We start from the raw sequence: 57,671 nt of genomic DNA, 5'->3' as shown, positions 1-57,671 counted from the left end.
TTCCCTTTTCATTTAATAAAGTTGCTCCATTTTCTTTGATTTCAAATTTTGTTTCATCAATTCTATTTAAGTTTATTAGAGATAAAACAAATTTGTCCACCATAAAAGCTCTCATTTCTTCAATTATATCTAAAGCCATACTCACTCTACCTGGTCTATCCGTATGAAAAAACCCTGCATAAGAGTCTATCCCAACACCTTCCAGTGCAGATGCTATTTCATTTGTTAATATGCTATATAGAAATGACAGCATAGCATTCACCATATCCAAAGGAGGTCTTTTGTTCCTTCCATTGAAATAAAATTCCTCTCTGTTTTTTATTATCAACTCATCAAATACTGAAAAATATTCCGAAGCTATTTTTCCTTCTATACCTCTTATTTCATCTTTAGTTTTTGCCAAAGGTATTTGTAACATTAATTCTTTAATTCTATTTATTACTTTCTCTACTCTAGGCAAATCTATTTTATCTTTATGGTCCAGTTTCCCTCTTATTAGTAGCTTTCTACAATTATAGGCTTTAGCATAAATAATATTTTTTACAAAGTCTATTGAGTCTATACTCTCACTAAGTTTATATTGTTTTTTACGTGTATAGATATTACCGTATGATTTTCCTACGACTCTTCCACAAAATCTACCAAATGGGTCATAGAATGTCACACTTACATTGTTCTCCATACAAAGTTTCATCAAAGCCGGGCTTATTCCCATATAATTAAAGCAGATTATCTGTCTTAATATATGGATAGGATATCTTCCAATACGTTTATTATCTACAGATATTACTATGTTTAACCCCTCTCTTTTTAAGTAAGCATCTGAATTTGTTACGTATAAGGTGTTTAGTAATTTTTTCATAGTAGTTCACCATATAAGTAATTTTTTACATTTTTAGGCTTTTTTGTGAGTCTTGGATTGCATTCTTCATTTAATGAACATAGTCTACACTTCCTATATAATTCAGCTTTTGGCACAATTTTATTTTCATAGTATTGGTGCATTTTTTCTGCTGTATCAATAGTAAGAGATCTCAAATCTTTATCAAATTCAACTTTTATTCTATTGTCAGTTTCTCCATAATAGATATATGAGTAGTCTAGTTTCGTTTTAAAAATCTCCTCTATACATATAGCTTCTGCCATTAGTTGACATTCATCGTAAGAATATTTTTTCTTCTTTCCTCTTTTGTACTCAATAATTGTTGGCTTCCGTAAGCCATCTCTACCTTTTAATTTTATTCCATCATCTGATTTATTAAATTCTATTACATCAAGAATACCGCTTAATCCCAATGTTTTTGAACTAATAGGCATAGCTCTAGAAATGATTTTATTCTTTCTCTTTTCCTTTAAAAATGGCTTATCTGCTTTTTCGTGAAGTATTTGTCCTTCTATAGTGTAAGTATTTTCTTTCCACACATTTTCAATATGGATTAAAGCCCATTGTCTTTTACAAAATAGAAAATGTTGTATTCCACTCAAGAGCAAATAGTCATCAGGATTATACATCTTATAAACCTACAAAATGTTCTACACTTATGCCTAAATCTTCATATTCCTTTAATTTCTCTTCATCTAATCTAAAGTTATAATCTTCATATTTTTTGTCTTTATTTTCTTCTTGATCTAGGTCATAGATAAGCATATCCTTTAACTTTCCACTAGATACATCGCCTATTTTTGAAGAATGATTTATCCAATATATATCTTTTACTTCCATGGAGCCATCAGGTCTTGCAGACGATACATCATTTATAAATAATGTCCTAATTGCTTCTTTTAGCACTTCTAAGTCTTTTTCATCAAAACCAGTTTTTTCTGCAAAATACGCATTTACGCTACCATTTACTACATAAACAGCATAGTCTATATAGTGTTTTGATCCAATAGTATCAGAAGATTTTTTTCCGTCTTTCATTTCTTGCCCATTTACACTTTTTGTTATTTGCATAGTTGTTATTATAGCTGGTTCTACTGACTTAGCTATTGATATAGAAACTGGGCCTCTTATCCCAACTGATTTTTTTAAATAAGTAACAACTTGCCCAAAAGACCTTACGTCTAACCAATATTCACATGATTTCTCTTCAATTTCTTGATTTGTACTCTTATTATCAAATTTAGAAGAAAATCTTGCTTCTAGAGAATTAAATCCATCATCGCTCCTGTTTTCAGATTTTACAAATATTTCGTGCCCCATATCTTGCATTCTATTTCTTATTTTTCTTTTTAAACATACATCACTTATTTCTCCATATCCTCTAGAATCTATTCTAGGCATATTACCTGCTAATGGATCTCCATTTGGATTTGCTCCCTCTACTTTAATTGTAAAAATAAAATCTACTTTGTTATTAATCATCGTTTCCCTCCCTATTTGATTTTTTAGTAAATATATCTTTCATTTGTGCTTCATATCCAAACATAAATCCTGGACCTAAAGGAATATTACTAGATTGTTTTTTATAATTATAATTTTCATCTATTAAGTTAATAACCTCTCTCATTTCATTTTTAAGTTTAAAGTAAATTCCTCTTTTATTCTCATTTATCATTAGTTTATTATGGTATGGCATAATCATGTTTCTTAATCTTGTACTAATTAATACAGGGTTATTAATATATGATGTCCATAGTTTTTCTGCATTTGAAACTCTTATGTCATCATCTTTATCAAAACAAGATTTTTCTATTCTTTCATATATGGCAAGTAGTCTTCCATATAAGTATGACCTATCTTTATTTTCTCTATCTAGCATATTTGTATCTATGTCCTCCTTATATCTTAAAATTGCCATAGCACAATTTTTCATTCTATTCCATGTTTTATCATATCTTTGCCTTTGTTTTAGGTTATTCTCTAATGCTTTTTCAATATTATCGCTTATATCTTTACCTTCAACAATAGAAGAGATTATTATTTGTAATTGACTTTGCAAGAATTTATCGCTTGCTATTTTTAAAGTACTATCTCTTTCTATTCCATAGGCTGAAACTAATATATTGTAAGGACTTGGTGTAAATACCACCTCTTCATCTAATTCTTTATTGTAGCTAAACCAATAATATTTATTTTGCCATTTTCCTAAATTTTCTTTTAATATGGATGTATCCATTTCTTTGAAATATTTGGCTGCCGACCTTCCATTACTTACCTTGTCAAATATTGCCACATAGTATTTAGATGAATCAGAAAATAATATTTTTCCTTTTAAAAATGATTCTCCTATATCTTTACTTGTATCAGTTCCTATCGGAGTAATAGTTTTTATAATTTTAAATACACTAGAATTTAGATTTAACTTAGAATCATTTTTAATATCATCTGAAAACCAATTAACTAAATATGAGTTTGAACCCAACCACACCGAGGTTTTCTTAGATGATAATAAATATTTTGCCATCAAATGAATTTTCTGGCTTGAGTCAGTACCTATCTCTATAGTTTGATCTGGATTAGAAAATCTTCCTAAATAATTTTCATCACTTGCTGTTATTTGAGAAATCAACCTAGCTGTTCCCATTAAAGGTCTATGCTTTGTACATAGATAATCCTCTTTCCCACTTATATTACAAATGATTTTCTCTTTTTCTTCATCATTTTCATTTGAGTATTTTACATATTTAATATATGCTTCATGTAACTTTTTATTTTCACTAACTGATATGTCTTTTATTCCATCATAGTCTTCAATAACGAATGTAAAAAACACTTTAGAAAAATCAAAAGTTTTAGCTTTCTTTTCCCCTTCTTTCTTGTATTCTATTTTCACCCCTTTTCCTATAACATAATGGTTATAAAATTTATCTACAATTAATTTAAAGGAATCATCTTTTGATATAAAATTATATATAATTTTTAAGAAGTCATCTTCTGAGTAGTCTATCCATTCCTCTAATTGTTTTTTATATGCTTCTTCTTTTTTTGAATCCTTATCAAACAAATATGCACCATTATCTACTAGAGGATGTGGTGCTACCCCACTTGATCTTGCTACAGAATCCTCCGTTATAGGAAAAACTATAATTTCATTTTTTTCAAGGAAATTCGCATCTATTATATTAGATTTTTTATCTATTTTTACACTTATTATATTTTTTCCATCAGACTTCTTCTTTTCATGATACATAGGTAGAATAACATCACTTCCATCAAGCTTATCTACCATCTTATTTTTTTCAGCATATTCATATGAATTATAAAGTACTTGAAGTAAACTCATAGGCTATCTCCATAATCTTTTAATTCCTCGTCGACACTCTTAGTTAAGTCAGCTACTTTAAAACTATAATCGTCTAATTCATTTACAATTTCACATTCCTCTGGACGGATAAATTTAATTCTTCCATTTCTCATATCTATATTTGTAAAGGTTGATTTTAATTTATCTCCAGATTCTTTAGGATATATAAAACCATTAAACATTATTCCAAACGATAAACTCTTATTATCATAATATCCTATATCTTTTTCATATTGGTTTTTATCTAGGATTTCAATATATCCAAGGCATTCGCTAACTCCTAAAAATATCGGCCTTCTTCCACCTCTTTTTAAAGATCTTTTTGTTATTTCTTCATGTTTTCTCATATTCCTATCATTTTTAAGGTCAGGCCTATTCTCATTCCATTCGAAATGAAACTTAACATAGTAGCAAACATCAGTCAAATAGGTATATGCACTTAAATCTGACTTATAGCTATTTAACAACAACCTTGTACCTACAGTATAAGTTTCAATTTTTTTTATTACCCTAACTTCATCTATTTCATTTCTGATTGTGGGTTTAAAATAGTTTGAATCTATAATCCCTCTTAAAGATTCTCTTGTTGGGATTTGATAAGTAAGCTTTTCTCCCCCGCTCTTAGATTCTGGAGTAGTCCACAAGGCCCTATCCCCATAAACTTTCGCGTAAAAATATTGTGATTTTTCCATTTTTCCTCCTTTCTATTTTCATGTTATTATTAGTGTAATATATGATTCATTATTTGTCAACTTATTTTTTATTAATAATAATTTTGGGTATAATTTATATATCAGAGTAAACTCTGTGGATTGAAATATGTTTTTATTTGTGTAAGGAGCTGTAGCTCCTTTTAAATTATAAACAAATCATTACTTTCAAAATTAACTCCTATTTTATCGTCATAAAACTCATTATTTAGTATATAAATTTTTCCATCTAAAATCTCTTCACAAGATTCCAAATTGTTTTTTCCAATACTAACACTATATGGATTTAATTTCCTTACTATATTTTTCATTTTCTTAAGTAAGGAAAAATCATAACTTTCTCTAAAGCTTATCTCTAAGTCTCTAATATCATTTATATAATCTTTGGTATCTTCACACTCCACTATGGCTGTGTCCATCTTATTTTCAATCAAATTGAAGTTATTATATGCGCTTTTAAAGCTTTGAGTCATTACTGTTGCTAATATTTCAAAATTATTCAAGTAACTCTCATTACTTGTGCTTATTTTTTCGATAGAACTTTCTATATTAATTAAAGAGTTATCAAGAAATGATAATAAATCTACAAAATTACTTTCTTTTATCTTATAAGATAGTCGATTATAATCTAAATTTGTATAAAGTTTCTTAAAATAAATAGGTATTATTTCTTCTATGTCTTGATTATTACCTAATTTACTTAAGGCATATCGTCCAGCCTCTTTTCTTTCTTTAAGAGATTTTATATAGTCCAAGTTTTCAGCCTCTCTTGATAGGTTAATTAAATATACTATTCCATACTCAAGTTTAGCTTCTCTATTACACCTTCCCATTGATTGAATTATAGAGTCTATTCCTGTATAAGATCTTATGACAACTTCAAAATCAACATCTACTCCAGCTTCTATAAGCTGAGTGCTTATAACAACAATCTTTTCATTATTTTCTAACCTATCTTTAATTTCTTTTATTATCCTTAATCTATCTACAGAGTGTAGATTAGTTGTTAAATAATATAGATTTTCACTTTCTATATCATTTTTCAAAAGCTCATATGTGTTTTTGACAGCTTTTTTTGTATTTAATATAATAAGATTTGACTTATCTTTATTATCTAGAATGAGATTTCTCAAGTCATCTATAGAAGTTTCTTCTCCATTTTTATATATTTCAACTTTTGTTCTTTTAAAGACAACTTTTTGTTCTTTACTAAGATTTAAAACATCTTTATTTTCTAAATTATCATCACCATAGTTTAGCCTATAAACTAAATTTTCGTAATCATAAGTAGGTTGTGTAGCTGTAGATAAAACTATATTAGCCTTCATTACTTCTTTTAAAAAGTTAAGAGCAAGATTTGTAGGATACAAAACATCTACAGGCAAAGATTGCAGCTCATCTAAAATAATAGTTGAATTAGCTAATGATTTAAATCTTCTTATATTTGATGAAGAGCCTTTAAATAATGTATTAAAAAATTGAACCATTGTTGTTAATACAATAAGATTAGTCCAATCATCAAGAATATAATCATGTTTGATTTTTTCAAGACTGTCACCAAAGTCATCATTAAAAGAGTTACTCTCTTCTTTTTCCTCTACTACATTCGAATGATGCTCTAGTATGTATTCCTCATTTTTTAAAACATCTTTAATAACTTTAGCGTTTTGTTCTAGTACAGATAAATATGAAGTTATATAGAAAAATCTATCTTTACCTTTATACTTAAGCTGGTTTACTCCATAAGCTAAGGAAAGTAATGTTTTTCCTGCACCAGTCGGTAAATCAAGTCTATAGATTCCACTTCCAAATTTTTTGGAATTTTCGAAAACTTGAGTTGATATATCATATCTCACCTTATTTATTTTTGATTTTAGATTTCCAAACTCCTCGTATTTTAGATTAATTTTATTTACAAATTCATCTTTTACATTTTCTATCAATTTATAATCTTTATCTTCAATAACTGTTTCGTATGAATTTATAGTATCTTTAACATCTGCAGATTTTAATATTGATACAAGTAATCTAATAAGCATAGAATTATAAAATTGTTTTTCTTTAAACTCATAGTTTTCATCAGCCTCATTCTGAGATGATATATCAAGCCTACTTATTATATTTTCATACTCTTTAAAGGAGTTAATAAATATTTTGATAATATCTATATTCTTATCCAATAGAAATTTTTTTAATTCTACATAAAACTCTCTTATATCAAAAGATAATTCTTTTTCTATATTAGTAATCCTATCTAAAGATGTAAAAACATATATTTTATCTTTATTTTTTCTTATCATATTATATTGACCATGATGAGATAAAATCGAATAAATCAAAACATTACAAAAATCTAAAAATATATTTAAATTTTCTTCTTCATTTATATAAGAAGAAAATTTTAAGCAGTTGTTATTATTCTGTATATCTTTAACTAAATATTTTATTAGAATACCGCCTAAAGTAGAATGATCTACACTTTTTTTAGAGTTTTTTGTGATTTTTTCTTGAAATTCATCTCTAGCTTTTCCTATATCATGAAGAAATCCAATTATATAAGCTGAATTCTCAAGATTTAAATCTTGAGCTAATTTTCTTGATTCATTGGCCGTATTAATTAAATGATCAAATAAGCTTTGTTTTCTTTCTATATTTTTTTGATCAATATGAGCATATAAATTTTCAAACATAAAACCATCCATTTCTAAATGTTTTTTATAATTATTTTATAAAATTATCTAATATTATTATGTTTATACCCAATACAAATATTTTACATTCTTAATTTATTTATATTTCAAATATAATAATAAAAACATTCGCATAAAATATAACGTGTGATATAATAATGTCAAAATAGGTATTACCTTTTAAAATTATTCTTTAAGGAGGTCTTATGGAAAAGAAAATAAACATTCAAAATACAGAAAATATCGATATGGATTTTGAAAAGACAGCTGTTCCTAAGAATGCAAGAAAGAGCTTTTGGTCTATCACTATAGTATGGCTTGGCTTTGTTTTTGTAATTACTAGTATGATGACAGGTGGCGGCCTTGCTAGCGGTTTAAGTTTCAAACAAATAATATTCGCTACCACTATCGGAAACGTTTTTCTTTGTCTTATTGCAATTGCTATCGCTAACATGGCAAGTAAAACCGGCCTTAGTTTTGCTCTTATAACAAGACATACATTTGGAAACAAAGGTTCAAAGATAGCAACTCTATTTGTTCCAATAGTTAATATAGGTTGGTACACTATCCAAGCTGCCACATATGGTAAATTTATATCTAGCGTTTTAGGTATTGAAGGCTATGGAGAATTAGCTATTCTTTTCTTAAGTGCTATAGTTATGGGAATATTTTCTTTCGCCGGTATCAAAGCTATAACTATTCTTGGGTATATAGCTATACCAGCTATCATATTTTTATCAATGGGTACTGCTTTAAAATCAGGAAATTTAGCAGGTTGGGATACCATATTTAATTGGATACCTGCTAAAGAAATGTCTATGGTAAATGGTGTAACTATAGTTATAGGAACTTGGATATTATCTACTGCTACTTGTATAGCTGATACTATGCGTTTTGCTAAAAACCCTAAAGAAGCTATGCTTAGTGCATGTGTAGGCCTTTTAGGTGGTAATAGTTTGCTTATCTTATGTGGTTCTATCGCTGGAATCGGAATGAATGATAGCGACTTAACAGCAGTGCTACTAAAATTGGGCCTTGTAATTCCATCATTAATTTTAATGACTACAAATATATTCACCACAAATGCAGCAAATTTATATTCTTCTTCACTAAACTTAGCTAACAGTTTCAGTACAGATAGAAAAAAAATAATAGCAATAGTATTATTGGCTTCTGGTTTACTATGTCTTACAAAGCCTTATGATATTGCTATATTGTTTACCTTTTTAAATTTGTTGGGTGTTATAGTTCCCCCTCTTGCTGGAATTATCTTATCTAATTACTATATTGTAAACGAAAGAAATTATCCTGATTTAAACTCTAATTCAATAAAAGATTGGGCTATTACACCATGGATTAGTTGGGTGGCTTCTTTAGTCATAGTTAAACTTTTAAGCAACGTTGCTGAAGGTGGTAGTGCAATTAATGGTATATTCGGACTTCCTGCCTTAAATGGTATAATAGCAGGATTTATAATCTATACCTTAATTGCTAAATTCACAAAAAAAGGAGCATAAAATGAATGACAAGATTATTAAAAAATATAGGATTATTTCTATAATAGGCATAATAATTATGGGAATAGGCTCTTTTATGTGTTGTTTGTCTTCAACTAAATTTGGAATGAATTTTGGAACTATTTTATTATGTATAAGTATAGTTCTATCAGTTATAGGTTTTTCTAAATGGCAACCATAAATACCGAAGATAATTTAAGGAATAAGGCAAGAAAATATATACTAGATGAGATTGAAAATCTAATTAGCAGAAAACAAAACAAGCTTCCTTCTGAAAAAGATATGGCTAATAAGTTTGGCATAAGTAGGGTTACTTTGAGAAGTGCTCTTTCTGATTTAGAAAGAGAAGGTAAAATTAATCGAATTCAAGGAAAGGGAACCTTTGTAAGTCCAAATTATAAAAATATGAAAATAGATTTATTCAGAATGAAAACTTATGGTGATATTATTGAAGATTTAGGATATAAACAAAAAATTACATCAATAAAAACAAAGATAATTGATACTCCAGATTGGATAAAAAATGATATTTTTGGAAAAAATGGAAAGCTAATCATTAGTGCTAGAGCTTTTTATGCTGACAATAAAATAGCTGTAATATGCTTAGATTTTTTACCTATTTATTTCAAAAATGATTTAGAATATATTAAATCCTATAATGACTCTCTTTTTAATTTTTACAAAGAAAAGTATAATATAAGAATTTCAAGTGATAGTATAGAGTTTCATGCTGTAGAACCAGAAGATATTAAAAAAGTCTTAGATATAGATGACAAATTTCTACCTAATAAATGTATTTTGTTAAGAGGTTTTGAATACGATGATAAGGGTAAAGCTGTATTATATACTATGGAATATGTAGATACAGACTACATACCAATATCAACTATTAGATATAGGTAAATAAAGGGTTATTATGAAAAAAGAATTTAAACTTATATATGAGCAAAAAGAATATTATAAATTATCAGATCTAAAAGATTTTTAAGTTAAATTATTATATAGAGTTCTTGAAATTTGTAAAGAGTCTAAAGAAAAGGGAAACCACCCTTTTGGATGTCTACTTGCAGATAAGGATGGAAACATACTTATGGAACAAGGTAATGAAGAAGTTAGTCAAAATGGTGACTGCACTGCCCACGCTGAAGCTCTCCTTATGAGAAAAGCTTCACAAATTTATTCTAAAGAAGAAATGAAAGAATTTACCCTATATAATTGTGCAGATTCTTGTGCCATGTGCACAGGAGCTATGTATTGGGGCAATCTAGGTAGGCATATATATAGCCAGAGAATCAGAACTTAAAAAATATACAGGTAACGATATAAGAAATCCTACTTTAAATCTACCTAGTAGAGTTGTAATCGCTAGTAGACAAAAAGAATTCAAAACTCTAGGACCATTCCTAGAACTTGAAGAAGAATTTTTTAAGCTTCACAAAGATTATTGGAATAAATAAAGTCAAAAGGAATGTTGTAAAATTATGAATTTATAACGTTGAATCATTACAAGTTACTCATAAAAAATTTGAGAATAACCTTCCAACTCATGAAAGTCAATTGTCGTGGAGGAGCTTGTGATGATTATGAAAAGATTAATTCATTTTGCAACAATCCCTTTTTTATTGAATATATGGAGACTATATAAAATTTTCTTTAATTCATTTAATAAATATATAACTCTCAAAAAAGGTAATTTAAATAAAGATGTATATATTTTTTACTTATTGAAACAATTTATTAGTCAAGTCCATAATATTGTGTAAAAATTACTAGCACAATATTATGGACTTGACTTTAATATTTTGCTACTAATTTAAATATATATTAATTTATTAATCAATACTATAAAATTAATACTTTTTTCTCCTAATTATTATAAAAACTTAGTATATTATGGTAAATATTACATATAATTGACTTTATTATTTTGATTTTGTAAAATTAGATTATAATGCACTTTCTATATATCGGAGTGCGTCTTATCCTAGTTTTCTAGGATTAATTATTTTTACGGAGGTTTTTATGACAAAAGGAAAAGGTATTCTTGATAACTTGCTTGTTAAGTTAATCATTGCTATTGCTATAGGTGTTCTTATAGGAAACTTTGTAAATGAGCCTATTATGGAGGTTATTTCTACTATTAAGTATGTGTTATCTAACCTTATAAATTACATAGTTCCTTTAATTATCCTAGGTTTTATTACTCCCGCTATTGTTTCTTTGAACGAAAATGCAGGAAAGGTCTTGAGTATAACTCTTATTATCTGTTACATATCTTCAATTGGAGCATCATTTTTCTCTTATATTGCAGGAACTTTAATTATTCCTCATTTAAATATTGTAAATGATGCAGCCAATGCCAAAAAGCTTCCAGAGCTTTTATTTCAAGTTGACATACCACCACTAATGGCTGTTATGACAGCTCTTGTTACATCAATTCTTATTGGTCTTGCTGTTATATGGACTAAATCTGGAAGGTGGGAGGAGTTATTAAAAGAATTTAATAATATGATTTTGGCCTTAGTTAATAAGGTTGTTATCAAAATCTTACCAGTCTACATAGCAACCACTTTTGCTGAGCTTTCATATGAAGGCGTTATAGTTAGTCAATTTCCTGTATTTCTTAAGGTTATCCTTATAGTTATGTTAGGACACTACATATGGTTGTTGCTTCTTTACTTAATAGGTGGAGCTATAAGTAAAACTAATCCTATGGAGGTAATAAAGCACTACCCACCCGCCTATCTTACAGCAGTTGGAACTATGTCATCAGCAGCAACTCTTTCTGTTTCATTAAAGTGCTCTGCAAAATCCAAAACTTTAGATCCAAAAATTAGGGACTTTGTTGTTTCTCTTTGTTCAAATACACATCTTTGTGGGTCGGTTTTAACTGAAACATTCTTTGTTATGGTTGTTTCTCAAATCCTTTATGGAAAATTACCTGACGTTGGATCCATGATTTTATTTATACTTTTATTAGGAATATTTGCGATTGGAGCTCCAGGGGTTCCTGGTGGAACTGTTATGGCATCTCTAGGTCTTATAACTTCAGTTTTAGGCTTTGATGCAACAGGTACAGCTCTTATGCTTTCAATCTTTGCCCTTCAAGATTCTTTTGGTACTGCTTGTAACGTTACAGGAGATGGTGCTATTGCTCTTATGGTTACTGGAATATTTAAAAAAGTTCCAGGAAGAGATGGTAACCCTCCATATAAGGGAGATTTATCATAATGGATTATAAAGAATTAATTAAAAGAGAATTAATTCCTGCATTTGGTTGTACTGAACCAATTGCTATTGCCTTTGCTTCTGCGAAAGCAAGTGAACTTTTGGGTAAAAAACCCGAGAAAATCATTGCCAATCTTTCTTCAAATATGATTAAAAACGCATATTCTGTTACAGTTCCTGGAACTTTGGGTAGAAAAGGCATAGAAATTTCTATAGTAGCCGGAGCTCTTTTGGCCGACTCTAGCAAAAAGCTTGAACTTTTAAGCACCATTGACAAATCTAGGCTATCTGAGTGCGATGATTTTATTAAAGAAGGACGTGTAGAGCTTAATCTTGCCAAAGGTAAGGCTAATTTATATATAGAAATTATTACAATTAATGAAGATAATTCTTCTAAAGTTGTCGTTGAAGATAGTCATACTAATATTGTTAGAATGAAAAAAAATGGAGAGGTCATTTTTGATAAGACATCAAAAGATAATAACGAGGATTCTTGCTCTTTCTCCTTTAATGAAATTTATAACTTTGCAAGAACTTGTGATTATAACGATATCAAGAATATCCTCCAAAAACAAATAGACTACAATCTCAAAATTGCTCAAGAAGGTCTCGATAATGATTGGGGATCTAATATAGGACGACTAGTTTTAGAAATGGATAACAAGGCTTATTTTGAAAAACTAGTAGCCTTTGCGGCTGCAGGCTCTGATGCAAGAATGAATGGTTGTGAGCTTCCTGTAATTATAAATTCAGGCAGTGGAAACCAAGGCATAACCACATCTGTTCCTTTGATATTGTATGCCAAAGACTACAAATATAAGGAAGATGACCTTTATAGGGCCCTAATCTTTTCAAATCTTATCTCCCTTTATATAAAGGATAAGATAGGAAAGCTATCAGCTTATTGTGGAGTAGTTTCTGCATCAAGTGCTGTATTTTCTTCCATTGCCTTTATAAAAGGAGAAGATAAAAAAATCATAAAAGATACTATAATAAATTCCCTTGCTGTTAATTCTGGAATAATTTGTGATGGAGCCAAATCATCTTGTGCAATGAAGATTGCTTCAAGCCTTAGAAATGCTGCCCTTGCTTATGAGCAAGCAAAACATTATAAGTCATTTAAGTCAGGAGATGGTATAGTTAAAGATTCCTTAGATAAAACTATAGAAACTGTGGCAAATATAGCAAGATATGGAATGAAAAAAACTGATGAAGTTGTACTAAATGAAATGTTAGATAATAGAGACTACATAAAAGATTTCGAATAAAAATAAGACTTGTGTTCAAGAGCACAAGTCTATTTTATTTAATCCAATATATCAATATATTAAATTATTAGTTTCAAAAGCATTTAAATATCTAATTTTTTTAAAGATTATGGTTCACAAGAGTATAGCTTTGACTAAGAATACCAACTTCAAATTCATTAAAAACCCTAGTAAAATTTATGAGATTTTTATTAAGAGAAGAGATATTATAAAAATGACTAATTAAAGTCATAAAATATTATTAAAACATACCCATAAGTCTAGCATGGTTATTTTAAATAATTAATACACTTTTTTCAAATTCCTGGTAAAACTTGTTATTATACAAAACCAGAAATCCATCATTTCACAAAATTTCAACGCAAAATAAAAAAATAAACCATGCTTGTAAGATATAAGAACATGGTTTATTCAATATTTTTAGTTGTTAGCTTATCAGAAAAGTTTATATATTAATTCTAAATTAAGAGATAGTCTTAAACTTTCCTTTAATTTATAATAATAATTGAAATATCATTTACATTAGTCCCAGTAGGACCTGTTTTTATTAAATGATTTATCCTATCAAGGGCATGATAGGTATCATTGTTTTCTAAAGTATCATAAAAAGATATTCCACAATCTTTAAGCTCTTTCATAGTATTTCCATCAACAAATCCACCTGCCGCATCAGTTGGACCATCTGTCCCATCTGATGAATAAGAAATTATCCTAACATTGGAAAGATTTTCTATACCTAATGCAGCTGCAAAGGAAAGTTCTTGATTGCGTCCACCTTTTCCTTTTCCCTTTATTTTTACTACAGTCTCTCCACCAAATATATAAGCTTTTTTGTCATATCTCTTGCTTTGACTTTTTGCAATAGAAGCCATAAAAAAACCCGCCTCTCTTGCCTCACATCCTAAACTTGTAGTAAGGATTTCTGCTTTGTAGCCATAAGATTCTAAAATATTTTTGGCTTTTAAACAAAGTTCATCCACACTTCCTGATATTTTAGTAATTACATTTGGCAAATCTTTTACAGTTTCTGTCTTCATTAAATCATAAGCTTTGTCAGAAAGCTTAAGTTTATATTTTGAGACCAAGTCAAGAGCTTGCTTTGATGTTGACTTATCAACAAAAGTAGGCCCTGAAGCAATCATATCAGCTCTGTTGCCAATAACATCACTTAAAATAATATTAAAAACCGTGGCAGGATAACAAGCTTTAGCAAACTTTCCTCCCTTTAGTTTAGAAAGTCTTTTTCTAATAGTATTTATCTCAACTATATTAGCACCTTTTTTTAGCAAATCCTTATTTATCTTCTGGATTTCTTCAAAATCTATAAGAGGGATTTCAAAAAGAGATGACCCTCCTCCTGAAATAAGCATCAAAACCAAATCATCATCACTTAAATTACGCACTAAATTAAGAGCATACTCGCTTGCCCTTATAGTATTTTCATCTGGAATCGGATGACCTGCTTCAAAGCATATGGCATTATCAAGCTTTTTCTCCGTATAACCATACTTAGTAATAACAAGAGCCTCATCAAATTTAACATCTGACTCAAGAGCTGTCTTTGCCATCTGAAAAGCAGCCTTACCAATAGCTATAAGGATTTTCTTTCCTTTATTTTGCGGTAGATTTTTGAGTTCTTTTTTGACAGATTCATCTGGTAAGCAAGCCTGTATTGGTATATTAACAATATCATTAATAAATTTTTGCATTTTACCTCGCTTTTTACAATGTTTGAATATAATTATTATCTATATACTTTTGTTACAAAAATACACCTTACAAATGTAAATCATCTATTCCTATTCTAATATTGCTCCCTTATTTGCTGAAGAAACCGCTCTGGCATACCTTACTAAATAACCTTCTTTAATTTTTGGCTCCTGCTTTTCTAAATTGTTCAATCTCTCTTGAATTTCCTCTTCACTTAAATCTATATTAATAGATCTATTAGGAATATCGATATCTATTATATCTCCATCTTCTATGATAGCAAAAGGTCCTCCCTCCATAGCTTCTGGAGAAACATGTCCTATAGCTGCTCCTCTTGTAGCACCAGAGAATCTTCCGTCAGTAACTAGCGCAACATCATTATCTAAATGCATTCCTACTATTGCTGATGTAGGAGTTAGCATTTCTCTCATTCCAGGACCTCCTTTTGGTCCTTCATATTTAATTATTACAACATTTCCTTTTTGAACTTTTCCATTGAAAATACCTTCTGTTGCTGACTCCATACTATTAAATACGACTGCTTTTCCCCTATGTCTTAACATCTCAGTTCTAACTGCAGCAGATTTAACTACACACCCATCTGGTGCAATATTTCCTTTAAGTACCGCTATTCCACCTTGTTCATTAAATGGATTATCTATTGGTCTTATCACATCATGATTTCTAGTTTCTTTTCCTCTAATATTTTCTTCTATAGTATTACCATTAATATTTTTTAATTCAACATTTAATAATCCTTTTTTATTCAATTCATTCATTATAGCTGGTATTCCACCTGCCATATGTAAATCAAACATAAATTTATCTCCTGATGGACTTATATGACACAAATTTGGAGTATTCTTTGAAATCTCATCAAATTTTTCCAAAGATAATTCTATTCCACATTCATGTGCTATAGCAGGAAGATGTAATGTTGTATTTGTTGACCCAGCTATTGCCATATCTACAACTATAGCATTGTTAAATGATTCTTCAGTAACAATATCTCTTGGTTTTATATCTTCTTTAACAAGATCTACTGATCTTTCACCAGCCATCTTAGCTAGTGCAATACGATCTCCATAATATGATGGAATTGTTCCATTGTAAGGTAAGGCCAAACCCAGAACTTCTGATAAACAATTCATACTATTGGCAGTGAACATACCAGCACATGAACCACATGATGGACAAGCTGCATGAGCATATTCTTCCATTTCTTCTTTGCTTTTTTCTCCTAATTTATATGCAGCAACTTGTTCTATACATGTAGAATAATCAGCTGCTTCATCTTTATAATATCCTGTAGCCATTGGACCCCCACTTACTACTATAGATGGAATATTTAGTCTTAAAGCAGCCATCATCATTCCTGGTACAATTTTATCGCAATTTGGTATTAAAACTAGGCCATCAAGTCCATGAGCCTTTGCCATTGCCTCAATACTATCTGCTATCAACTCTCTTGATGCTAAAGGATAATGCATTCCCGCATGACTCATTGCGATTCCATCGCATATAGCAATTGATGGAAATTCCACAGGAATTCCACCACCAGCTGCAACGCCAAGTTTAGCCGCATCAGAAATGCTTCTTAAATGAAAATGTCCTGGAACTATTTCATTAAACGAATTTACAACTCCAATAAGAGGCTTTTTTCCTATATCTTTTTCCAATTTTCCTGTAGCATATAATAATGACCTAGCTTCAATTCTTTCAGGTCCTTGATATACTTTTTGACTATTCATTTTTTTATTATTCATTCTTAAACTCCTTAAAAATTAATTCCTATTAATCCATATATTATAGTTGAAACAATTGTCATTATTAGACCCACACTAAATTCAAAGGGTAGTAATTTTAATTTTTCTTTTATGTTCATACTGACACTACCAGCACTAGTATGGAAAAAGCTACCATGAGGTAGTCCATCTAATGTATTACTTCCAGCATGTATCATAACAGCGGCTTGCAAAGGTTTTACTCCGAAAGATAAAATAGTTTCTCCAAAAACTTGAGAGCCAACCGTACTCCCTGCTGTTGCTGATGCAGTAGCTGCTCCCATTGTTAAACCAGTAATTGGTGCTAATAGATATCCTGATAGTCCTAAAATATCAACCAAATTAATTAAAGAATCTTTTAATCCAGAATTAGCTATTATTCCCGATAAGGCTCCAGTTCCTAACAGTAGTAATATTACTCCTGACATCATGTTAAGTCCTTTTGTAGAAAATGTAACAAATTTTTTAATATCAGCACAAAGAATACAAGTAATTAAGCCTCCTATAGGTAATGCAATCAAAGGATCTATTTCCAATCCTATTAGAGGTCTTAAGGCAAGTAAGATAATAGATACAATAGGACCAGTTATTGAAGAAAATAAATTTGGTTTACATCTTTCCTCTATTGAAGATTCCTCAGCTAGACAAACTTCACTACCCATACCTATTTTATGTACTAACTTAGTTATAAATATTGTTGTTATAAAACCAAATATCGCTGGAATTATTCCTCCCAACATAACAGTTGTTAGTGGAATCTGAAAATAATCTGATAAGGCTATGGCTTGAGGATTTGGAGACATAACATTTCCAGCATGTGTTCCTCCACACATAGCCATCATTATCACAGATTTAGAATATTTTGTTTTTTGTGCAATAACCATTGCTATAGGTGCAACCGTTAAACAAGCAACATCTGCAAAAACACCAATAGCAGTCAATATAAATATTGATGCGATTATTGCTACTAGTGAATTTGCTTCACCTAATTTCTCTACAATATTTTCTGCTATTACATCAGCAGCACCTGAGTTAATTAAGGATCCTGCTAAAACTCCAGCAGCCATAATTCTAAGTAGAGTAGGAGACATTCCACCTGCTCCATTAAACATTAAAGTTACTGTTTCTTTTGCACTTATACCACCTACAATTCCTCCTATTAAGGCTCCTAAAATCATTCCATATGCAGGCGGTGCTCCCATTACAATTACAGCAATAGCTATTACTAATGCGATAAGAGCACCTATTGTTGATACGCTAACCATTTATACCTCCCATTTAATATATATTACATATTGTGCAAACGTTTATAGTGATATATTATCACACTTCTTTTCATAATGCAACAAATTATCCCAAAAAAATAGGCTGTGTTTCATTTTAAAACACAGCCTATAAATTATATTTCTTTATCTTACGCCAAAGAGTGGATCTACTAACCTTTAAAATATCCGCTACCTTGCTCTGATTATATTCTTCTCTAACTAGATATTTCTTTATATATTCTTTTTCTATTTCCTCTAAAGATTTATTTTCTGTTACTATATCTAAACCTATACTGGTGTTATCTTTATAATTGCTCATAAAATCATCATAGCTAATTGTAGATGACTTGACTTCAGCTAATGTTTTTATTAAAACTTCTATTAAATAATCTAAATTGGAATCTAATAAATTTACATTTTTATCAAATATATCTTTTTGAACTTTTAGTGCACTGAAGCCCTTATTATCATGATAATAATTTATATGATTTTCAAAAACTTGTATTAAATCTTCTTTCCTATCCTTAGTATTGGGAATATAAAAGTAATCCAAGTCAATACTTGTCTTAGTTAATAAACACTCTGAATCTAGTAAAATTATAAATATACTTGTACTATTTTGTTGTAAACTACTTATTTTTAATATATCCTGAGGATCAATTATATTATTAAACAATATGAAAGTATATTTTTTAGTATTTAGCTTAAAAAAATCACTAAAATTAAACTCTTTCATATCTATATATAAATTATATTTTTGACTTGAACATTCGATTTGATTTAGTATCTCACTTAAAGTGGTATTGTTATTCTTAATCATTATTATAGCTTTTTTCAATCTAATTGAATCCTCTATTTTTGAGAATATACTTTTCATAGCACTAGATTTTTTTACTGGTAACAAATTAGATTTTAACTTAAACTCATAAACTCCATCATATTGATTTTCTATTTTTTCTTCAGTGAATTTTAATAAATAATATGTTTTCCCATCCAAAAAAACATGTGTGATTTCAATGTTAAAATTATCAACTCTAAACAAATTCTTTTTTAAATTTTGATTTGTATTTGATTCATAATTGAATTTTATATTTATAATCTTCCCAAATGAAATAGGTAGTTTTCCGAAATTATTAAACTTATAATATATGATTTTATTATCTAACAATATACAATAGTCACTCAATTCATTTGTGAAAAATTCACTTTTTATTTTATCAATTATACTTATTTTATTTATTTGATTTAAAATCATTATTGCATAGTCAATATTGTTTTTTATTGTATCATAGCTAGATTGAAACAGAACTGTTTGAAAACCCAAATCACTAGCAATTTCAACAGCTAATGAATCACCCAATATCAGTTCATAACCCAATGATTTTAACTTTATTAACAGCGAAGTTAAGTCCATACCATCTTTTATATAATGAATTTTAAAATCTAGATCTAATAATTCTATTATTTCTGTAGCTCCATCTGTTATATTAGTATATGAAATTATAGCAGTCTTTAACTTTTTATTTTTTGCTATTAAAATACTTTTTAATAAATCATTACCAGATGGTTTAGCATCAATTATAGGTACTTCTAAATGTCTCTTTAAAAGTCTAGCTGTACCACCTCTAGAGATTATAGCATCGAAATCATTATTTATAGCATTTTGAGCTAGCTTTAGTCCTTCTTCAAGTTTACCTATTCCATATTTTATTTCAATATTTTTATATTTTTTTATTAATAATTTTATGGGTTGTTCCATTGCAGGATAAGTTGCAACTATAAATATTTTCATTAAAACCTCCACAATGTAGTTCTAAATTTTTATTTTAATTAGTACCTGATTACTATACCAAAAGAGAAATTTAATTCTATAGACTAAATTCATTTAATTCAACTAAATAACAAATAAAATAAGTTACAATGAATAATAAAATTGAAATCAAATATATTATTCTCACTTAAGCTTATTCCAAGTTCTAAGATAGTCAGTATAAAAACTCAAATCCTGAACAGTTTCAAGGACTCCTTGATAATTTCCCTCCTTATCTCTTACTGCATAATAAGTTATAGCATGGTCACTTCCTTTTATATTTTTAATGATTTGAAACTTATCCTTTTTACCTTCTTTAAACTCTTTTATAAGATTTCTTACTACAAATTCAACTTGGGGTGGGTGACATGAATAGACACTCCTACCCAAAGATGTACTTGGTCTTTTGAAAGTTTTTTCATCTTTTATGTCATTATAATATGAATTTATATCATTTTTATCAACAAAGGTTATTTCAATCTCAAAAGTATCAAGCATGGCTTCAAGCTCTTCTACTTTTAGTCTTCCCTTAGATAAATTGACATAGCCTTCCTTTTTATTTGATTCTTTTTTACTTTCTTCTGTTAAATCCCAAATTTCTCTTTGGACTATGTCATTTTCATAGTCTGAAAGGTCAAAGTATAGTCCTATGAAGTCCTCTTTTGAGATGATATCTTCCATTAAAGGATAAAGTATATTATCCTCCTTATAGGTCATCTCTTCTGCCCTTTCTAGCACTTTTTCAAGCTCATCAAAGTCCTTTTTCTTGCTTGCCTTTTTGAAATTGTTAGAAATTTCTATATCAACTGCCCACATAACTTCTGATGGGCCTGGTTTGTTGTATTTTTCCTTTAGGAGTGGATAGATTAAATCTCCCTTTTTCCTGTAGTGTTTTTTTACCTTAATAAATTCTTTATTTTTGTCCTCATCTTCTATATTCTCTTTAATTTTTTCTATAATCTTTTTAACTTCTTGATTTTCTTCATAGAAAAATCTTAAAGGGTGACCCTTTACTTTTATAAGCTCTAGGTCCTTGTCGTTTTCAGTTTCAGTTACTCCATGAAAAAGAGATGAATGAACATCGCAAAGTCTTTGAACCTCTTCTCTTGGCAAACCTTCAGCCAAAAGTGCTTCTTCTGCATCCATTATTTCTGAAGATGAAACATTAGAGAAATTTTCCCTAAAGTCTTTTCTTACACTTTCCAAATCTTCTCCATTAGATAGCCTCTCTACATAGGATTTTATAAGACTTCTCCTATCTGAAAGCTCCTTATCATTATAAGAATCTATAGCATCATAACCCAAATCTTTTAATTTCTTTTCAACATTATCTATACCTAGCATTGAAGCCCCACGTCTTATAGACATTTTTCTACCCATAGTCTTAAGCATTAAAGGGTTAGATAGTCCTTTAAATCCAATTTCTATTAATTTATCTTTAATCTCTGGATTATCCTTTATAATTTCAGATATAGTTTTGTTTATATCAATTTTTTTATTCATAATATCCTCCAATAATATTATACTTCGCTTTTGAGAATAAGTATTAATAGCAAAAAAGTCTCTTGCAAAATCATTTCTTGCAAGAGACTTTTCTTATCTAAATTGAACTGTATCCTTAATATCTTTTCTTTTAAAATGATTCTCTAAAGGCTCATTTTCCTCACTAGCATAACCTAAATCAATCATAGCAACTATTTCTTCATTTTCTGGAAGTTTTAATTTATCCTTTAACTTGTCTGGATCAAAAAAGTTAACCCAACAAGAATCTACTCCCACACTTTTACTAGCTAAAAGCATATGACTTGCAACAATTGTCACATCTTCTATTCCTGAATTATACCTACCTCCTGGATATGTAAAAGTGTTATCCTTATCATAAGCTATGACAAGGACTGTTGGAGCCTTATAACGGCATGGAGTCTCTTCATCAATTATTTTTAAACTTTCTTCTGATTGGATAACATATATTCTTTGATTTTGATTATTTTTAGCTGTCGGGGCAAAGCGACCCGCCTCAAGAATTATATCCAGTTCCTCTTTTTTTATTTGTTTTCTATCAAAATTTTTACAAGAATATCTTTCTTTAACTAAATCAATAAATTTCATATATCCTTCCTTTCTACTTACTATATGCTTACCCTAATTATTTCTTATAAATCTAAAAATGCAAAGCAAAAAGGCATACTAAGCACGTCTTTATAAAATTATTTAACTATATTTTCTAAGACACCAATATTTTCAATTTCAAGAACCAATTTATCTCCACTTTGAAGGTATTTTGGAGGATTTTGTCCCATGCCAACTCCTGATGGTGTTCCCGTAGCTATTATTGTCCCTTTTTTTAAGGTAATGGATTTGGACAAGTCTTCTATAATTTCATTTACACCTAAAATCATATTTTGAGTATTATTATCTTGTCTTATTTCACCATTTAATGAAAGCTTTAAATTAAGTTTATTATATTCAAAGTTTTTATCATTTAAAATGATACATGGTCCCATTACAGATGAGCCATCAAAGCTTTTTCCATAGTACCACTGCTTGTATTTAGTCTGTAAATCTCTTGCTGATAAATCATTAAAAATTGAAAAACCAAATATATAATTATTTACCTCTTCTTTTTTTATGTTTTTCCCGTCTTTTCCAATAATTACAGCAAGTTCAATCTCATAATCTAGTTTTTCTGTTATTTCACTATTTATTGGAATAAAGTCATCATTTCCTAAAATTTTATTAGCTCTTTTTGAAAAATATATAGTATCTACATCTTTGGAAAAATCTTTTTTTGATACTTTTTCTACTTCATCTTTGTGGTCTATATAGTTCATTCCTATACAGATTATATCTTGTTTTGGATATTCAATTGGACTTAAAATTTTATATTCATTTTTGATTTCCTTTTGATTATTAAAACATAAGTCTTTAAGATTTATTTCACTATCTATTAATTCATTTATGTCTTTAAAATCATATCCAAAGTCTTTGATAAGGTATAGCTTATTATTTTTTTGGACTGCTATTTCTTTGTTATTTTCTATTTCTATAAAAAATAATTTCATAATTTACCCCTATTGCTCACTGTTTGTAAAATCTAATTTCAAATTTTGAATCTTTATAATATCTTCTATAATTTCTTTTTGCTCTAATAAAACTTTAGAGATAAAATTTTCTGTATTTTCAGTTTTTCTAAAAATTGGATAGGTAGCAGACATTGCTCCCTTAATTATCCCATCTTCTCTAATAGGTACAGCTACACATGAAGTATTAAGGGTGAATTCTTGGTTTTCAACCGCATATCCCTTTTCCCTTACAATGTGTATTTCATCAAGTAGCCTATCAATATTTGTTATTGAGTTTTCTGTATACCTTACAAATTCATAGTCTTTAAATTTTTCTATTATTTCTTCATCACTAAATCCAGATAAAAGTGCCTTTCCAAGTCCAGTATATATAGCTGGAATTTTCTTTCCTACAGAACTTACTATTTCAATATTATCTGGTGCGTTTACCTTCTCTAGGTACAGTACCATATCATCTATTAGGACTCCAAATTGTACTATTTCACCAATTTTATCCACTACTATTTCCATCTGCTTTCTAATCATTGAAAGACAATCAAGTCTTCCTGAATAAGATAGGCCTAATTGAAAAAGTTTAAAGGATGCCACATAGCATCCCTTATCATTTTTTTCAATAAAATTAGTAATTTCCAGTGTTTTTAGAATTGGACTTAGTGTGCTTTTTGGAATTTCTAGTTTAGTTGATATATCTAAAAATGAAAGACCGTTTTCGAAGTTGTTTATTAAATCAAGAATTTTTACTACTCTAAGGGTAGGATTGTGTAATTTATATTCCATGATTCCTCCAGTCATGGAATATTATATCACAATTACTTGATTTCTTCGTACTCTTTAATTACCTTTTTTAGAATATCTTTTCCTTTTTCAAATACTTCATCTGAAAGTTGATTGTATGGAAATATTGACCTAGGAGAGATATCTACTCCTCTTACTGCCATTAATTTTTTGAATAAGTGTGAAAAGTTACTATCTAAATCATATAGAGGCATTAGTTTGTGAATTAAATTAGACAGTTTATATACTCTATCAAAGTTCTTTTCCTTGGTTGATTTAACGAGATCTGACCATATTTCTGGTACTAAGTTTGAAAGAGCACCTATACATCCTGAACCACCTGTTGAAAGGTTATATAAGAATTGGTCATCAAATCCTGAGTAAATTTTTGTCTTATGACCTTCTGTAGCTCTTAGTAGCCTATTAGTGTGAAGTGGGTCTAGAACTGAATCTTTAAGACCTACTATATTTGAGTTTTCTTCAACTAATTTAGCATATACTTCACCACTTACAGAGTAACCACTTCTAGCTGGAAAATTATAAATATATAAATTTCCCTTAACTTTTTTTGCTAATTCATTATAATATATAAAGATTTTTTCATCATCCATGGCAAAGTAATATGGTCCCATAACCATAATACCTTTATAGCCTATTTTTATAGCTTCATTGCTAAGCTTTACTGTATCTTCAAAAGAAGCACAATTGCTTCCAAAATATAAATCAACCCTACCCTTTGTATACTTGTAGTAGTCTTTAGCAAATTGTAATTTATCTTCATAGTCTAAAACTGTAAATTCTCCAGTACTTCCAAGTACTAGAATTCCATCAACACCACCTTCAATAAGAAAATCTATGACTTTCTTATTTTCTTCGAAATCCGGTTTTTCATTTTCATCAAATATTGTAACAACTGGTACTATTATTTCACACATAAAGTCCTCCTAAAAATTCAATCCTATAACACCATATAAAAGTACAGAAACTATGGATCCTGCTATTCCTATCAATAACTCATATGGTAGTAATTTTAATCTTTGTTTTATTTTCATATTAACAGAACCACAACTTACATGAAAGAAACTACCATGAGGTAAGCTATCAAACCAAATTGTTCCTGTATATATCATCTGTGCTGCCTGTAATGGAGCAACTCCTGAAGCTAATATTGATTCTCCGAATATATTACCTCCTACAGAAGATCCTGCCGTAGCAGATGCAGTAGCAGCTCCCATAGTAATACCTGCAATTGGAGCTAACATAAATCCTGGTAGACCTACGTGTTCAACAAATCCTATTACAACTTCTTGGATTGAGGAATTTGAAATAATTCCAGAAATAGTACCAGTTCCTAATAGAAGTAACACAACACTACTCATCTTATCCAATCCTAAAGTAGATAGAGATATAAAATCTTTATATTTGCCCATTGCAAGACATCCCACAATACCTCCTACTGGCAAAGCAATTATAGGATCAATTTCTATTCCTGCAATCGGTCTAAGAACCAATAGAGATATAGATACAATCGGGCCAATTATTGAGGCAAATAATCCAGGTTTATTTTCTAATATTACTTCCTCTTCATGTTCGCCAAATAAATTTCCTTTATTTATTAGTGTTCTAGATAAAATTATTGTTGCAATAGCAACTGCTATACCAGGTATAACACCAGCTAGCATCAAACTGGTTAACGGTACATTAAAAGGCTCTGCTGCAGCAATCGTATTTGGATTTGGTGACGCCAACTGTCCTCCTTTAACTCCACCTATCATAGCAAATAAAATAGCTAATTTTGATACTTTTGTTTTTTTACCTATTTGTATTCCTATTGGAGATACTGTTAACACTGAAACATCTCCAAAAACACCTATCCCTGTTAATATAAATGTAGAAATAGTTAATGCAATTAATGAATTTGCTTCACCTAATTTTTTTACTATTGTTTCAGCAATTGTACTAGCGGCTCCTGAGCCCATGAGTACACCAGCTAATACTCCTGCCGCTATAATCCTTAATATAGCAGAAGTCATGCCAGAAGCGCCGCCCACCATTATACTCAATGTTCCTGAAAGACCAGCTCCACCTACAATTCCACCTACTAATGCTCCAAATAACATACTATAAGATGCAGGTATCCCAACAATTATTAAAAAAATAGCTATACCTAACGCTAATAAAGCACCTAATAAAGTAACTTCACTCATTTCATGTACGCTCCTTTCATACCTGATGTAGCACTCTCTGTATATTTTTTAAAAATTCCTTTTCTATTAGATAAATTTGGAGGTGTCCACTTTTTCTTTCTTTCCTTCATAATAGACTCTACTTCATACTTATCTACTTTTTCCCCTTTTATTCCCACTATATTAATAGTTCTATTATTAATATCTAACTCAATTAAATCTTCATCTTCAATAAACGCTATTGGTCCTCCTGTGACACCTTCTGGAGATATATGACCTACGCAAGGACCTCTTGTAGCACCAGAATATCTCCCATCAGTAATTAATACTGTTGATGAATTTATTCTTGGATCACTCATAATAGCTTCAGTAGTCATATACATTTCCGGCATTCCCGAACCTCTTGGACCTTCATATCTAATCACAAGTACATCGCCTGGATCTACATTCCTATCCACTACAGCTTGATTGCAATCTTCTTCACAATTAAAGACTTTTGCTTTTCCTACATGATACATCATATCTTCACTTACAGCTGAATACTTTATAACCGCTCCATCAGGTGCTATATTCCCCTCAAGAACAGCTACCGATCCCTTTTCATTGCTTTCATTAATAGGTGTTATGATGTCAGATTTCTTCAAACCATAATTTGCAAGATATCCAATATTTCTTTCATAAAAACCACTAGATTTTACAGCATCCAAGTTTTCCCCAAGAGTATTACCAGTGACTGTTATAACGTCTAAGCTCAAATATTCTCTCAGTTCTTCCTGAACTGCCGGAATCCCTCCTGCAAACCAAAGTGTTTCAGCTGGATATCTTCCACTTGGTGCAACATTGCATAAATGAGGAATCTTTTTGTTAATTTCATCAAATTTTTTTACATCTAATTCCCATCCTAAAGCATGTGCTAAAGCTGGCAGATGTATCATGGCATTGGTAGATCCTCCAATTGCAGCATGAATAATTATAGCATTTTCAAAAGCTTCTTTAGTTAATATATCAGATACTTTTATATTTTTTTCTTTTAGTCTCATTACTGCTTTTCCAGCCATTCTAGATGTTTGTTGAATATCTATCATTGTTGCAGAAGATAAAGCTGTAGTCGGTAATGATAGTCCTAACGCTTCAGATAAAGCCTGCATTGTATTTGCTGTCCCTAAGAATTGACATGCACCACATGATGGACAACCCGTTTTTTTGTATTGCATTACTTCAAAATCATTTATCTTGTTTTGTTTATTTTGTAAAGTAACCTCTCCACCTTTTCCAGATGTAGTCATATAAGGTCCTGGTCTCATTGTTCCCCCAGGAACGAATACAGTAGGTATATCTAATCTTGCTGCCGCTATTAAATGAGCAGGAATTGATTTATCACATGATGAAACTAACACCATCCCATCCCAAGGATGCACATTTCCATGAATTTCAACCATATCAGCAATAATCTCTCGTGAAAGTAATATATAATTCATTCCATTATGTCCTTGAGCTATGCCATCACAGATATCAGTAATATGGAAATCTACTGGTTTACCACCGTTTTCTATTATTCCTGTATTTATTTCTTTAGTTAATTTGTCAAGATGTATGCTCCCTGGATGTGACTCTCCAAATACATCATTTACCATTATTAATGGTTTTTCAATATCATCTTCAGTCCATCCCATGCCCATTCTTAACGCGTCACTTTGAGCCCAAATTTCTCTGATCTTTTTAGCTTTTTGTGTCTTTTTATTCATAGTAATTTCTCTCAATCTCGATTTTTGTTTAATAAATTATAATCTATCACTCCACCTTTTGATCCAGAAGAAGCAACTCTAGAATATAAACCTAAATATCCTGAGTTGAATTTAGGCTCAGGTCTTCTCCATTTACTTAATCGTTCTTCAATAGTTTTATCGTCAACGAGTAAATTTATACTTCTACTTTGTATATCTATCTCTATTTCGTCACCGTTTTCTACTATTGCTATAGGTCCTCCTTCAGCAGCCTCAGGGGATATGTGACCAACAAACAATCCATTATTAGTCCCTGAAAATCTTCCATCTGTTATTAAAGCTGTTGATTTTCCCAAACCTCTTCCATATAACAATTTCATAGCTTTAAACATTTCTCTCATTCCAGGACCACCTTTTGGACCTTCATATCTTATAACAACACAATCTCCTTCCTTTATTTGACCTTCTAGAATTGCTTTTTCTGCTTCTTCTTCTGAATTAAATACAACAGCTCTACCTTTAAAATGATCTAAACTTCTATCAAAGGCACCAGGTTTTGTAACTCCTGTATCAGGGGCTAAATTTCCTCGTAAAATTGCTATTCCTCCATCGTAATCAAACGGATTATCTAATGGTCTAATTACTTCATTATTTTCTTTAAATGGATAAAAATGATCTTCAATATTTTCTCTTACAGTTTTACCTGTTACAGTTAACTGGTTAAGATTTAAGTGATTATCTCCAAGATTTTGCATAATCCTTACTACTCCACCTGCTCTATAAAAATCTGGAACATTCCACTTTGAAGATGGATTAACGGATGCTAACCTCGGTGTATCATAAGAAAACTTGTTGAAAGTATCTAAAACATCAATATCTAATTCTGCTTCTATGGCAATAGCAGCTAGGTGCATTACAGCATTTGTGCTTCCACTCATTGATGTACAAACTTTTATAGCATTTTCTATGGACTTATTAGTAATTATTTTTCTTGAAGTTATATCTTTTTTAAATAATTCCATTATGTAGTATCCCGTATCTTGTGCTATTTGTAATCTTTTTGCACTTGTAGCAGGTATGATACCACCATCAGGAGGAGTCATTCCCATAACTTCAGATAATGCACACATTGTATTTGCTGTCCCCAAAAAAGAACAAGACCCACAAGAAGGACATGAATGATCTTCTAATATCTTATATTGTTCTTCAGTAATTTTCCCTGCAGCTAACATTCCTAAAGCTTCCATGCTAGAAGTTTGATCGGATTCTCTTCCATCAAATTCAATTCCTCCATCCATAGGTCCACCTGGTAATAAAATAGCTGGTATATCTAATCTAGCAGCTGCCATTAACATTCCAGGTACAATTTTATCGCATGATCCTAATAAAACGATACCATCGAGTGCATTAATTTGTGCCATAGACTCAATAGAATCAGCTATCAATTCCCTTGATGGCATTATATAATTCATTCCAACATGACCTTGACCCATTCCATCGCAACCACCAATTACACCGAATTCTACAGGAGTTCCACCATTTCTGTATATACCGTCTTTTACTCTTTGCGCAACTTGTCGCAAATTATAATGCCCTGGAACTAGTTCACTCCACGCATTAGCGATTCCTATTATAGGCTTTTTTAAATCCTCTGTAGTAAAACCCATAGATTTCATTGTGGCTCTATAATATTGATTTTCTGTTCCTTTTAAAATTTTATCACTATTTTTCTTTGGCATTTTTGACCTCCTTATAATTTAGTCACTTTTAAACGTTAAAATTATCTTACTTATTTATTTCGTATATACGAATTTAACTGTATATACGAATTACTTGCCTATAATATATCGTATAGGAAAACACTTGTCAAGTAATTTTTTAAAATTAGGTGCTAATAATTTTAGCTATACACAAAAAAAGACCCTAAGAAATTTTTCTTAGAGTCTTACTTATCTGTCTTATAATTTTTTTACCTAGCCTCTCTTTTCAGAAAGGTAAGAGTTATTTTTAGAAACTTGTTTTTTGCTTAGTGGATATATGAATAACACCACTAGTCCACCTAAACCTAAAGCTATAGCTGGTATCAAGGTTGCTATATTGTAGATTCCTACTGCAACTTCTGGTGTTTGGGTTGCTGCTCCTTGTACAAATCCAATTGAAGCTAAAGCAAATCCACCTAGTCCTCCTGCGAAAGCTTGGCCTAATTTTCTTGCAAATGAGTAGATTGCGTATACTTTTCCATCATCTCTTACTCCATTTTTGATTTCAAGATCGTCTATAACGTCTGTAATCATGGCCCATGTTAGGGTATTGAATATTCCTAAGAATACATAGGCAAGTCCTGTTCCTGCTAAGAATATGTACATATTCTTAACTTTTAGTAAATATAGTATGAAAAATATAGCTGCTGATCCTAAAAGTCCTATTACTGTGGCTTCTTTTTTCCCTAATTTTTGTCCCATTTTCATGGCTATTGGTGCTGTTATAAGCATTGGAAGAGTTGTTACAAGTCCTGCAAGTGCTATTCCAGTTGAATCACCAAAGTAGGTTGAGTATACATAAGCGTTCATTGAACCTATTAAAAGCATTCCCAATAGTAGGCAAATTGACACTAGGATAATTGATAATAAGGATTTTTTGAAAATTACATTTCCAATTCCAGCAAGGGCGTTTTCGTTTTTTCCGCCTGATTCTTTTGCTATATTTACTCTTTCTGTTACAAATCCATAACATACAAAATAAGCCATTATTGCAAGTATACCATAAAGTCCTGCAACTAATGGGAATCTTCCCTCAAGTAGAACGTCAGGTTGACCTGCTGTTTTTTGATAAAGTATATATGGAGTTACAAATCCTATTATAAGTCCTGCAATTGTAGCTCCAAGTGTTCTAAAGGTTGATAGTTCTGTTCTTTGGTCAGGTTCTGGTGTAATTGCTGATGCCATTGATCCATAAGGAATATTTATAAAAGTATAACATAAAGATCCCCAAAGTATATAAGTTCCATACATTATTACAATTTTAAGTCCCATTGGTAGGTCTTTTAGGCCTGTTTGGAATAGTAAAAACCCTGCTACCGCCACTGGTATAGCCCCCCATTTAATAAATGGCCTAAATTTACCATCCTTGTTTCCTGGGAATTTATCTACTATTGTACCCATTCCAACATCTGTAAAGGCGTCTATTATTCTTGATACGAAAAATAGGGTTCCTACCATTTTTGGATCTATCCCCCATACATTTGTATAAAATAGCATCAAGAAACTTGAAACTAAGGTGAATGTAAAGTTATTCCCAACATCTCCCGCCGCATAACCAATCTTATCTTTTATTCCAAAAGGTTTTGTTCTTTTTTCCATTTTTATTTTTTCCTTTTCTTTTATATTTTTATTTTATTGAGATTTAGTCATCTCCTTCATTCTCTTTTCATGTAAAAATGTAGCATTTTTATAAACCTTATCTCTATTTAATGGATAATAAATATATATAAGTGCTGCTATTATTATAGTTACAGCTGGGTCAAATTTAGTAGCAGGTGAATAGTTGATTATCTCAAGCAAAAATCCTGTAAGCCCACTTGCTGCTGCTTGACCAAGTTTTCTTGAAAATGAGAAAGCTCCATATATTGCTCCATCATCTCTTCTGTCTTTTAATACTTCCAAGTCATCTATTACATCTATAATCATTGCCCATGATGTTATATCTTGGAAGGCCATTCCTATTTGATATACTATTACAAAGCCTATAAATACTTCTGCATTTTTTAGTCTTGAGAAATATACTATAAAATAGGATATTCCTGCTAACAATAAACCAAATATAGTAACTTCCTTTTTGCCATATTTAGCTGATAATTTTGCTACCACCGCTGCCATTAGTAGGGTTATCACCATTTGTGATGAGCCTATAAAACTCATAGCCTTAACGTTGTTAAAGTAGTTTTGATAAAGGTATGAGTTCATTCCATTTACTGTCATTACTGATAGTAAGTAAAATAATGAAGCAAGAATTAGCCCTATTAAGGCTCTTGATGAAAACATAACCTTAAATGTTTGTATAAATGAAAATTTTTCTTTTGATACTAGTATCTTGACTCTTTCTGTTGTTAGGCGGAAGCATAATAAGTAGGTTATGATTACCATTATTGAACAAAATAGAGCAAATTTACTCATTGCCGACCATGAAAGAACTTCATTGCCAGATTTATTTGTATAGTAGACAAACATAGGTCCTACTACCGCTATTACAAATTGTCCTAATTGGGAACCTATAGTCCTCCATGTAGAAAGCTCAGTCCTATGATCTAGGTTTTCACTTACTGCTGATGCCATTGATCCATAAGGGATATTTATGGCTGTATATGAGATAGAGCCCCAAAGTATGTAGGTTACATACATACTACCTTTAAGGTCATTGATGCGTCTTTAAACCAAACCGAATATAACAATAATGATGCAAGAACTACTGTGCCTGAAACTCTTCTTATCCATGGCAAGAATTTACCATCTTTTGTTGGTGGTGTCCTATCTACTATTTGTCCCATACCTATGTCTGTGAAAGCATCTATACCTTGGCTAGAAGCATCATTGCTCCTATAGCTCCAGGAGAAACTCCCATAACATCTATATGAAATTTCATAAAGAATACTGAAGAAAGAGCAAAGGAGAATCCATTTCCCAAATCCCCAAATATGTATCCTAATTTATCGCTTATACCAAAAGGTTTTATTTTTGATTGTATGAAATCTTCCTTTTCTATATATTTGTATCAAGCTTTATGGCTTCTTTTTGACATAATAGGCAAAGTTCTTGTGCCTTGAATATATGCTCTTGTGTCATGGCTTCCTCTGTGCCATTAATACAGTCTAGAATCATTTGACCAAAGAATGGAAAACCAACTTTCCCATTTACCTTATAATGGTGCTCTCCCTCGCCATCTACTAAAAATACATGATCTCCTGTGGCTTCTTCTCCCACATTTGTGTATTTTCTAACTTCAATTGAACCTTTTGTTCCTGTTATAAAGGTCCTACCATCTCCCCAACTTGAAAGTCCTTTTGGTGAAAACCAGTGAACTTTATAGAAGAATGTTGCGCCATTATCTCCTACTAGTGTTGCATCACCATAGTCTTCTAATTCTGGAACATCAGGATTTGCGTAGTTTCCTACCTTAGATGAAATAACCTTTGCATTTTCATTTCCTGTATAATAAAGGAATTGCTCTATCTGATGACTCCCTATATCTGTAAGAATTCCTCCATATTGTTCTTTTTTAAAGAACCAGTCTGGACGAGATTCTTTGTTTAAACTATGTGGTCCAAAACCTGTAACTTGAACTACCTTTCCTATCTTTCCTTCTTTTATAAGTTCTCCTGCAAAGATTGCTCCTTCTACGTGTAGTCTTTCAGAAAAGTAAACAAAATACCTTCTACCTGTTTCTTTTTGGACCTTTCTTGTTTCTTCTAATTGCTCTAGTGTTGTAAAGCCTGTCTTATCTGTAAAATAGTCTTTTCCTGCTTTCATAACCTTATTTCCAAGCTCAGACCTAAGGTTTGGTATAGCTGCAGCTGCAACCATTTTTATAGAAGAATCTTCAAGGATTTCTTCTAGGCTTTCCGCTCTTTTTACTTCTGGAAATTTTTCTAAGTACTCTTCTATCTTTTTAGGATCTCTATCATATACGTAAACTATGTTGGCACCAGCTTCCTTTAGACCATTGGACATACCATAGATATGTCCATGGTCAAGGGCTGCTATTGCTACAGGAAACTCACCATCTTTAACTACTTTGTTGGCCTTTCCTTTAGGTGCATAGTTCATCCCATCTTTTTTATTGATTGCCATTAGAATAAGTCCTTAAATCCATTATCCACTAACCAATCATAGGAGATTTTAAGTTCATTAAATGGATCTCTACCATAAGACATATCTTGTTCTACTAGTAGGTATCTACATCCTGATTCTATAGCTTGGTCTGCAATTTCTTTTAGTGGAAGAGAACCTTGACCTAATGGTGCAAACCTTGCCCTATTATCAAATGATTGTCTGAAAGCATTCACATCTGTTTGCATAAGTTTTAGATCATCTTCAGTAAGTGGCATTACTTCATAGTCTTTAAGATGAACGAGTTCTACCTTTCCAGAATATTTTTTGAGGATATTTACAGGATTTTCTCCTCCCTTTTGTACCCAATGCACATCAAGTTCAAATCCTAATTCTGGAGCGTTTTCTGCAATTATATCTAATAAGTATTTTCCATCATATTTTACAAATTCTACATGGTGATTATGGTAGTAAAGTTTTATTCCTTCGTCTTTAAGTTTTAGGGCAAATTCATTCGCTTTTTTTGCAAATTCTATTGCTTTTTCAATGTTTGCCATCTTATCAAATGGAAGCATTCCAATTCTTAATAGGTCTGTTCCTACAGCTTTGCAATCAGCCACTATCTTATCAAAATCTGTATCAAGAGATTCTTGACCTTCAAATTGTGGCTCAACAGCAGCAGACATTGCTGCAACTTCCATGCCAAAGTCCTTGCAAGCTCTAATGATTTCATCTATATTTTCCTTGCTTGTTTCGACTTGAGATACCTCTACTGATTTGTAACCTATATCATTAAGTTTTCTAAAAGTTTCATATACTCCATCATTTTTAAAGCTATCAACAACCGTTGAAGCTTGTACTCCTATTTTAGTCATTTAATATATCCTCCTTTGTGATTTCCCTTTTTCCATTAGATGAATTAATTATAGCTTGAATAAGCTCCATAGTTTGTAGAGCGTCAGAAAGATCACAATAATCATCTGTATCATCTATAATGGCTTTGTAAAATTTATTGATTAATTTTTCATGTCCTGCACCATAGTAATCTTTAGTTTGGCTTGATTTTTCATCTTCAGCTAGCATATTAAGCTTTCTATCAAAAAGTCTATTTTCCTTGATAGTGTATTTTTCATTCTTAGAAATAACTTGAAGCTCAATTGAATCTGTGATTGAGTAAGCATTTGTTGCAATAAACAACCCATTTACCCCATCTTCGTATTTTATAAAGGCATTTGCTGTATCTTCTACTTCAATCTCAGTATTCATAAGTTTTGACATTCTTGCATTTAAACTCTTCCAATCCTTGCCTGTCACATATCCCATAAGATCTAGGGTATGAATAGCCTGATTTATGATTACTCCTGCACCTGCTTCTTTAAGTCTTCCTCTCCAAGGTTCTTCATTATAGTAGCTCATATCTCTAAACCAGGTTACAAGGCCCTTTACTGCAAAAACTTCTTCTTTATTTTTTTCTAGTAACTCTTTTAGTTTTACTACTGAATTGTTGTATCTATTTTGAAAACATATACCAAGTTTTTGCTTACCCTTATATTTTTTATAATGGTCATAAAGTTCTTTTGTTTTAGCATAGGAGATATCAACTGGCTTTTCACAAAATACGTTAAGTCCCTTATCAAGAGCATATTTAGAAACTTCTGCGTGTAGGTAGTGAGGAAGACAAATATGAACTACATCTAAATCTTCCTTATCTATCATCTCTTTATAATCAGAATAAGAAGGAGTTACATCACAATGAGTTTGCTGACATTTTTCTCTAGCCTTATCTTCTTTTATATCACATACCGCAACAAGTCTTGCGTATGGAGAATGATTAATAGAGTGTAGGTGGATCGGAGAGACTGTCCCCAATCCAATTACTCCAACTTTTAACATATGTTACCTATTTTCTTTCCTCAAATTTTCCTTCTTCTTTAATTTTTTCGTTTAATAATTCTAGATATTTGTCATCATCGAAGTCTTTAACTGATACAGGTTCGCCTAACCAGCTTGATAAATGAACTGCGTTTGCAAGCCTAACACCATTTATTCCTTCTGCACCATTTGCAAGAAGTTCTTCTCCATCAAGAATATGAGCTGCAAAGTTTCTCATAACTTCACAATGTTGTCCCCCCCATACAGAGTTTTCTTCAATAACTTCTGTATCATAAAGGTCATCAAATTTCATTTGACCTGCAAAAAGCATCTTGACATCATCAATTGTCATTCTAGCATTAAGGTCATTTTCAGTTTCTTTTAGTCTGTAGATAGTAGCTTTTTGGGAATTATCAACTACGATTTTTCCTCCATCGCATACTATTTCAAGCCTATCTGTACCAATGATTTCGTTTGTATTTGTTACAAATACACCTGTTCTACCATCATCATATTCCATAATAAAATGAACTTGGTCATCTACAACTATATTTCTTTGATATCCATAATGAACTGATGAATAAACCCTATCAGGAACTCCTGTCATCCATTGAATAAGATCTAATTGGTGTGGTGCTTGATTTACGAGTACTCCACCACCTTCTCCTCCCCAGGTAGCTCTCCATTCAGATTGCTCATAATATGCGTCTGGTCTCCACCATGTTGTGATAATCCAGTTTGTTCTTCTTATTGGTCCTAGTTCTCCAGCATCAAGGATTTTCTTTAATTTTCTATAAAGTGGGTTTGTTCTTTGATTGAAGAATAGTGCATATGCCTTATCAGACTTTTTAGCAACTTCATTAAGTTCTTTAACTTGTTTTGTATAAACACCTGCTGGTTTTTCGTTAAGTACATTTACACCATGTTCAAGTCCATAAATTGCCATTTCTGGGTGAAGATAGTGTGGCACACAAGTTACAATTCCTTCTACAAGTCCTGAATCTATCATTTCTTTGTAGTCTGTAAAAGTTTTGATGTTTGGATGAATTCCTTTTGCCTTTTCAAGTTTTTCTTCGTCAATATCACATACAGCAACTAGGTCTATGTTAGGAACCATACCTTCAGAAATGAATTTTCCATACATTGAACCTTCTGTACCATAGCCAATAATTCCGAATTTTAATTGTCTTTCTGCCATTATTTTCTCCTTACTTATTTTTTATAATAATTGTTAAATAGTTGCAAACATTTTTCTAATAACTAAAATTTTGCTGATTTTTGTTAATTTTCTCTTTTGATTCAAGCTTAGTTTAGATTTTATTTTTAATTTAGCAAAACTTTTCTTATATTTTTTTAAAGGGGGCTGTTATTTCTAACTGCCCCTTTTGTTTTATTTATCTTTGAACTCTTCCTGAAGCATCTCCACCAGCAAGTCTTTCGACTTCTTCACGAGAAACATGGTTGTAGTCTCCCTTAATTGTATGTTTAAGTGCTGATGCAGCTACTGCAAACTCTAAAGCTTCTCCTTGGCTCTTTCCATCAAGAAGACCCGTGATAAGACCTGCAGCAAAACTATCTCCACCACCAACTCTGTCTACGATTCTTAAGTCGTATTTTCTTGATTGGTAGAATTCTTCTCCATTATAGATTAAAGCTGACCAACCATTATCACTTGCAGAGTAGGATTCTCTTAGTGTTGATACTACATATTCAAATCCAAATTCTTCTTTCATTTGTTTAAAGATTTCTTTGTAAGCATTGGCATCAAGTTTACCACTTTCTACATCTAGACCTTTTGGTGTAAATCCTAATGAAAGTGATGCATCTTCTTCGTTTCCTATACATACATCTACATATTGCATAAGCTCTTTCATAACTTTTTGAGCTTCTTCTGGAGTCCATAATTTTGCTCTATAGTTTAAGTCGATTGAAACTTTTGCTCCAGCTTTTTTAGCAGCTATCATTGCAGCTTTTGTTATCTCTGCACCATTTTTAGAGATTGCTGGAGTGATTCCTGATGTGTGGAACCATTTAGCATCTTTAAATATTTCATCAAAATCAAATTCGCTTACGTCAGCTTCTGCTATTGCTGAGTTTGATCTGTCATATATTACCTTTGATGGTCTTGATGAAGCACCTGTTTCTGAATAGTAAATTCCTACCCTTTCTCCACCTCTTACTATATAGTCTGTGTTTACTCCATACCTTCTAAGTGAATTTACAGCTGCTTGTCCTATTTCATGAACTGGTAATTTTGTGACATAGTGAGCATCATATCCATAATTTGCTAAAGATACTGCAACATTTGCTTCTCCACCACCGTAGATTGCATCAAAGCTTTCTGCTTGTACAAATCTTTCATATCCTGGAGTGGATAATCTTAGCATTATTTCTCCAAGTGTTACAACTTTTTTACTCATTATTTTCTTACCTCCGCAATTTTTTCTAAATATTGTTTAGCTTTTTTAGTGATTTCTTCTCTACTTCCCTTTACAAGGTTTGAACCTGCTCCTACTGCTACAACTCCTGCATTAAACCAATCTTCTATATTATCAAGGCTTACTCCACCTGTTGGCATAATTTGGAAATGTGGATATGGTCCATGAATTGCTTTTACATATGAAGGACCTGCAAGAGAACCTGGGAATAGTTTTATAATATCTACTCCATATTCATATGCTGTTAACATTTCTGCTGGTGTTACACAGCCTGGCATATAAGGAATATTATATCTGTTACAAAGTTTTGCAACTTCCTTGTCAAATGATGGTGAAACTATGAATTTTGCACCATTCATTATTGCAAGTCTTGCTGTAGTTGGGTCAAGAACTGTACCTGCACCGATTAGAGTATCTTCTGGAAGTTCTTTTTGCAATCTTTGGAATACTTCTATAGCATTTGGAATTGTAAATGTTACTTCAAGTGTATTTATTCCACCATCTATAAGTCCTTTACAAAACTCTATTGCTTCGTCAGCAGAATTTGCTCTAATTACTGGTACTATTCCTATTTCCTTGATTTTTGAAATTGTTTCAATCTTTGACATATTTTCTCCTTTTATTTAAAATCTACTTTTATAAATTTTTTAGCATTGTTTATGCAAATGTCTTCTACAACTTGTCCTAAGAATTTTTCATCCCAAGGATATTCTCCTCTTTCTACAAATCCCCCTATAAAGTTACATAGGATTCTTCTGAAGTATTCATGTCTTGGGTAAGATAGGAAAGACCTTGAATCTGTAAGCATTCCCACAAATTTAGAAAGTACTCCAACTTGTGAGAAAATTTTCATTTGATCTATCATTCCTTCCTTGTGGTCTAAGTGCCACCAAGCTGTACCAAGTTGAACTGTTGATATCTTTTCTTCATTTGCCCTGTTAAATGAACCAGCTATGGTCATTATTGGATATTGGTCTTTTGGATTTAGTGGGAAAATTATAGTTCTTGGCATACCTTCAGCCTCTTCTATATCTGAAAGAATATTTGCAAGGTTTTCTGAGAATGCAAGGTCTGATTGACTATCTCCACCAACATCTGCCCCAAGAGCCTCGAACATCTTCTTAGAATTGTTTCTTATAACTCCAACGTGAATTTCCATAGCCCAGTCAAGTTTTTTATACTCTCCTGCTAAGAATAATAAAATTTCTGTCTTAAACTTCTCTTCTTCTTCTTTGCTTACTTCCACTCCTGAGATTTTTCTTCTTACTATCTCATTTACTTCATCTTCATTAGCTCTTCTATAAGGGATATATTGGAAAGCTTGGTCACTTGCCTTACATCCATTTTCATTAAAGAATTTAATTCTTTGGATTAAGGCTTTTTTTAGACTTGTAAAGTCAGTGATTTTTATTCCACTTACATCTGAAAGATTATTAAGATAGGAGTTAAAGCTATCTTTTTCTATATAGATTGCATTATCTGGCCTAAATGCTGGTTTAACAACAAATCCTAAATCTTCTTTTTCAAGTTTTTTATGATACTCTAGTGTATCTGTTGGGTCATTTGTTGTGCAGACTGCAGCAACATTGCTCATCTTGATAAGTCCTTGTGGTCTATATTCATCTTTAGCCAAAAGCTCATTACACTTATCATAAACTTCTTTTGCATTTTCTTTGTTTAGTGGATAGTCTATACCAAAGTAATTTTTAAGTTCTAGGTGAGTCCAGTGATAAATTGGATTTCCTATTAAATATGGCATTATTTCTGCATATTTTTCGAACTTTTCAAAGTCATCTGCATCACCTGTGATATATTTTTCTTCTACACCACACGCTCTCATAACTCTCCACTTATAGTGATCTCCACCAAGCCAAGCTTTGGTTATTGATGGAATATTTTCATTTTCATAGATTTCTTTTGCTTCTAGGTGACAATGAAAGTCAAAGATTGGAACATCTTTAGCATAGTTATGGTAAAGAGTTTTGGCATATTCATTATCAAGCATAAAATCATCTGTCATAAATTTGTTCATTTCGTCTCCTTTTCTAAATTAAGCCTGCCGCTTGTGGAAGGCCAAGTGATAAGAATGGAATATAGGTTACAAGTATGAGACCTATAAGTATTCCTACATAGAACTTAATCATGTATGGCATAACTTCTGCAAGGGTTGTATCTCCCACCTTTATTGCTACGAATAGAGTGTTTCCTACTGGAGGAGTAATATTTCCTATACATAGGTTATATACAAGGATTAGTCCAAAGTGTACTGGGTGCATTCCAAACTCTGTTACTATCGGTAAAAATAGTGGAGTAAAGATTAAGATTGCTGGTGTTACATCCATAAATGTTCCTGCTATAAGTAGAATTACATTTATGATTAAAAGGATTATATATTTGTTGTCTGTTATTGAAAGTAGGGCATTTCCAATCATTTGTGGAATTCCTGTAAATGCCATTACCCAAGAAAGTATATTTGATACTCCTATAAGAAATACTACAATACCACTCATTTTTGCAGACTCTACTAAGATATTCCATACCTTTTTAAGATTTAGATTTTTGTAAATAAAACCAAGGATTAATGAATAAAGCACTGATACAGCAGAGCCTTCTGTAGCTGTAAATACTCCTGCTACAATACCTCCTATAACTACTACTATTAGTCCAAGTGAAGGAATAGCATCTATTGTTGCATGTCCTAAATTCTTCCATGAAAACTTACCTTCTGTTGATGTATAGCCTTTTTTCTTAGCTATAGCTACTGCAACTATAATACATGCTATAGTCCAGATTATTCCTGGAACATAACCACCTAAGAAAAGTGCTGCTACACTTGTACCACCTGATACTAATGAATATGTTATTAGGGCATTTGATGGAGGTATTAAAAGTCCTGATGGGGCACTTGCTCCATTTGCACTTGATGCTACTGCCTTATCATAGCCTTGTTTTTCTTCTCCATCTTTTACCATTGATCCTACTGCCGCAGCTGCTGCAGAAGCCGAACCTGAGATTGCTCCAAATAGAGCATTTGCTCCTACATTTGTAACCATCAAAGCTCCTGGTAGTTTTCCAAGAATTGCCATTACAAAGTTTACTAGCCTTTTTGCAATACCTCCCTCATTCATGAGGTTTCCTGCAAGGATAAAGAATGGAATTGCTGTTAAAGTGAAAGAACTCATCCCTACGAATGTTCTTTGGGCTGCTGTTACTACTGATATATTTAAAGGTACTGTTAAAAGTATTCCTGAAATTGCTGCTATACCTATTGAAAATGATATTGGAACTCCAAGGATTAATAATATAGCGAGTACCACAAGTATTATCGCTAGTGCTTGTCCTGCCATTATTTATCACCTCCTAGGTATTTTTCTGTTTCGCTATCTAAGGCACTTTCTGTCGAAGATTCCTCAACTGAAGATTTTTGTGTAAATACAATCTTTCCATCAACTATATCTTTTATATTAAGTATTGCATAAATCATATTAATTACACCTGTAACAAATATAGGTATATAAAAGATTCCTATTGGCACTGATAAGGAAGATGTCATTTGTCCCATAGCAAGTTTTGTTATGGAATATCCACCATAAACAAGGATTATAGCTGAGAATAAAAAGATTATAACTTCCGCAAATATCCCTACTATTTTTTGTGTATGTGGACTTCTCCTGTCCATAACTACTGGTATGTTCATATGACCTCTCTCACCTACTACAAGACTTGCTCCAAAAAGTGTGGACCAAGCGAAAAGATAGGCTGTAAGCTCTTCTGTCCATGTAGCAGAATTGTTAAGTATATATCTTGTAAATACTTGCCAAAGCACTAACACTAGCATCACAGCAAGGGTTATAGCCGATAAAATTCTCATTACATTATCTAGAAATTTTCTCATTTATTGTCCTCCTTTGCTGGATACTTTTCATTGTATTCTTTGATTTTTTCGTAATATGGTTTTAATTTTTCATTTCGTGATATTACTTCTTCTTTAAGTGGCTCAACAGCATCAGAAAAAGGCTTTTGATCAGGATAGATAAATTCTACTCCCATTTCAGCTGCTTTTTGTTTTGCATTTTCTACTGCACTCTTCCACTCTTTTCTTTGGGCCTTTGATAAAACCTCAAATCCTTCTTCAAATACTTTTCTATCTTCCTTTGGCATATTTTCAAGCCAGTCATAATTTGCTATAACTATATCTGGTACCATTTGGTGCATATCATAAGAATAGTATTTACAAATTTCACCATGACCATTATCTGTAAGGGACATCTCATTGTTTTCTGCCCCATCTATAATTCCTGATTGAAGGGCAGTGTATACTTCACCAAATCCCATAGGAGAAGCACTTGCTCCAAACATATCCATCATTTTAACGTTTGTAGGTGATTGCTGAACTCTTATTTTAAGTCCTTTTAGATCTTCAGGTTTTTCAATCCTAGTATTTTTTGTATAAAACGACCTACTTCCAGCATCAAGCCAAGTTACTCCAACAAATCCACCCTCTTTTGTAGATGAAAAAATTGGATCTGTTATAGACTTATCATCCATTACCTTATGATAAGACTCTTCTGATGCAAATAAGTATGGTAGGTTAAATATTTCATATACGTCATCAAATGTTTCTAGTATTGCATTACTTGCAACACAAATATCAATAGCTCCTGTTTGAGTTAATTGAACCATATCAGTTTGGCTACCGAGTAATTCAGAGGGAAAAACTTGGATATCATATTTATCTCCAAGCTTTCCTTCTACATACTTTTCAAATTCCAAAAGTCCAAGATGGGTTGGATGCTTTTGAGATTGATTGTGTCCTACTCTTACAATTATTTTTGATTCTTTTTCATTTGATGAACATGATGCTAATATTAATACCATTAGTAGGCTTAAAATAATTGTTTTTAGCTTCTTGTTCATTATGTCCCTCTTTTATCTTTCTATTTTCTTTTATTATTTTTATCTATTGCTTCCCATAAACCATTGATATAAGCAACTCCTAGTGCCCTATCATAAAGTCCATAACCTGCTCTTCCTTCTTCTCCCCAAATCATTCTTCCATGGTCTGGACGAAGATAGCCATCAAAACCTGCATCGTATAAGGCTTTCATTATCTCATACATATCAAGACTTCCTGCACTTGAAAGGTGAGCAGATTCATAAAATTGCTTATCTCCTGTAAACTTGATATTTCTTACGTGCATTGCACCAATCTTGCCTCTTTTTGCAAAGTCATAGATTATTTCAGGCACGTTGTTTTCTTTTCTTGATCCAAGAGATCCTGTACATATACAAAGTGTATTAGATGGACTATCTACAAGATTTACAATCTTTTCTAAATCTTCTGGTGTAGATGTGATTCTTGGAATATTAAAGATTGGCCAAGCTGGATCATCTGGGTGAACTGCCATCTTGATTCCTACTTCTTCACAAACAGGTATAATTGCTTCAAGGAAGTATTTGTAATTTTCTCTTAATTTATCTTCGTCTATGTCTTCATAAACCTTAAGAGTATCTTCAAGTTGAGATAATCTCTCAGGTTCCCAACCTGGAAGTTCAAAGTTTCCTGCTCCATCGAGGATTTCATCTACCATATCACGTGGTGAAAGTCCTTCTACCTTATCTTGATCAAAGGCTAGAGTGTTTGATCCGTCTGGCAATTCTTTCTTAAGGTCTGTTTTAACCCAGTCAAACACTGGCATGAAGTTATATATTACAGTTTTAACTCCGCAAGCTGCAACATTTCTTAGAGATTGCTTATAATTTTCTATATATTTATCTCTAGTTGGAAGTCCCATTTTTATGTCTTCGTGAACATTGATTGATTCAATAATTTCACATTCAAGACCAACTGCATGGCATTTGTCTACATATTCTTGGAATACGTCCTTTTCCCAAACTTCTCCTGCTTCCCACTCATTCATCATTACCATAACTCCAGTAACGCCTGGAATTTGAGCAACATATTCTAGTGATATAGGGTCGTCATTTCCATAGTGCCTAAATGTCATCTTCATAAGCTTTTACCTCTATTCTTATAAGTATTTTTTAAGGGTTTCTCTTACTGAACCTGGTTTTTCAGAAAGTTCTTTAAAGTATTCTTTTACCTTGTCAGCTAATCCTACCTCTTCAAGATTAAGTCCAAATATTCTTTCATTTCTTAAAAGATTATCAAGTCCCTCTGTTTCCTTGAATTCACCAAGTTTTATTCCTTCTAGGTCCTTTTGTAGTTCATCCATCAAAGGATCTGATGAAAGCTCAAACTTTTCTCCATCATCATTTACACCTAATAGATATCTTAACCATCCTGCTAAAGCTAGTGGTATATATTTTAAATCTTTAGGGTCTTTTCCTTCTTCATTTACATAAGATTTTATTGTTTCCCCAAATCTTATAGCTACTTTTTGTGAAGTATCTGTTGCTATTCTTTGTGGTGTATCTGGTATAAATCTGTTAGGAAATCTTACATTTATAACTTCATCTATAAATTCTTTAGGATCTAAGATTCCTGGATTTACAACTACTGGAAGAGCTTCATCATAGCCGATTTTTTTAATAAGACTTACAAGTTCTTCATCTTTCATCTCAGCTGAGATTGATTCATATCCTAGAACACATCCATATGTTGCAAGAACTGTATGAAGTGGGTTAAGACATGTTGTAACCTTCATTGTTTCAACCTTATTTACAGTTTCTCTATCAGCAAGATATACTCCTACCTTTGAAAAGTCAGGTCTACCATTTTTGAAGTCATCTTCCATAACTAGATATTCTGCTTCTTCACTGTTTACAAATGGTGCAATATAGGTATTTTTGCCTGTAACAACTGTATCCATCTCAGAAAAACCTAAACCTTCTACATATTCTTGAACTTCCTTTGCAGGTCTTGGGGTAATTTTATCAATCATTGTCCAAGGATAGGATACTTTTTCATTAAGGTATGTTATAAATTCATCTGAAACCTTACCATCTTCATTCCATTTATTAGCTATAAGCATTACAGAATCTTTTACCTTATCTCCATTTTTCGAACAATTATCAAGACTTAAAAGAGTAAGTTCTTTTGCATTTTTCTTAAATCTCTTGTACAAAAGATTTGTTAAAATACTCATAAGGTGTTTTGCATCTTCTGGATTATTTTCAAGATCAGCTTTTACTACGTCCATTAACTCTCCGTTTGGAGCATATAGGTTATAGCCTTTTTCTGTTATAGTAAAACTTGCAATTTGAAGATTATCATTTAAGAAGATCTCTTCAATCCTATCTTTATCTTTAAGAGTTAGGCTTTCTACAAGGTTTGCAATTAAATTTGTATCAAACTTTCCATCTTTATGAAGAGTAACTGATAAGGCAAGATTATCATGTGGTTTGTAAATTTTTTCAATAATTTCTTCATCAAATGTTTCTACTACAGAAATTCCTCTGTCAAACTCCCCAGCATTTATCATATCTTGCCCAATTCTTGCAATGTATCCTCTAAAGATATTGCCTGAACCAAATGCAAGCCATTTCGGATCTTTAATAGAATCATCTACTAACTTTTCTACATCAAAGCAAGGCTTTTTATCAACCTTTTCTTTGATTTTACTCAAATTTTCTAAATTTAGTTTCATACACTCTCCCTTTCTTTATTAAAATATAAAACCAAGCAACATCCAACTAGATATAATGCTATATCTCAATTTATAAAAATAGACTTAAGTGGCGATGTGAAAATTAGATTTTGGTATATTAAATATTAGAAGTTTATGTTAAATTTCTAACACCGCCACATTTTTCTTAAACTCCAACTTAACTTATTAGATTATTACCCAAATTTTATAAAAATTTACTTTTATTTTGCTTAAATCGTTTCTTTTTCTATAAATTTAGCCTTAATCATTTTTACTTTCTCGAAATCCTTACCAAGACCTATATCAATCAAAGTATCAACCGCTGTTTTTGCGAGTTTATCAATTCTTTGATCTATGCTAGATATTCTCTTGTGGGTGTAGTCTGTAAGTATTTCATTATCAAAACCACATATACCTATATCTTCAGGAATCCTTATCCCTTTTTCATAGAATTTTTTATAAAATTTAACTGCAATAAGGTCTACCTCAAATTGAATTACATCTACACCTTCTCTTTTGATATATGCAATAATGTCATCTATCTCCTCATCAATATCCTTGACTAAAATTTCCAAAAAATCATTTTCCGGAAAGTATGTCTTAAGCCCTTTTATAAAACCTGCTTGCTTAGTAATAGATGCACGAGTTAAAAAACCTAAGTCTCTTGATATAAGTAGAGGCTTTTTATATCCCTTTTTCTTAAAAAAGGCAAGTGATTGTTCCATTGCATCTACCTCATCACAACATACATAAGAAAGCTTATCTCCCTTAATATCACTTTTTACATTTATCATGACAATAGGGATATCCTTGCTTAGTCTAGAAAGAACATTTAGAAAGTCAAGTTCAGCATAGGTTGAACCTACGGTTATAATTCCATCAACCTTCTTTTCTCTTAGAACTTTAAGGTAATCAAGCTTTTCATCATCATAGTCTGAAGTATTGCAAAGAATAGAAACGACTTCATGTTTTTTAAGATTTCTTTCAATTTCATAGGCTGATTGGTTATCAAAATAATTTCTTATATTACCAACCATAACGCCGATGTAGTTAGTCCTACTTGAAGCAAGAGCCCTTGCTACATCATTGGGTACATAATTTAAATCTTTGATTGCCTTTTCTACCTTTTTTCGAGTTTTATCGGATACTTTTCCAGTATTATTAATAACTCTCGATACAGTAGCAACCGATACATTTGCATAATCTGCTACATCATATATGTTCATAACTACTCCTGTTAAGCACAATCTTTTGATAATATTTTTACCAATTATATGAAAATGCTTTTTTTCTATAAATATATATCAATCTGTAACCGCTTACATTTTTATGATATCAGCTATTCACTTTTATTTCAAGAGCAATCTAAGAATTTATTAAATTAATATAATTATTGATAGAAAATTACAAGTATTGCTGTAACCGCTTACATTTTCTTGTTTTTATATAAGGCCTAGGCCTTACTATTTTAATCTTCGTAAAAAGATTACTTGTTATTTAATTTCTATCCTAAAATAGGATATCATAATTTTTTATAAAATACAAGGATAAACTATTTTTGTCAAAGTAAAACTCAAAGCCTTAAATTTAAAGCTTTGAGTCTTATTTTATCATTTATTTGTAAGAATTTTATATATTTTTATATTTATTTAAATAATTAATATAAAATTCTCTCTTATTTACATAAATAAGTTAATTTTTTAATGCAGAAAAACTTTTTCAAAATTCTTAGAAAATATTTTTTCATAAATGTCTTTATTTATATCTCCATCATCAAGCAATTTCTTGAGATAATCTGCCAAAGGAAAATATTGATCTTTATTATATATATCCGTACCAAATATTAATCTATCTTGGAATTCTTTTAAAAAATCTATTCCCATGCTTTTATTTCTCATTATTGCATTTCCAGCAGAATTTGCTGACAGATCACAATAAAGATTTGAATTTTCTCTTAAAAGATCAAAGAGTCTTCCTTCTTCATTTACTATATCTTTTGGATATGAGTTTCTTTCCTCAGGACTAACATCACTATTTTTATTATACATTTCGTACCAGAATGGTTGAGAATGTCCTATTATGATTAAATCTTTATATTTTTTAAGTGATTTCTCAAGCTCTGGTAAAAGAGCTTTATCATAAATTCCATAAGAATTTCCCATTTGATGAGCCATATGAAATAAAATCGGCATCTTATTTGCCTCAGCCACTTTAAAAAGCTTTTGAATATCGAAAGATTCTATTTCTTGATTTTCTACTAGTTCTCCTATACCTATGGCACCTTTTTCTTTTTCTTCTTTAATCCTTTTATCTAAATCAGTTTCATTTAAACAAAGATTAAAGGTAGCCATATACATGAATCGATTAGGGTATTTCTTGATAATTTCTAAGACTTCTTCATTTGAGCCTTCGCCTTTCAATGAAGTAGTCATTATTACTGATACATCTATGTCCCTCTTATCCATTGACTTTATCATTTCTTCACTTGTTATTAGGTCTTGGCCATTTATCTTTCTACCTTTTATAGGAGATAAATGAACATGATCATCATACTTAATCATTACTTTCTCTTTTCGCAAGTTCATGTGATATTTTTTCACTATCTTTTGCAGTCAAATTGAACACTAGTTTAATTCCTATAAGTTCAACTATACAAGCTATAAAAGGTATGGCAGTTCCTAAAGATCTTACCGCAGTTACAACTTCATGTGATTGTGCATCTGCTCCTGATACAAATCCTATGGCTGCAAGAATTGCAGTTGCACCTGCAGACACTATGGTCGTACCAATTTTTCTTGAAAATGTATAAGTTGAGTAAAGGGTTCCATCATTTCTAGAATTAAATTTATACTCATGATAGTCTATAGCATCCCCAACAAAGGCCCAAACATAAAGTATAAAGAATGATTGACCAATATTTCCTATAGAATAAAGCAAAGCATAAAATCCTACACTTTTAATAGGTACAAAGAAAAGAAAAGCTGAAACAATTAAGTTAAATACTAAAGCTATTGAGAGTACATTTCTTTTTCCATATTTTTGACCTAATTTTGGTCCTATAAAGAATAAGGCTACAGTAATAGGAATTTGTAAAAATGTAGCAATTGTTTGCATCTTTGGAGCTTGATAAAATTCCTTATAAACGAATCCTCCAAACTGAGAGTTTCCTGTTATATAGATTAAAGAACCTATAGAAGCAAGCATTATTCCTAGAAGAGGTCTATTTTTTAGTGCTTCTTTTAATGTTTTGGTAAATGAATATCCTTCCTTTTTTTCATTGTCATAATTAGGTGATGAATATCTCTCAATTGTCAATTTATTTAATAATGTATATGAAATTAAACATCCTAGTGCTGCTATAATAGCCATTATCATGTAACCTTGTGGATTAGGATTATTTTGTTTATCCCAAATTAATAATGGTACAAGACCTAAAAATCCGAATCCTATTGCTGTACCACCTATTGCTCTAGATGCTGAGAGTTTTGATCTTTCTTCAGTTTTTTTTGTAACTACATTTGCCATAGCTCCAAAAGGCATTGATGTTCCTGTATAACTCATTCCATAAAGAATATAGAAAAAAGCTACCCAAATATGTTTAAAACTTTCTGATACTCCCCAAGAATTTATATTCATAAAACCAAAGAATATTGAGGCTGCAAGTGGCCACATAAATAACTTAATCCATGGTTTAAACTTATCTCCACTTTTACCAAGCCTCCATCTATCAGGAAATGATCCAATAATAGGGTCATTGATAGCATCGAATAATCTTGCCACTAGAAACAGTGTTGACATAAATTTAGGATCAATATTTAAAACATAGGTTGCAAATATTAAATAAAAAGCATCGAAAGTTAAGTTTACAAAACTTCCTGCCATATCTCCAAATATATAACCTAGCTGGTCTTTGACACCAAAAGGTCTATGATTTTGTTTATTTTTGTTTTTTTCCATTTTTTACCTCTAAAATTCTATCTCTCTCGCTCTATTAATAGCTCTATTTCCATCTTCTTTTGTTAACAATCCAGTCTTAATTTGGTTTTCTACACAAGATTTAAATTTATCTAAGTAGTTTTCTTTCGTTTCATAAATCTCTTTTAGTTTCTCTTTACTAAAATATTCCATTTGACCATTTGTTTCTCCAACACCAACACTCGCCTTATAATAAGCTACAGGAACTTCTATAAAAGGTGACCTTATTCCACCTAAAGCATGACCAAACTCATCTCTTTTAAATCCATTCTTATCACGTTTAAGGTCTTCGACTATAGGCGGAGTCTTTTTTTCGCTTGCCCATTCATGCATCCTATCAAATAAAGCATTTACATGATATTCAACAGGTATATTATTTAAAGTAAAATCATATTCCCCATCTAACTTTCTTCTTGGATTTTTTGTTTTTTCAATTTCACTATTTTCTGGAACAAGTGGACTTGCTGCATCTGTGTGAGCTGCTGAGCTTATTTCATAATATCTTCTTAAATTATTAGGATCATCAGAATTAGAACTTTTAGCTAGTCCTGTATCATCCATAACAAGAAAAAGATTGTAATCACATTCAGTATTTACAGTTATAACTGGAACATCGATCTTATCTTCTTTGTTTGCTCTTACAGACATCATCTTATCATTGGGGATTTGTCTTAAAGCACGAGTTAGACCACCAGAAGCTAATGAGAAATACCCATCATATAAGTTTTTTATATTATTTTCCTTATAAAAATTATGCATGTAATTTATATAAGTATTTATATATATACCAGATTGAGATTGACCTGAAAGATAAATATATTCTGGCTTATGTCCTAAAAATCCATCTAAATTCTCTTTACAAATAAGGCCTACATCTCTAATAATGTCCCAAACCAGACCTTCTTCGCACCCCTCTATTTGATCTATATCAGGATTGTTAACTGAAGGCATATTCACAACTTCGCCATTTGACCAATTTAAGCTTTTATATCTATCAAAATCAAAATTTTTTAAACTTTGAACATTTATAGGTTTTGTTGTTATGCCAACATATGTATGCTTATTTTCCAACACATTTTGGTAGTATCTTCTCCATAAATCTTCAATATCATAACCATTTGAGGCATTCATTATATCCACGTAGCATCTGTTTGAAAAATCTTTTTTTGGTCTTCTAACAATAATTCTTGTTCTATAAGCTAAGTCCTTTTTGTAGACTACAACTTTACCATCTACCAAGTCATATACATTTGCAGTATTTTCAATAAAATATTCTTCCTCTACAAATCCATACTTTTCTAAATCAAGTGGTTTTCTAACAAACTTATTTGCTGAAAACATATGACTTTTATCATTTGATTCAATAGGTCCTATTATTTTCATATTCTCTCCAATCTTGAAAATATTTTTATTTGTTACAAGTTTACGGTGACGATTTGTTTTTAATAATAAAAAATAATAAAAATTTAAAATTATAAACAATCTAAGCGTTAGTAATCGATTACGTTTTTCAAAAAAATATATCAGACCAATGGTCTTTAATTTTAAATATCAATTTATAATCGTCTATGTATTAACTTTCTTCTTGCAAGTAATATATCACATCCTTTCATAAAATAAAATATTTTTTGTTGAGTTTTTGGCAAAAGCTTACAATTAAAAGCTTTTGCCAAGTATTTTCAAATTTAGCTTTAAGGAATTTTATGAATATTTCCATTATTTTACTCTTATTTTTAAATTACCAAGCAAAAAAAGTCTACCACTCTATTCTTCCAGAGTGTTTTCCTCTTACAAAGTCTTCAACTTCTTCTCTTTCAGATAAATTATAATCACCTTTTATGGTATGCTTCAAGGCAGATGCTCTTATAGCAAATTCTACTGCATCATTTTTATCTTTACCATCTAAAAGCGAACATAAAAGACCTGCCGTATAGGAATCGCCCCCACCTATTCTTTCTTCAACTCTTACATCAATTTCATCTGTGAAGTGGGCATCTCGACCATTATAAATGCCTGCAGAAAGCCTATTATCAGTTGCTGAAAAGCTCTTTCTAATTGTTGAAGTTATGTACTTTATACCTGTTCTTTGGTAGGTTTCTTCAAACATTTTTTCAAGAGACTTTTCATTGAACACGCCCTTAAACGATGGATGGATTTCAGGAATTACTCCTATGCATAAGTCTATATATGGACTAACTTCCTCATAAAACTTAACAGCCTCATCTAGTGGCCAAAGTGTGGACCTATAGTTAAGATCAAAGGATACAAATACTCCCGCCTCTTTTGCCTTTTTTAAAGCTATTTTTGTTAGCTCCTTACAAGATTTTGAAAGTGCTGGAGTTATACCTGATATGTGAAAGATAGATGCATTTTTAAATATTTCATCAAAATCAAAATCATCGATACTTGCTTCAGCTATTGATGAATTTAGCCTATCATAGATTACATATGATGATCTTACTCCTGAGCCTTCTTCAGAATAATAAAGACCTAGCCTTTCTCCTCCAAATTTAAGGAAATCAGTATTTACACCATTTTCATCTAAAACATCCTTACATGCAAGACCTATTTCATTATCTGGAATCTTTGAAACAAACAAGGATTCATGCCCTAGATTTGCAAGAGAAATAGCAACATTGGCTTCCCCTCCACCAAAGATTGCACGAAAAGAATCAGCTTGAACCAATCTTTTATAATGTCTTGGTGTCAGTCTAAGAAGCATCTCACCCATAGTAACAACCTTTTTCATAAAACCCCTCCTTCTCTTTTAATATAATAATATATTAAATTTAAAGAATATACAAGCTATTAAATAAGGTGGCAAGAAATAAAAAAAGCTTGCATATAGTTAAATATGCAAACTTCTTATCTAAGACTCGAATGAAAGAACCGAGCAAAGAAGAGACCCAGGACCTAAGTGAACTCCAAATACTGGTGGAATTGTGAATTCTTTAAATATTTTGGCCTTTTCTATCTCTTCTCTCAATTCTTTTTTTAAATCCTTTATCTCCTTTTGACTTTCTCCTCCTGCTATAGCGAGAATATAGTCTTTTTCTTCCTTTGCCATATCTTTTATAAGCTTTACAAATTCTTTGAAAGATTTTTTCTTTCCTATTGTTTTTTTGGCAATCTTTATCTCCCCTCCATCCATTGTGAAGATAGGTGAGAAATTTACAAAACTTGCTACTTGGGCTACAGGTTTAGGAAGTCTACCTCCCTTTACAAGGTAGTCTAGAGTATCAACTCTTGCCAAGATATTTACCCTTTCTATCTCTTCCAAAACTTTTTTATAAATAGTTTCATAGTCTTCATTATTTTTTGCCTTTATAGCTGCGTTTTTTGCTACAAAATATAGGGGAATTGAAGCAATCTTGGTATTTATAATATCAATTTCTACATTTGGATTATCTATATGATCTTTGGCAAGATTCATCATATTATACATACCTGAAAGCTTTGGAGATATTGCAAAACAAAGTATCTTATTGTAACCTTCTTTAATATAGCCTTCTAATATTTCTATAAACTCTCCAACTCCTGGAATAGATGTGGTTACTTTTTTATCTGTCTTTTTAAGCTTTTTGAAAAATTCCTTTGATGTAAGATCAACCTGATCTGTAAAAGTCTCATCTCCAAAGTGGATTTTAAAGGGAATAACTCCTATATTTAATTTTTCTGCCTCATCTAAGTCTACAGAATTTCCTGAATCAACTACTATCTTTATTTTATCCATGTTTACTCTTTTCTTTTTTTCCTTTTCTATATTATCATTATTTTACCACATCTAGTATTAAATACTAGGTTTCTTTTACTTTATCCTATAAATTTTATCTATATGATGATAATAGATAAATTTAAAGGGGGTATCTCAGTATATAGATGAAGATAAAAGTTCATATCTTGTAAAAATATAGTTATAAATCACACACCTAATCCTATTAAATAATTAGATAATATCTTCGGCATAAAAGCTCTTAAAAGTTGATTTGCAGTTGAATTTTTTCATTTATTTCTATTTATAGATTATCTGGTATTATCTTATTTAAAATTATTGCCAATAAAGATGAACTTGCTATTGATGAACCTAGTATATATTGAACTATGGTTGGAAGACTTTTAATAATCTCTTCTGGCATAAGATTTAAGGCAAGTGATGTTACCAAACTTAAGATTATAATATAGGTATTTTTATTTGTAAATTCAATGTTTTTTAACATACCTATACCAGCTAAAGCAATTATACTGCTAGTTATAAGAAAAATTCCTCCTATAGCAGCTGTTGGAATAACAGTTATTAGGGCTGCAAGTTTTCCTGATAAGCCCACTAGGATTAGAATAGCTCCCACAAATTTCATTACATGTCTACTAAATATCTTACTTAAAGCTAGAACTCCAACATTAGAAGAATATCCAGTCATTGGACTTACACCTAAAAGTGATGATATAAAGTTAGATATGCCTAAACCAAGTATTCCATTATTTACCCTTTTTTCACTTAGGCTAGTATTAGTTGTTGAAGAAGTAGCTAGCCATGACCCTACCGTCTCTGTCATTATTACAAAATATAGGATTATCATGGTCAATATTGATGATGGATCAAATTTAATAGAAAAATCTACAAATGGTAGAGATGGTCTAGATATTATTGAAGCAGTTTTTATGGCATCAAAGTTATGATAACCAAAAGAAATATAGGTTAGCAATCCACAAAAAAGTGCTAACATAGCTGACCCAACTCTTAAAACTGACCCTATTTTATTGTTCTTTTCTCCTAACAGTGAAAATATAATCATAAAGACCATAGTAATTATTGCTATTATAATATTTTCTCCCATGCTAGCTTCATTTTCTATAAAAATATTAGATTTTAAGGCTAGTGGAATAAGTGATAGACCTATAGAAAATACTACACAAGCCCCAACTACAGGAGATATTAAACTTTGTAATATTCTATTAAATTGTTTGGACAATCCTAACAAAATTTGTATTATAGCTCCTACAAGACACGCTCCTACAACGTAGGACCAAGAATTATAATTTCCTCCATTAATCATATATATTCCTATAATTCCACCAACTGGAACGAAAGATGGACCATAAACAAGCGGGTATTTCATAAATAAAACAGCTTGAAGAATGGTTGTAATTCCAGAAGCCAAAAAACTCGACTGAATTAGTCTTATCTTTTGTTGATCATTAAAGGCAAGTATTGATGCTAGAATCAAAGGAACTACATAGGCATTCATTACTAAAGAATGTTCAATAGCTAGGATAATAGCCTTAGTTGTCGGTATTTTCTTTTCGATTTTTTCTTCGTTTATATCCTTAATCTGTTCTGTCATAATATCCTACTTTACTCTATTACCTTGAATCCATACTTCTTCAATATTAGTAGATTCTGCTAATAAAATAGCTTTATGAAATAAGTCTAGATTAGACTTTTCTTTATAAAAACTTGGTATATTATCATCTATCTTTATAATTTGAATATCAAAGGCATAGTCTTTTTCTAACTTTCCTACAGGAAGCTTAAGAGCTTTCCCACCGGCTAGTGTTGCAAGGTAAAAAGCATTGTTTAGGCTAAGACTAGAATCCTCTCTTCCTCTTTTCCCACTTCTTAATCTAGGATCAACCCCATCATTTAACATTCTTGATGAAATGATTGCTTGCCTTATAGCTGTATACATTGATGGGCTATATCCACCAGATATATCGGTTGCCAATCCTACATTTAAAGATTTATCAATAGCATCTTTTACTGGAAGAACCGCATTTGCAAAGTATGCATTTGAAATCGGACAAGATGCTATAGAAGAAGATCTGTCAGCTAAAAGTTTCATATCATCATCTGATAGATGACAACCATGGGCAAGTATAGTTCTATCTGTTAATAAATTAAAACTATCAAGTGCAAAACTATCATTTATTCCAAATCTTTCTTTAACATAGGAATGTTCCCAATCACTTTCACTAACATGACTTTGGATATGTATCCCTTTGTATTCTTTTGCTAATTCACCTAGTCCTTTAAGTACTTCATCTGTACATGATGGAATAAATCTTGGTGTTATTACTGGATAAACTTTTTGTTTGCAAGAATCCTTAATGGCGAGAACATCATTTATAAAATATTCTGTCTTTTTAAGGCTATCTTTAGCATTTTCATCTCTATAATAACTAGGATTACTTATCTTATCATCCATTACAACCTTTCCAACTAAAGCTCTTTGTCCAAGTCTTGCGCATATTTTAGCCAACATACTTGATGACTTCACATCAATTGTTGCAAAATACATAGCTGTTGTTGTTCCAAATTTTAGGCTTTGCTTTACAAAGTTTGTATAAACTTCACTTGCAAATTCTAAGTCCTTAAACTTACTCTCTAGGGGAAAAGTATACTTATTAAGCCAAACTTCAAGAGCTTGGTCAAGAGCACTACCTGATTGAGGCCATTGAGGTGCATGTATATGTAAGTCTATAAAACCTGGTATGATAAAATGCTTATCATCAAGAACCCTAAGTTTCCCATCCTCTACAAGTTTTTTCCTAATACTTTTATATTCAACTGAGTCTTTTTCAAAAACATCTTCTATAAATCCTTCTTCATTGACAAGAAAAATACCACTTTCAACAAATTTTACATTATCAAAGCTAGTACTATAATATGCATTAGCTTCTAGTGCAAAAGAACAATTCATAATTACCTCCCAATATATTATAAGTCTATGATATAGTGTATAGTAACTATATAGTCAAGGCTAATCATGAATTAATTGGTATTTGTATTTCTGTTATATATTTTTGGGGATTTTTTTCTAAGAAGGGATCAACGATATTTAAACAAACAAAATCTTTATTTAATTTTAGCTTATCAAATTTTCCCCTGATTTTTTTTATATAATTTGGTATTTGATTATAGGGACCCTTAAAATATGATACTAAAGATTTAGAAATTTGTATTTCTTTAAGGTAATTTCTATATTCTTCTCTTATATCTTCTTTAGAAACTAGAGCTCCAAAAATCTTATTGTAACTCTCTTTATCTTTTTTATAGGTGTAAATAACTATAGTTGGATAGTTGAAAAAAAGGTTATTGTTGTAGATGTTATCCTCATATCCCAGAGAATAATAATATCTTTTTGGTATTTCAACAATATTGAAGATATTACTTTTAGCTTCATTATTTTTTGTTTCGATAAAATCAAGCTTACTGTCAATAATAGAACTTAAGTCAATTAATCTCCTGCTTTCTTCTATTATTTCATTTCTTTTTTTATCTAAATCTTTTTTAATTAATTCCACATCATCTTCTTCAAGCATTTTTTTTATCTTTCCAATGGAAAAATCTAGATTTCTTAAAAATTTAATAAAGGAAAATTGAGAAAATTGATTATAACTATAGTATCTATATCCATTATTTATATCCACATATTCAGGCTTAAATAGTCCGACCTTGTCATAATAGATAAGAGTTTGTCTACTTACATTAAATTTCTCAGCAAATTCATTGATTGACATATATTTCATATTAACCCCTTTAATTTTAAATTATATTCCATATTCTATTAAAACAAAAAACCTAGAATTTTGTCTATTTATAATCTTAAATAAATTCCAGGTATTAATTAATAAGCTTGCAAATCCACTTATTTGAGCTTAATAAGGATTTTTAATATGAATGCAGTATAATCTTGTTTTTATTTTAAGAACTATAATCTTAGTCAAGTCCATAATATTGTGTAAAAATTACTAGTCCAATATTTACTATTTCATTCTAATATACAATTTAGAAGATATTATCCAATACTCATTGATATCAATGAGTATTGCGCCTATTAGTCTAATAGCCGATTCTTGATTTGGAAATATTCTAATCACTTTTTCACATCTTCTAACTTCTTCGTTTAGTCTTTCTAAGCAATTGGTTGATTTAAGTCTACTATTAATTACTCCATTAG

Annotated in this window: 49 protein-coding genes (1 of these 49 running past the window's edge); 6 read left to right on the top strand and 43 right to left on the bottom strand. The window is 31.0% G+C overall.

All coding sequences use genetic code 11. The annotated features are described in order from the left end of the window. The 6 genes from cas1c to cas3 all read right to left on the bottom strand — a co-directional run. Window positions 1-862 carry the 5' portion of a type I-C CRISPR-associated endonuclease Cas1c gene (gene cas1c, locus HV819_RS10700; RefSeq protein ID WP_154541554.1) on the bottom strand. 167 nt of this gene lie to the left of the window's left edge, so only the first 862 of its 1,029 coding nucleotides appear in the window; its start codon is at window positions 860-862; the stop codon falls past the left edge of the window. After that, window positions 859-1,512, bottom strand: a complete 654-nt coding sequence (gene cas4 / locus HV819_RS10695; RefSeq protein ID WP_154541552.1) for a CRISPR-associated protein Cas4 — start codon at window positions 1,510-1,512, stop codon at window positions 859-861. Before cas4 ends, cas1c begins: the two co-directional genes overlap by 4 nt. Window position 1,513: 1 nt before the next feature. After that, window positions 1,514-2,365 (bottom strand): type I-C CRISPR-associated protein Cas7/Csd2, encoded by an 852-nt coding sequence (cas7c, locus tag HV819_RS10690; RefSeq protein WP_154541550.1) that lies wholly within the window; start codon window positions 2,363-2,365, stop codon window positions 1,514-1,516. Next, a complete protein-coding gene (gene cas8c, locus HV819_RS10685) occupies window positions 2,358-4,226 on the bottom strand; it encodes a type I-C CRISPR-associated protein Cas8c/Csd1 (protein WP_154541548.1) in 1,869 nt (622 codons plus the stop codon). The genes cas7c and cas8c overlap by 8 nt, the downstream gene beginning before the upstream one ends. Beyond that, on the bottom strand, window positions 4,223-4,939 hold the full coding sequence (cas5c, locus tag HV819_RS10680) for a type I-C CRISPR-associated protein Cas5c (protein WP_154541546.1): 717 nt from the start codon (window positions 4,937-4,939) through the stop codon (window positions 4,223-4,225). Before cas5c ends, cas8c begins: the two co-directional genes overlap by 4 nt. A 161-nt stretch (window positions 4,940-5,100) precedes the next feature. Continuing rightward, entirely contained in the window at window positions 5,101-7,647 is a 2,547-nt protein-coding gene (gene cas3, locus HV819_RS10675; RefSeq protein WP_176270201.1) for a CRISPR-associated helicase Cas3', read from the bottom strand. A 206-nt stretch (window positions 7,648-7,853) separates the two neighbouring features. On the opposite strand from cas3, the gene HV819_RS10670 reads away from it, so the two are divergent. The 6 genes from HV819_RS10670 (at window position 7,854) to HV819_RS10645 (ending at window position 13,660) form a co-directional block, all read left to right on the top strand. Continuing rightward, window positions 7,854-9,164, top strand: a complete 1,311-nt coding sequence (locus HV819_RS10670; protein ID WP_176270200.1) for a cytosine permease — start codon at window positions 7,854-7,856, stop codon at window positions 9,162-9,164. 1 nt (window position 9,165) lies between these two features. Further along, window positions 9,166-9,345, top strand: a complete 180-nt coding sequence (locus HV819_RS10665) for a hypothetical protein (protein ID WP_154541540.1) — start codon at window positions 9,166-9,168, stop codon at window positions 9,343-9,345. Beyond that, window positions 9,333-10,067: a GntR family transcriptional regulator gene (locus tag HV819_RS10660; protein ID WP_176270199.1), complete on the top strand. Its 735-nt coding sequence runs from the start codon at window positions 9,333-9,335 to the stop codon at window positions 10,065-10,067. Before HV819_RS10665 ends, HV819_RS10660 begins: the two co-directional genes overlap by 13 nt. Before the next feature lie 112 nt (window positions 10,068-10,179). Then, complete coding sequence (locus HV819_RS11665) at window positions 10,180-10,467, top strand: nucleoside deaminase (protein ID WP_328700391.1); 288 nt, start codon at window positions 10,180-10,182, stop codon at window positions 10,465-10,467. A 719-nt stretch (window positions 10,468-11,186) separates the two neighbouring features. Next, window positions 11,187-12,395, top strand: a complete 1,209-nt coding sequence (locus HV819_RS10650; RefSeq protein ID WP_176270198.1) for a dicarboxylate/amino acid:cation symporter — start codon at window positions 11,187-11,189, stop codon at window positions 12,393-12,395. Beyond that, window positions 12,395-13,660 (top strand): L-cysteine desulfidase family protein, encoded by a 1,266-nt coding sequence (locus HV819_RS10645; RefSeq protein WP_176270197.1) that lies wholly within the window; start codon window positions 12,395-12,397, stop codon window positions 13,658-13,660. Before HV819_RS10650 ends, HV819_RS10645 begins: the two co-directional genes overlap by 1 nt. A 488-nt stretch (window positions 13,661-14,148) precedes the next feature. Here the strand turns inward: HV819_RS10645 and HV819_RS10640 are convergent, their stop codons facing one another. From HV819_RS10640 to HV819_RS10465, 37 genes are all read right to left on the bottom strand, one after another. Further along, window positions 14,149-15,369: a glycerate kinase type-2 family protein gene (locus tag HV819_RS10640; protein WP_154541530.1), complete on the bottom strand. Its 1,221-nt coding sequence runs from the start codon at window positions 15,367-15,369 to the stop codon at window positions 14,149-14,151. Window positions 15,370-15,459: 90 nt separating this feature from the next. Next, a complete protein-coding gene (gene ilvD / locus HV819_RS10635) occupies window positions 15,460-17,136 on the bottom strand; it encodes a dihydroxy-acid dehydratase (protein WP_216629248.1) in 1,677 nt (558 codons plus the stop codon). Between the two features lie 11 nt (window positions 17,137-17,147). Beyond that, window positions 17,148-18,419, bottom strand: coding sequence for a GntP family permease (locus tag HV819_RS10630; RefSeq protein WP_176270196.1), 1,272 nt, complete (start codon window positions 18,417-18,419; stop codon window positions 17,148-17,150). A gap of 127 nt (window positions 18,420-18,546) precedes the next feature. After that, window positions 18,547-20,211, bottom strand: coding sequence for a sigma-54-dependent Fis family transcriptional regulator (locus tag HV819_RS10625; RefSeq protein ID WP_176270195.1), 1,665 nt, complete (start codon window positions 20,209-20,211; stop codon window positions 18,547-18,549). Window positions 20,212-20,373: 162 nt separating this feature from the next. Then, window positions 20,374-21,732, bottom strand: a complete 1,359-nt coding sequence (locus HV819_RS10620) for a DUF438 domain-containing protein (RefSeq protein WP_154541524.1) — start codon at window positions 21,730-21,732, stop codon at window positions 20,374-20,376. 93 nt (window positions 21,733-21,825) lie between these two features. Next, window positions 21,826-22,338, bottom strand: a complete 513-nt coding sequence (locus HV819_RS10615; protein ID WP_154541522.1) for a nitroreductase family protein — start codon at window positions 22,336-22,338, stop codon at window positions 21,826-21,828. A gap of 98 nt (window positions 22,339-22,436) precedes the next feature. Further along, the gene (locus HV819_RS10610) at window positions 22,437-23,291 is read right to left on the bottom strand and encodes a fumarylacetoacetate hydrolase family protein (protein WP_176270194.1); all 855 of its coding nucleotides are present in this window, start codon (window positions 23,289-23,291) and stop codon (window positions 22,437-22,439) included. A 9-nt stretch (window positions 23,292-23,300) separates the two neighbouring features. Beyond that, window positions 23,301-24,089, bottom strand: coding sequence for an IclR family transcriptional regulator (locus HV819_RS10605; RefSeq protein ID WP_176270193.1), 789 nt, complete (start codon window positions 24,087-24,089; stop codon window positions 23,301-23,303). 32 nt (window positions 24,090-24,121) lie between these two features. Next, window positions 24,122-25,021: a dihydrodipicolinate synthase family protein gene (locus tag HV819_RS10600; protein WP_176270192.1), complete on the bottom strand. Its 900-nt coding sequence runs from the start codon at window positions 25,019-25,021 to the stop codon at window positions 24,122-24,124. 9 nt (window positions 25,022-25,030) lie between these two features. Then, entirely contained in the window at window positions 25,031-26,293 is a 1,263-nt protein-coding gene (locus HV819_RS10595) for a GntP family permease (RefSeq protein ID WP_176270191.1), read from the bottom strand. Then, on the bottom strand, window positions 26,290-28,017 hold the full coding sequence (ilvD, locus tag HV819_RS10590) for a dihydroxy-acid dehydratase (protein ID WP_176270190.1): 1,728 nt from the start codon (window positions 28,015-28,017) through the stop codon (window positions 26,290-26,292). Before ilvD (HV819_RS10590) ends, HV819_RS10595 begins: the two co-directional genes overlap by 4 nt. A gap of 11 nt (window positions 28,018-28,028) precedes the next feature. Continuing rightward, window positions 28,029-29,735: a dihydroxy-acid dehydratase gene (gene ilvD / locus HV819_RS10585; protein ID WP_176270189.1), complete on the bottom strand. Its 1,707-nt coding sequence runs from the start codon at window positions 29,733-29,735 to the stop codon at window positions 28,029-28,031. Between the two features lie 234 nt (window positions 29,736-29,969). After that, a complete protein-coding gene (locus tag HV819_RS10580) occupies window positions 29,970-31,355 on the bottom strand; it encodes an MFS transporter (protein WP_176270188.1) in 1,386 nt (461 codons plus the stop codon). 33 nt (window positions 31,356-31,388) lie between these two features. Beyond that, the gene (locus HV819_RS10575) at window positions 31,389-32,393 is read right to left on the bottom strand and encodes an MFS transporter (RefSeq protein WP_216629247.1); all 1,005 of its coding nucleotides are present in this window, start codon (window positions 32,391-32,393) and stop codon (window positions 31,389-31,391) included. Beyond that, complete coding sequence (locus HV819_RS11480) at window positions 32,384-32,539, bottom strand: hypothetical protein (RefSeq protein ID WP_216629246.1); 156 nt, start codon at window positions 32,537-32,539, stop codon at window positions 32,384-32,386. The genes HV819_RS10575 and HV819_RS11480 overlap by 10 nt, the downstream gene beginning before the upstream one ends. Before the next feature lie 211 nt (window positions 32,540-32,750). Continuing rightward, window positions 32,751-33,839 (bottom strand): Gfo/Idh/MocA family protein, encoded by a 1,089-nt coding sequence (locus HV819_RS10570; protein ID WP_154541506.1) that lies wholly within the window; start codon window positions 33,837-33,839, stop codon window positions 32,751-32,753. Beyond that, the gene (locus tag HV819_RS10565; RefSeq protein ID WP_176270187.1) at window positions 33,839-34,693 is read right to left on the bottom strand and encodes a sugar phosphate isomerase/epimerase family protein; all 855 of its coding nucleotides are present in this window, start codon (window positions 34,691-34,693) and stop codon (window positions 33,839-33,841) included. Before HV819_RS10565 ends, HV819_RS10570 begins: the two co-directional genes overlap by 1 nt. After that, window positions 34,686-35,711 (bottom strand): Gfo/Idh/MocA family protein, encoded by a 1,026-nt coding sequence (locus tag HV819_RS10560; protein WP_154541502.1) that lies wholly within the window; start codon window positions 35,709-35,711, stop codon window positions 34,686-34,688. Before HV819_RS10560 ends, HV819_RS10565 begins: the two co-directional genes overlap by 8 nt. A gap of 7 nt (window positions 35,712-35,718) precedes the next feature. Then, complete coding sequence (locus HV819_RS10555) at window positions 35,719-36,888, bottom strand: Gfo/Idh/MocA family protein (RefSeq protein WP_154541500.1); 1,170 nt, start codon at window positions 36,886-36,888, stop codon at window positions 35,719-35,721. A 196-nt stretch (window positions 36,889-37,084) separates the two neighbouring features. Further along, a complete protein-coding gene (locus HV819_RS10550; RefSeq protein ID WP_154541498.1) occupies window positions 37,085-38,110 on the bottom strand; it encodes a sugar kinase in 1,026 nt (341 codons plus the stop codon). Beyond that, window positions 38,110-38,736, bottom strand: coding sequence for a bifunctional 2-keto-4-hydroxyglutarate aldolase/2-keto-3-deoxy-6-phosphogluconate aldolase (locus tag HV819_RS10545; RefSeq protein WP_154541496.1), 627 nt, complete (start codon window positions 38,734-38,736; stop codon window positions 38,110-38,112). Before HV819_RS10545 ends, HV819_RS10550 begins: the two co-directional genes overlap by 1 nt. An 11-nt stretch (window positions 38,737-38,747) precedes the next feature. Then, a complete protein-coding gene (uxaC, locus tag HV819_RS10540) occupies window positions 38,748-40,160 on the bottom strand; it encodes a glucuronate isomerase (protein WP_154541494.1) in 1,413 nt (470 codons plus the stop codon). A 13-nt stretch (window positions 40,161-40,173) separates the two neighbouring features. After that, a complete protein-coding gene (locus HV819_RS10535; protein WP_154541492.1) occupies window positions 40,174-41,475 on the bottom strand; it encodes a TRAP transporter large permease in 1,302 nt (433 codons plus the stop codon). After that, a complete protein-coding gene (locus tag HV819_RS10530) occupies window positions 41,475-42,023 on the bottom strand; it encodes a TRAP transporter small permease (RefSeq protein WP_154541490.1) in 549 nt (182 codons plus the stop codon). Before HV819_RS10530 ends, HV819_RS10535 begins: the two co-directional genes overlap by 1 nt. Next, complete coding sequence (locus HV819_RS10525; protein ID WP_154541488.1) at window positions 42,020-43,045, bottom strand: TRAP transporter substrate-binding protein; 1,026 nt, start codon at window positions 43,043-43,045, stop codon at window positions 42,020-42,022. Before HV819_RS10525 ends, HV819_RS10530 begins: the two co-directional genes overlap by 4 nt. A gap of 20 nt (window positions 43,046-43,065) precedes the next feature. Next, window positions 43,066-44,142 carry a mannonate dehydratase gene (uxuA, locus tag HV819_RS10520; RefSeq protein WP_154541486.1) on the bottom strand — a complete coding sequence of 359 codons (1,077 nt, stop codon included), beginning with the start codon at window positions 44,140-44,142 and terminating at the stop codon, window positions 43,066-43,068. An 18-nt stretch (window positions 44,143-44,160) separates the two neighbouring features. Continuing rightward, entirely contained in the window at window positions 44,161-45,738 is a 1,578-nt protein-coding gene (locus tag HV819_RS10515; RefSeq protein WP_154541484.1) for a mannitol dehydrogenase family protein, read from the bottom strand. Between the two features lie 230 nt (window positions 45,739-45,968). Continuing rightward, complete coding sequence (locus HV819_RS10510; RefSeq protein WP_154541482.1) at window positions 45,969-46,964, bottom strand: LacI family DNA-binding transcriptional regulator; 996 nt, start codon at window positions 46,962-46,964, stop codon at window positions 45,969-45,971. Between the two features lie 474 nt (window positions 46,965-47,438). Next, a complete protein-coding gene (locus tag HV819_RS10505) occupies window positions 47,439-48,299 on the bottom strand; it encodes an amidohydrolase family protein (RefSeq protein ID WP_176270186.1) in 861 nt (286 codons plus the stop codon). Further along, entirely contained in the window at window positions 48,292-49,695 is a 1,404-nt protein-coding gene (locus tag HV819_RS10500) for an MFS transporter (RefSeq protein ID WP_176270185.1), read from the bottom strand. The genes HV819_RS10505 and HV819_RS10500 overlap by 8 nt, the downstream gene beginning before the upstream one ends. A gap of 9 nt (window positions 49,696-49,704) precedes the next feature. After that, the gene (locus HV819_RS10495) at window positions 49,705-51,096 is read right to left on the bottom strand and encodes an alpha/beta hydrolase domain-containing protein (RefSeq protein ID WP_154541476.1); all 1,392 of its coding nucleotides are present in this window, start codon (window positions 51,094-51,096) and stop codon (window positions 49,705-49,707) included. A gap of 373 nt (window positions 51,097-51,469) precedes the next feature. Continuing rightward, entirely contained in the window at window positions 51,470-52,462 is a 993-nt protein-coding gene (locus HV819_RS10490; protein ID WP_154541474.1) for a sugar kinase, read from the bottom strand. Between the two features lie 120 nt (window positions 52,463-52,582). Continuing rightward, window positions 52,583-53,446: a DegV family protein gene (locus tag HV819_RS10485; RefSeq protein ID WP_176270184.1), complete on the bottom strand. Its 864-nt coding sequence runs from the start codon at window positions 53,444-53,446 to the stop codon at window positions 52,583-52,585. 283 nt (window positions 53,447-53,729) lie between these two features. Continuing rightward, entirely contained in the window at window positions 53,730-55,055 is a 1,326-nt protein-coding gene (locus HV819_RS10480) for a uracil-xanthine permease family protein (RefSeq protein ID WP_176270183.1), read from the bottom strand. Between the two features lie 6 nt (window positions 55,056-55,061). Continuing rightward, complete coding sequence (guaD, locus tag HV819_RS10475) at window positions 55,062-56,411, bottom strand: guanine deaminase (protein WP_176270182.1); 1,350 nt, start codon at window positions 56,409-56,411, stop codon at window positions 55,062-55,064. A 64-nt stretch (window positions 56,412-56,475) separates the two neighbouring features. After that, window positions 56,476-57,240: a MerR family transcriptional regulator gene (locus tag HV819_RS10470; RefSeq protein ID WP_176270181.1), complete on the bottom strand. Its 765-nt coding sequence runs from the start codon at window positions 57,238-57,240 to the stop codon at window positions 56,476-56,478. A gap of 237 nt (window positions 57,241-57,477) precedes the next feature. Further along, window positions 57,478-57,671 (bottom strand): transposase (locus HV819_RS10465; protein ID WP_176270180.1); only part of this gene is annotated, 194 nt, incomplete at its 5' end.

Origin of the sequence: Anaerococcus faecalis (genome assembly GCF_013371425.1) — a bacterium.
Taxonomy (GTDB): Bacteria; Bacillota; Clostridia; order Tissierellales; family Peptoniphilaceae; genus Anaerococcus; species Anaerococcus porci.
The sequence above is the reverse complement of the archived record's forward strand: the minus strand, read 5'-3'. Positions and strand labels throughout refer to the sequence as shown.

What these genes read in the sequence shown, in the direction of transcription:
- cas4 (WP_154541552.1), bottom strand. Translation starts at nt 1,512, where the DNA reads ATGTATAATCCTGATGACTATTTGCTCTTGAGTGGAATACAACATTTT.
- cas7c (WP_154541550.1), bottom strand. Translation starts at nt 2,365, where the DNA reads ATGATTAATAACAAAGTAGATTTTATTTTTACAATTAAAGTAGAGGGA.
- cas8c (WP_154541548.1), bottom strand. Translation starts at nt 4,226, where the DNA reads ATGAGTTTACTTCAAGTACTTTATAATTCATATGAATATGCTGAAAAA.
- cas5c (WP_154541546.1), bottom strand. Translation starts at nt 4,939, where the DNA reads ATGGAAAAATCACAATATTTTTACGCGAAAGTTTATGGGGATAGGGCC.
- cas3 (WP_176270201.1), bottom strand. Translation starts at nt 7,647, where the DNA reads ATGTTTGAAAATTTATATGCTCATATTGATCAAAAAAATATAGAAAGA.
- HV819_RS10670 (WP_176270200.1), top strand. Translation starts at nt 7,854, where the DNA reads ATGGAAAAGAAAATAAACATTCAAAATACAGAAAATATCGATATGGAT.
- HV819_RS10665 (WP_154541540.1), top strand. Translation starts at nt 9,166, where the DNA reads ATGAATGACAAGATTATTAAAAAATATAGGATTATTTCTATAATAGGC.
- HV819_RS10660 (WP_176270199.1), top strand. Translation starts at nt 9,333, where the DNA reads ATGGCAACCATAAATACCGAAGATAATTTAAGGAATAAGGCAAGAAAA.
- HV819_RS10650 (WP_176270198.1), top strand. Translation starts at nt 11,187, where the DNA reads ATGACAAAAGGAAAAGGTATTCTTGATAACTTGCTTGTTAAGTTAATC.
- HV819_RS10645 (WP_176270197.1), top strand. Translation starts at nt 12,395, where the DNA reads ATGGATTATAAAGAATTAATTAAAAGAGAATTAATTCCTGCATTTGGT.
- HV819_RS10640 (WP_154541530.1), bottom strand. Translation starts at nt 15,369, where the DNA reads ATGCAAAAATTTATTAATGATATTGTTAATATACCAATACAGGCTTGC.
- ilvD (WP_216629248.1), bottom strand. Translation starts at nt 17,136, where the DNA reads ATGAATAATAAAAAAATGAATAGTCAAAAAGTATATCAAGGACCTGAA.
- HV819_RS10630 (WP_176270196.1), bottom strand. Translation starts at nt 18,419, where the DNA reads ATGGTTAGCGTATCAACAATAGGTGCTCTTATCGCATTAGTAATAGCT.
- HV819_RS10625 (WP_176270195.1), bottom strand. Translation starts at nt 20,211, where the DNA reads ATGAAAATATTTATAGTTGCAACTTATCCTGCAATGGAACAACCCATA.
- HV819_RS10620 (WP_154541524.1), bottom strand. Translation starts at nt 21,732, where the DNA reads ATGAATAAAAAAATTGATATAAACAAAACTATATCTGAAATTATAAAG.
- HV819_RS10615 (WP_154541522.1), bottom strand. Translation starts at nt 22,338, where the DNA reads ATGAAATTTATTGATTTAGTTAAAGAAAGATATTCTTGTAAAAATTTT.
- HV819_RS10610 (WP_176270194.1), bottom strand. Translation starts at nt 23,291, where the DNA reads ATGAAATTATTTTTTATAGAAATAGAAAATAACAAAGAAATAGCAGTC.
- HV819_RS10605 (WP_176270193.1), bottom strand. Translation starts at nt 24,089, where the DNA reads ATGGAATATAAATTACACAATCCTACCCTTAGAGTAGTAAAAATTCTT.
- HV819_RS10600 (WP_176270192.1), bottom strand. Translation starts at nt 25,021, where the DNA reads ATGTGTGAAATAATAGTACCAGTTGTTACAATATTTGATGAAAATGAA.
- HV819_RS10595 (WP_176270191.1), bottom strand. Translation starts at nt 26,293, where the DNA reads ATGAGTGAAGTTACTTTATTAGGTGCTTTATTAGCGTTAGGTATAGCT.
- ilvD (WP_176270190.1), bottom strand. Translation starts at nt 28,017, where the DNA reads ATGAATAAAAAGACACAAAAAGCTAAAAAGATCAGAGAAATTTGGGCT.
- ilvD (WP_176270189.1), bottom strand. Translation starts at nt 29,735, where the DNA reads ATGCCAAAGAAAAATAGTGATAAAATTTTAAAAGGAACAGAAAATCAA.
- HV819_RS10580 (WP_176270188.1), bottom strand. Translation starts at nt 31,355, where the DNA reads ATGGAAAAAAGAACAAAACCTTTTGGAATAAAAGATAAGATTGGTTAT.
- HV819_RS10575 (WP_216629247.1), bottom strand. Translation starts at nt 32,393, where the DNA reads ATGTATGTAACCTACATACTTTGGGGCTCTATCTCATATACAGCCATA.
- HV819_RS11480 (WP_216629246.1), bottom strand. Translation starts at nt 32,539, where the DNA reads ATGGGACAAATAGTAGATAGGACACCACCAACAAAAGATGGTAAATTC.
- HV819_RS10570 (WP_154541506.1), bottom strand. Translation starts at nt 33,839, where the DNA reads ATGGCAATCAATAAAAAAGATGGGATGAACTATGCACCTAAAGGAAAG.
- HV819_RS10565 (WP_176270187.1), bottom strand. Translation starts at nt 34,693, where the DNA reads ATGACTAAAATAGGAGTACAAGCTTCAACGGTTGTTGATAGCTTTAAA.
- HV819_RS10560 (WP_154541502.1), bottom strand. Translation starts at nt 35,711, where the DNA reads ATGTTAAAAGTTGGAGTAATTGGATTGGGGACAGTCTCTCCGATCCAC.
- HV819_RS10555 (WP_154541500.1), bottom strand. Translation starts at nt 36,888, where the DNA reads ATGGCAGAAAGACAATTAAAATTCGGAATTATTGGCTATGGTACAGAA.
- HV819_RS10550 (WP_154541498.1), bottom strand. Translation starts at nt 38,110, where the DNA reads ATGAGTAAAAAAGTTGTAACACTTGGAGAAATAATGCTAAGATTATCC.
- HV819_RS10545 (WP_154541496.1), bottom strand. Translation starts at nt 38,736, where the DNA reads ATGTCAAAGATTGAAACAATTTCAAAAATCAAGGAAATAGGAATAGTA.
- uxaC (WP_154541494.1), bottom strand. Translation starts at nt 40,160, where the DNA reads ATGAACAAATTTATGACAGATGATTTTATGCTTGATAATGAATATGCC.
- HV819_RS10535 (WP_154541492.1), bottom strand. Translation starts at nt 41,475, where the DNA reads ATGGCAGGACAAGCACTAGCGATAATACTTGTGGTACTCGCTATATTA.
- HV819_RS10530 (WP_154541490.1), bottom strand. Translation starts at nt 42,023, where the DNA reads ATGAGAAAATTTCTAGATAATGTAATGAGAATTTTATCGGCTATAACC.
- HV819_RS10525 (WP_154541488.1), bottom strand. Translation starts at nt 43,045, where the DNA reads ATGAACAAGAAGCTAAAAACAATTATTTTAAGCCTACTAATGGTATTA.
- uxuA (WP_154541486.1), bottom strand. Translation starts at nt 44,142, where the DNA reads ATGAAGATGACATTTAGGCACTATGGAAATGACGACCCTATATCACTA.
- HV819_RS10515 (WP_154541484.1), bottom strand. Translation starts at nt 45,738, where the DNA reads ATGAAACTAAATTTAGAAAATTTGAGTAAAATCAAAGAAAAGGTTGAT.
- HV819_RS10510 (WP_154541482.1), bottom strand. Translation starts at nt 46,964, where the DNA reads ATGAACATATATGATGTAGCAGATTATGCAAATGTATCGGTTGCTACT.
- HV819_RS10505 (WP_176270186.1), bottom strand. Translation starts at nt 48,299, where the DNA reads ATGATTAAGTATGATGATCATGTTCATTTATCTCCTATAAAAGGTAGA.
- HV819_RS10500 (WP_176270185.1), bottom strand. Translation starts at nt 49,695, where the DNA reads ATGGAAAAAAACAAAAATAAACAAAATCATAGACCTTTTGGTGTCAAA.
- HV819_RS10495 (WP_154541476.1), bottom strand. Translation starts at nt 51,096, where the DNA reads ATGAAAATAATAGGACCTATTGAATCAAATGATAAAAGTCATATGTTT.
- HV819_RS10490 (WP_154541474.1), bottom strand. Translation starts at nt 52,462, where the DNA reads ATGAAAAAGGTTGTTACTATGGGTGAGATGCTTCTTAGACTGACACCA.
- HV819_RS10485 (WP_176270184.1), bottom strand. Translation starts at nt 53,446, where the DNA reads ATGGATAAAATAAAGATAGTAGTTGATTCAGGAAATTCTGTAGACTTA.
- HV819_RS10480 (WP_176270183.1), bottom strand. Translation starts at nt 55,055, where the DNA reads ATGACAGAACAGATTAAGGATATAAACGAAGAAAAAATCGAAAAGAAA.
- guaD (WP_176270182.1), bottom strand. Translation starts at nt 56,411, where the DNA reads ATGAATTGTTCTTTTGCACTAGAAGCTAATGCATATTATAGTACTAGC.
- HV819_RS10470 (WP_176270181.1), bottom strand. Translation starts at nt 57,240, where the DNA reads ATGAAATATATGTCAATCAATGAATTTGCTGAGAAATTTAATGTAAGT.